This is a genomic window from Pseudomonas floridensis (genome assembly GCF_002087235.1).
Taxonomy (GTDB): Bacteria; Pseudomonadota; Gammaproteobacteria; order Pseudomonadales; family Pseudomonadaceae; genus Aquipseudomonas; species Aquipseudomonas floridensis.
In genome coordinates, this window is record NZ_MUIO01000054.1 from 1 (window position 1) to 57,671 (window position 57,671).

Below are 57,671 nucleotides of genomic sequence, written 5' to 3' on the forward strand. Positions count from 1 at the left end.
CTGCAGACGCTCGATGGCCGGAGCCGGCGTGTCGTTCTGCAGGAATGGCTTCACCTTCTCGTACTGCTTGTAGAAGATGCTCATATCGACGACCAGGTCACGAATGACCGGCAGGCCAGGCAGCGGACGTACGATCAGCTTGCCCTTGGCGACCACAGCAGACAGCGGCGTGATGCACGCCAGGCCGTTCTTGCCGTTAATGTTCATGCCATCGGAGCCACAGACGCCCTCGCGGCAGGAGCGACGATACGAGAAACCTTGATCCTGTTCTTTGACCAGGGCCAGCACGTCCAGCACCATCAGGTCCTTGCCACCGGTATCGACCTGAAATTCCTGCATGAACGGCGCAGCGTCCTGCTCAGGGTTGTAACGATAAACACTGACTTGCAACATATCGGTCACCCCTTAATAAGTCCGAATCTTAGGCTCAAAAGTCGGAACAGTTTTCGGCGAGAAGTTCACGGCACGCTTGGCTACGCGCTTGTCACCCGGGAAGTACAGGGTGTGGCACAGCCAGTTCTCGTCATCGCGATCTTCAAAGTCTTCACGGGCGTGTGCGCCGCGAGACTCTTTACGATGCTCTGCGGCAATCGCCGTGGCTTCGGCAACTTCCAGCAGGTTTTGCAGTTCAAGCGCTTCGATACGGGCAGTGTTGAACGCCTGGCTCTTATCGTTGATCTTGACGTTGGCGATACGCTGACGCAGGTCCGCCAGTTGAGCGATACCTTTCTGCATGTATTCGCCGGTACGGAATACACCGAAGTAGTTCTGCATGCAGCTCTGCAGCTCTTTACGCAGTGAGGCAACGTCTTCGCCGGTGGTGCGCTCGTTCAGGCCGGCAAGGCGCGCCAGAGCGGCATCGATGTCGGACTGGGACGCACGGGCGTAATCAACGCCTTCACGCAGCGCCTGCTCCAGGTGAATACCTGCGGCACGACCGAAGACCACCAGGTCGAGCAGCGAGTTACCGCCCAGACGGTTGGCACCGTGAACCGATACGCAGGCCACTTCGCCTACTGCGAACAGACCCGGAATGATCTGATCCGTTCCGGTGGCGTCCTGAGTGATCGCCTGACCGTGAATGTTGGTGGCAACGCCGCCCATCATATAGTGGCAAGTCGGTACTACAGGAATCGGCGCGGTAGCCGGATCGACGTGGGCAAAGGTCTTGGACAGCTCCATGATGCCCGGCAGACGGCTGTGCAGCACTTCTTCACCCAGGTGATCGAGCTTGAGCATCACGTGATCGCCGTCAGGACCACAACCGTTGCCGGCGATGATTTCCTTGACCATGGAACGCGCCACGACATCACGACCGGCAAGGTCTTTCGCGTTAGGCGCATAACGCTCCATGAAACGCTCGCCGTGCTTGTTGATCAGGTAACCGCCTTCACCACGGCAACCTTCGGTGACCAGCACACCTGCGCCGGCAATACCGGTCGGGTGGAACTGCCACATTTCGATGTCCTGAACCGGCACACCGGCACGCAGCGCCATGCCGATGCCGTCACCGGTATTGATCAGGGCGTTGGTGGTCGACGAGTAGATGCGGCCTGCACCACCGGTCGCCAGTACGGTTGCGTTGGCGCGGATGTACGAGGTCTCACCGGTTTCGATGCAGATGGCGATGATGCCGACGAACGCGCCGTCCTGGTTCTTCACCAGATCCACTGCATAGTATTCGTTCAGGAATACGGTGCCGGCCTTCAGGTTGGCCTGATACAGGGTGTGCAGCAGCGCGTGACCGGTACGGTCGGCTGCGGCGCAGGTACGTGCAGCCTGACCACCCTTGCCGAAGTCCTTGGACTGACCGCCGAACGGACGCTGGTAGATACGGCCCTGTTCTGTACGGGAAAACGGCAGACCCATGTGCTCGAGTTCGAAGACCGCTTCCGGACCTACGGAACACATGTATTCGATAGCGTCCTGGTCACCGATGTAGTCGGAGCCCTTGACGGTATCGTACATGTGCCAGCGCCAGTCATCGTTCGGATCGGCCGAAGCGATGGCACAGGTGATGCCACCCTGGGCAGACACGGTGTGCGAGCGGGTCGGGAAGACCTTGGTGACCACGGCAGTCTTGTGACCGCCCTGAGCGAGTTGCAGCGCAGCGCGCATGCCGGCACCGCCGCCGCCAATGATGATGGCATCGAAGGAAAGTGTGTTTGTATTAGCCATGAATCAGATACCCCAAAGAATCTGCACGCCCCAGACGAAGTAGGCGAACATCAGAACGCCACATACCGCCTGAAACAGGAAACGGACTGCAGTCGCGGACTTGCCCAGCGCCATCGGCGTCAGGTAGTCGGTCGCGATGGTCCACATGCCGACCCAGGCGTGAGCGCCAAGGGCAACGAGGGCCAGCAGACTGAAGATGCGCATCCAGTTGTTCGCGAACAGATCATGCCATTGGGCGTAGCTCAGACCCGGGTGAAAGACCATGTATCCGATCAGGAAAATGAAGTAAGCCGCGAGCACGACCGCAGAAACACGCTGTGCCATCCAGTCATAGAGGCCCGAACGTGAAAGGTTGGTGACGTTGGTTACCATATCCATACTCCTGCCAGCAGAATCAGTACCACGGAAACCGCGATAACGATTTTGGAGCCCAGCTTGCCGCCTTCCAGCGTCTCGCCCACTCCCGTGTCCATGATCAGGTGACGGATACCGGCCACCAGGTGATACAGCAGGGCAGACAGCAGCCCCCAGATGACAAGCTTGGCCAGCGGGCTGGTCAGACACGCTTTTACTTCACCGAAGCCTTCTTCGGACGCCAGCGACTTGTCCATTGCATACAGCATGATTGCAATACCGACAAAGAGGATGACACCGGAGATACGGTGAAGGATGGACGTGTAAGCAGTGACTGGGAGCTTGATGGTCCTTAGGTCTAGATTTACAGGTCGTTGGCTATTCACGGCTTTTTTCACACTGAAGAGCCCCTAACAATCAGGGCAAGTTGTTGGGAAGTGCACTGGTCAGGTACCCACCACCCAGGAAGTGACGACCCCCTTCGAACAGGCCCAAAAGCCCCCGGCGGTCGGACGCCGAGTATAGACAGTTAGGTTACTAATGACAACGCACAGACTTACCGCCAATAGCGGATTGCGCTCATCACATAAAAGGCGTAAACGGCAGGAAACGAGCGTGGAAAAATCTGCGCCAGGGCCTTCTGGAACACGACTTTAGGCAAATTGACTTTAGAATTTATCTCACTATAGTGATGCGGGCCCTGCGTGGGGGGCCTGTCTGATGATTTGAAGCATAAATAGGAGGCCACATGGCTGACAAAAAAGCGCAGTTGATCATCGAGGGCGCAGCCCCCGTCGAGCTGCCAATTCTGACCGGTACAGTGGGTCCGGACGTGATCGACGTACGCGGTCTCACCGCCACCGGCCGCTTCACATTCGACCCGGGCTTCATGTCGACCGCCTCTTGCGAGTCGAAGATCACCTACATTGATGGTGACAACGGAATCCTGCTTCACCGCGGCTACCCGATCGAACAACTGGCCGAGCAGTCCGACTACCTGGAAACCTGCTACCTGCTGCTCAATGGCGAACTGCCAACCGCCGAGCAGAAAGCCCAGTTCGTTGCCGTGGTCAAGAACCACACGATGGTCCACGAACAGCTCAAGACCTTTTTCAACGGCTTTCGCCGCGATGCTCACCCGATGGCGGTCATGTGCGGCGTAGTCGGCGCACTTTCAGCGTTCTATCACGACTCGCTGGACATCAATAACCCGCAGCACCGCGAGATTTCCGCCGTACGCCTGGTCGCCAAGATGCCGACCCTCGCCGCGATGGTCTACAAGTACTCCATGGGCCAGCCCATGATGTACCCGCGCAACGACCTCAGCTACGCCGAAAACTTCCTGCACATGATGTTCAACACCCCGTGCGAGATCAAACCGATCAGCCCGGTGCTGGCCAAGGCGATGGACAAGATCTTCATCCTGCACGCCGACCACGAACAGAACGCATCCACCTCCACCGTGCGCATGGCAGGCTCCTCGGGCGCCAACCCGTTCGCCTGTATCGCAGCTGGCATCGCGGCACTCTGGGGCCCGGCTCACGGCGGCGCCAACGAGGCCGTGCTGACCATGCTCGATGAAATCGGCGATGTCTCGAACATCGACACCTTCATCGCCAAGGCCAAAGACAAGAACGATCCGTTCAAGCTCATGGGCTTCGGCCACCGCGTCTACAAGAACCGCGACCCACGCGCCACCGTGATGAAGCAGACCTGCGACGAAGTCCTCAAGGAACTGGGCATCAACAACGATCCGCAACTCGAACTGGCCATGCGCCTGGAAGAGATCGCCCTGACCGACCCTTACTTCATCGAACGCTCGCTGTACCCGAACGTGGATTTCTATTCGGGCATCATTCTGAAGGCCATCGGCATTCCAACCAGCATGTTCACCGTGATATTCGCCCTGGCGCGGACCGTCGGCTGGATCTCGCACTGGAAGGAAATGCTCTCAAGCCCCTACAAGATCGGTCGCCCGCGCCAGCTGTACACCGGCAACGTGCAGCGCGACATCGTCGAGCTGAAAGACCGCAAGTAAGCGCAACACGCGCATACCAAAAGGGCTGCCGGTGGCAGCCCTTTTTGCATCAGGACAAAGACGCGCTACTGCGCGGCCGCCCTCTCCCTCAATGCCTTAAGCGTATTGAAGGGTGCATCCACGACAAACTTGTTGGCCAGCATGGACGGCACGCTGCCGCCCGGCTCGGTGTGTACCTGATAGGTCACCTCGGTCTGGTTCGGCCCTTTGGGCACCAGTTTCCAGAAACCTTTGACCTCGGTCACACGCACATACCCCTTCTCTTGAGGAATGTAATCGGGCTGCTCTTCCAGATTGCGGGTCAAGCTGCCGTCGGCGCCCTCCTGCGTGGTAATGAGCAACACCGAGTCACGCGGCGTTACCGGCCATGGCGTATTGAAGCGCGTGTAGGTCCAGGCCTTGTTGCCGTCATACTTGAGCACCTTCTGCAACTGACACTCATGAATCCATGCGCAGGCACCCGCGACATCTTCCTGAAGAGCCCGCAGCTTCTTGACGCTGGCATTGATCGTGGTCACCCCACGATACGCCTTGTATTTGGAGCCCGGCACATCGCTCAGCGAAACCTGAATCCCGTCCTCATCCTTGGCCACCTGCCAGTCCTCAGCCTGAACAGCACCCACCAGCATTACAGTCAAGCCACACGCTACAGCCATGCGATACAGCGGACCCATTGTCTTATTCCTTATTGTTGAGATTCCGGTAAAACAATTGTGCTCGGCAGCAGTTTTCAGGCAACTGCAGTCATTTTTTCCCACCAGCCGATCAGACGGATCGCATCGGCCTGATCAACCCCACACACATCATCGGCAGCCTTGAACTGACTGCAGACTGCCGGCCGATCCGGGCGACCGAACAGGCCGCAGAGCAACTCCACAGAGAGATGCAGGCAGCGTTCACCTGCGGGCTTGCCATTCGGCATGCCAGGTATCGGCGATGTAATGGAAGGCGCGATGCAGCATGCACCGCAACCAGAGCGGCAGTCCATGACCCTGACCCTTGCTGAATGGTTGAAAAGAAATGAAATAGTACCCATCAACACGACCGCTTGGAAATGGCGTTCCGGACGATGAATAAGGCCTTACTGCTTGAATTTGAAATCCAGCGCGGCACCTTCGACGTCGCGACGGTTGTCGTTCCGCATTTGCAGCTGCATCTCGTTGGACAGCAAGCGACCATTCAACTCAAAGGGGCTCGGATCACCCGAGGATTCGCCACCGAACATCTGCGGCAGAATCGGTTTGCGCTTGGCAGTAATGACATTGGCCGGCGGATCGAGCTGCTTGACCAGCTCAGGTGGCAGGCTCAGGTCCAGCTTCGGCCGATTGATGCGCACATCCTTAGACTTTGTCTCTTTGCCCGCCTTAGTGCTGGCTGCCGCATCACGCCTGGCTGTCGCAGCCTTGGCTGCAGTCGGTTTCGATGTCGATTTTCCCGTCGCAGGCACCTCCTGAATCGGCCGTGGAGCGACCGGCCGGGAAGCTTCCTTGCCTGCAACAACGGGCGTTACCGGAATATTGGGCATCAACTGATGAGTAGTCACGGGAGGCGACTTTTCGGAAGCCGCATCGGTCACCACCGATTCGCGCGGCGAATCGCTGGTCGAACGCGCTTCGGAGGTCACTGGAGACGATACTGGCGCAGGGACACTGCTTTCAGTCTTCGGTTTGGGCACCGGCGTTTCCTGAGCATCACACGCACTCAGCAACACGATGACCGCAAGACCTAAACAGCGAAACATATTCATAGGCAAAAAAATCAGACAAGACAGTGGCAAAGCCGAAAGAGCTACATGCTGTGCCTTTGAGGCCTACATGACAAGCCAAGAGTTCCAGACAATCGACGAAAATCAGCTCGCGTTCAATACGACGGAATCACTTCCTGACACAATTGCCTGGCCAACATCCCTAGCGTCATCAGTGCCCGCTCAGCCTCTCTGTTCCAAGGCATCCCGCAATTGAGCCGGATACAATGGTTGAATTGCTCGGTATTGCTGAAGATCAGTCCGGGCGCGATGCTGATGCCCTGCTCCAGCGCCCTGACATGCAACTCCTGCGTATTGACCCGTCCGGGCAGACTGACCCATAGAATAAACCCACCGGTCGGCCTGCTCATTTGCGTTCCTTCAGGAAACGACTGCTGCACGGCCAACTGATAGGCGCTCAGGTTCTTGCGGTACTCCAGCCGGATGAATCGCAGATGCCGGTCATACCCCCCATTTTCAAGGTAGGCGGCAATCGCCATCTGCGTCACGCTGCAGGCCGAGTGCGTACTGAACGTCTGCAGTCGCTGGATCTCGGCCTGATACTTACCCGCGATCATCCAGCCAATGCGCACACCGGGCGACAAGGTCTTGGAGAAGCTGGAGCAGTAAATCACCCGCCCCAGCCGATCGAACGCCTTGAGCGCTTTGGTGCGCCCCACTTCGAACATCAGTTCGCCATAGACGTCATCTTCGACGACCTGGATGTCGAAATCCGACGCCAGTCGCAACAGGTTCTTCTGTCGCTCCTCCGGCATGGTGCCGCCCAGCGGATTGCTCAATCGCGACGTGAGCACCAGCGCTTTGATGGACCACTGATTGGCCGCCAGTTGCAAGGCCTCCAGACTGATGCCGGTAGCAGGATCACTCGGAATCTCGATGACTTTCAGGCCGAGCAGATCGGCCAGTTGCAGCAACCCGTAGTACGCCGGCGATTCAGCGGCGATCAGATCCCCAGGCCGGGTCAATACGCGTAACGCCATTTGCAGCGCATCGACACACCCGTGGGTAATGACCACCTCGGATGGATCGACCACCACGCCCGCATCACGCATTCGGATGGCGACCTGTCGGCGCAATGGCTCGAAACCCGGACTGAACATGTAACTGAATGCGCGCGGGCTGTGAAAACGCGTGACCTTGGCCAACTGCTGATGCAATGCGCGGACAGGCAGATAATCCACGTGAGGCACGGCCGCGCCCAGCGCGAACACGCCTTCGCGCCGTGACTCTTCAAGTACCTGCTGGATAATGCTGCTACGCGTGACCAGGCTTGGACGTTCGACACGGGCGATGTCCGGCGTCGAGGCAGTCAGCGCAGGCGTCTGATGGACGTAATAACCCGACTGCGGCCGCGCCCGTATCAACCCCTGATCTTCAAGGTTCGCGTAAGCCTGCAACACCGTTGCATGACTGACATTGAGCTGCGAGCTCATCTTGCGGACCGACGGCACCCGCTCGCCCGGCTGATAGACACCTCGACGGATGTCCTCGGCCAGCTGCTGAGCGATGCGCTGATAGAGCAAAAGATTGGTCATGGACACAGCCTCATGAGGACCGGTTATTTATTTTTGTAAAAACAGACGTAATGAAGACCTATACAGTCATGAAGTGTACTGGAACAGTTTCGCCTCCAGCCAGAGATTGTCGGCTGTGCGGAAAAATAAACCGGGTGAGTGTGAAAACAGACGGGACACCGCCCGGCTAGCGAAAGACCGGGCGGCGGAACTGGCGACGAGGATGAAGAGCTATCGAGGCGCGCCCAGCAGTCCTTTTTCGTCGGAGAACACGATTTCGACGCGACGGTTCTGCGCTCGCCCGCGTTCGGAGGCATTCGCATCGACCGGGAACTGCTGGCCGTACCCTTCGACCTGAATGCGCTTCTCGTCGATACCGAGATCCATCAACACATCCGCAACTGCCTGCGCACGGTCCCGGGACAGCTTGAGGTTTTCCTGACGATCCCCGGTGCTGTCGGTGTACCCCTCGATCCGGACAACACGACGCGGGTTGATCTGCAGGAACTGCACGACCTTGAGCACCGTACGGCTGGCCGAGTTTTTGAGTTCGGCGTGACCGGCATCGAACAGCACATCACCCAGGGTCATGACCAGACCACGATCGGTCTGAGTGGTGGCCAGACTCAGAATCTGATCCTCGAGCCAGCGGCCCTGCTGCTGGGCGCTGGCCAGCTTCGCCTCGCGCAGCCCCAACTGCAGGCGCTGGCGCTCCATTTCCATCTTCGCCAGACGCTCCTGACTGAGCATCAGATTGCTGTGCTCGCGAGCAATCTCGCTGTAACGGCTGCTCAAATAGGCGTAATGGCTCACGTCGGCGCTGCTGCCCAGGTAGCTGGAGAGGCGCTCGGCCCTGGCCAGTGATTCACCTGCACGAATCACGTCTTTCGGCGCACTGCGCAATACGTCGGTGTCTTCTTTCACTTTCTGGAAGTCGGCGCTGGCCTGCTGCAAGGCCTGATCGCTGTTCTGATGTCCGGCGCAACCGTAAAGGCCTGCCGAGCCCACCAACAGACAAACACTCAACACACGAGGGAGACGGTTCATTGAGCCTCTCCAAGCTGCTTGCGCAATCGGTTCAGGCGGGTATTGAGCTGATTGATCTGCTCCTGACTCTTGAGCGTCAGCACGCGCGCCTCGGCAAGACGGGCATCCAGTTCGGCCTGCTCGGCTTTCATTCGGGCATCCTTGTAGGATTTGTCAGCCATGTCTGCGCGAGCATCGCTGAACTTGGCTTCGGCAGTTTCCAGCTCCGGCTGCTCATCAGCACCGACGGCCTTGGCTTGCTCCAGTGCCTGCTCGGTCAGTTTAAATTGTTCGGTCGGCACCGGGTCACTGGCGCAGCCGACCAGCGTGACGACCGCGACGGCGGCAATTGAAAAACGAATACTCACAAAAAACATTCCTACTTGTTTAAGGCGCTGGCGCTCGCGGGCTGTAGCAACTGCGCTTTCCACAGCTCCAGATTATGACGAATCATTTCACCTGCAAGGCCGGAGGCGGCCGATTCTGTCATCTTTTTCGCCAACTGTCCGCGCAACCATGAATCGTTGCAGGCTGAATTGAACGACAACGCCAGATACAAACCAGGCCGGTCGAGGGGCACGGGGCGCGCTGTCAGGTCTGCGGCCAACCCCAGCGTCTGCACCATGACCATCCCGGCATAGCGACCCGCGAGGACATAATCCACCTCACCCAGCGCCAGCTTTTGAAACGCAGGCGTGAGGCCAGATACACGCTCCAGGGTCAGATGCTTGCGAACCGCGTCGTCGAATGCCGGGGTCAGCCGGGTTTTGTCCGACATGGCGCCGGCATGCCCTTGCAGATCACTCAGTGTTGCAAACGGCTCGGGATGTCCGTGGCGCGTCCAGATCACAATATCGTTCTGGACGATGGAGGGGTGGACATAATCCAGCGCGTCCAGCTGCGCGGCATTCATGGGTGCATCGGCCAGCAAGTCCATGCGGCCGGTGCGCACTTCTTCCAGAGCCTGACTGCGCTTGCCCGCGTACAAAAACTCGACGGCGATGCCCAACTCGCCAGCCACCTGTTTCAGCAGGTCGGCATTGGCACCCATCAGGTGTTTGGGATCCTGCGGATCGCGCCACAGATACGGCGGCGCATCGGGGCTGCCGGTGACAATCAGCCGTTCGCACGTGCCGGCAGCAACACTCAGCGTCGGCCACGCAACCAGCCCGATAAGAAGCGAAGACAGCAGCCTGGGATGGCGCATGAACAGTCCTTTCACGATTCAATAAAAAACCCGTTCATCCAGGCGATCCGCAGCGCAGATGAACTGCGGTGCATGACACCAGAATGGAACGGGTTCTCTTTATAGTGGAAGAACCGGGCTTAGACCAGTTTCTCCAGCTCAGGGATCGCTTCGAACAGATCCGCCACCAGGCCGTAATCGGCCACCTGGAAGATCGGTGCTTCTTCGTCCTTGTTGATCGCAACGATCACCTTGGAGTCCTTCATGCCTGCCAGATGCTGGATCGCGCCGGAAATGCCGACCGCGATGTACAGCTGCGGCGCAACGATCTTGCCGGTCTGACCAACCTGCATGTCGTTCGGCACGAAACCGGCATCGACAGCGGCACGCGAGGCACCGACCGCAGCGCCCAGCTTGTCGGCCAGTGCGTACAGGTGCTTGAAGTTGTCGCCGTTCTGCATGCCGCGACCACCGGACACCACGATCTTGGCAGCGGTGAGTTCCGGACGGTCAGACTTGGCCAGCTCTTCGCCAACGAAGCTCGACTTGCCAGCATCATGAGCCGCCGAAACCGCTTCAATGGCTGCAGAACCGCCCTCGGCAGCAACCGGATCAAAGCCGGTGGCGCGCACGGTGATCACCTTGATCGACGCCGTGGACTGCACCGTGGCGATGGCGTTACCGGCATAGATCGGACGGGTGAACGTATCGGCCGATTCGACCGAAATGATTTCCGAGATCTGGTCCACATCCAGTTGCGCAGCGACACGCGGCAGGATGTTCTTGCCGTTGGAAGTGGCGGCAGCCAGCACGTGGCTGTGACCGGCAGCCAGTTCAACGACCAGCGGCGCGACGTTCTCGGGCAACTGGTGCGCGTAGGCGGCGTTGTCAGCCACCAGCACTTTTGCCACGCCAGCGATCTTCGCAGCGGCTTCGGCAACGGCGCTCACGTCGGAACCGGCGACCAGCAGATGGATGTCACCACCGATCTTCTGGGCGGCAGCGAGGGTATTGAGCGTAGCCGGAGCTACGGTTGCATTGTCATGCTCAGCGATAACCAGGATCGTCATTTAGATTACCTTCGCTTCGGTTTTCAGTTTCTCGACCAGTTCGGCCACCGACTTGACCTTGATGCCTGCGCTGCGCGCGGCAGGCGCTTCGACCTTGACAGTCTTGTTGGTCGATGCCGTGGAGACGCCAAGCGCATCTGGAGTCAGCACTTCAAGCGGCTTCTTCTTGGCTTTCATGATATTGGGCAGCGAGGCGTAACGCGGCTCGTTCAGACGCAGGTCAGTGGTCACGATGGCCGGCAGGCTGAGGGAAACGGTTTGCAGACCGCCGTCGATTTCACGGGTCACGGCAACCTTGTCGCCCGTCACTTCCACTTTCGACGCGAACGTACCTTGTGGGTAACCACTCAGTGCCGCCAGCATCTGGCCGGTCTGGTTATTGTCGCTGTCGATGGCCTGCTTGCCGAGGATCACCAGTTGTGGCTGTTCCTTGTCGACAACGGCCTTGAGCAGCTTGGCGACGGCCAGGGACGTCAGTTCCTCGGCGGACTCGACCAGCACGGCTCGGTCGGCACCCAGCGCCAGTGCAGTGCGCAACTGCTCCTGGGCAGTGGTCGGGCCGATGGTCACGACGACGATTTCAGTCGCTACGCCCTTCTCTTTCAGACGTACAGCCTCTTCCACGGCAATTTCGCAGAAGGGGTTCATGGACATCTTGACGTTGGCCAGATCGACGCCGGAGTTGTCCGCCTTGACGCGAACCTTGACGTTGTAGTCGACCACTCGTTTGACAGCTACAAGAACCTTCATGGATTCCTCACTCTCCGGTGAAAAGATGTCGCCCGGCAGCACCAGGCGATCGATATGTGTCCTCAACAAGCAATCGTGTTCGTGCAGGCGAACAGGACTTCATTCGATTCTTCGCCAAAACCCGATAAAAACCGGGTGCCGCCCGTCATGCACCGGCAGGGTGTGTAAAATGCGCCGGACGACCTTGACTGACTGCCTGCACCGCATTCGCCTGATGCCTTTTGAGAGGTCTCCGTGGACCCCGTTTCAGCCTACGGCAAACGCAAAACCGCCCGTATCTTGACCGCAACGCCTTTTCCGGTCAATACGCCAAATCGGCCAGTCCCGAGTCGCGCCTCTTTGATTTATCTGGCCTGCGGCCGATTCAAACAAACGTTTGTATTGGACCGCCGCAGTGGTGTAGATATAATGCACGCCTTAAAAAGACATGCGGTGTACAAGCACCCGCCTGTCGGTCTTTCGAGACCCATAAAAAATACCGTGAGCCTTGAGAGTAGGAGATAGCCTGTGGAACGCGAATACATGGAATTCGACGTCGTCATCGTCGGAGCCGGCCCGTCCGGGCTTTCAGCCGCTTGCCGCCTCAAGCAGAAAGCTGCCGAAGCCGGGCAGGAAATCAGCGTCTGCGTGGTGGAAAAAGGCTCCGAGGTCGGTGCGCACATCCTGTCCGGCGCGGTGTTCGAGCCCCGCGCCCTGAATGAATTGTTCCCTGACTGGCAGGCGTTGGGCGCACCGCTCAACACGCCCGTCAAGCGCGACGACATCTATGTACTGCGCGATGCCGAGAACGCCCGCAAGATTCCGGACTTCTTCGTCCCCAAGACCATGCACAATCAGGGCAACTACATTATTTCCCTGGGCAACCTGTGCCGCTGGCTGGCTCAGCAGGCTGAAAACCTGGGCGTCGAGATCTACCCGGGCTTCGCCGCTCAAGAGGCGCTGTTCGATGAAAACGGCGTGGTGCGCGGCATCATCACCGGCGATCTGGGCGTCGACCGCGAAGGCAATCCGAAAGAAGGTCTGTACACCCCCGGCATGGAACTACGGGCCAAGTACACGCTGTTTGCCGAAGGCTGCCGTGGTCACATCGGCAAGCAATTGATCAAGCGCTTCGATCTGGACAATGAAGCCGACGTGCAGCATTACGCCATCGGCCTCAAGGAAATCTGGGAAGTCGATCCGGCAAAACACGAACAGGGCCTGGTAGTGCACACCGCTGGCTGGCCGCTGGACGACGCCAATCCCGGCGGTTCTTTCCTATATCACCTGGAAAACAACCAGGTGGTGGTCGGCCTGATCGTCGATCTGTCCTACTCCAACCCGTACCTGTCGCCGTTCGATGAGTTCCAGCGCTACAAGCATCACCCGGTCATCAAGCAATACCTGGAAGGCGGCAAGCGCATCAGCTACGGTGCCCGCGCGATCGCCAAGGGCGGCCTGAACTCGCTGCCGAAGATGGTCTTCCCCGGTGGCGCGCTGATAGGCTGCGACCTGGGCACTCTGAACTTCGCCAAGATCAAGGGCAGTCATACGGCGATGAAGTCCGGCATGCTGGCCGCCGACTCGGTTGCCGAAGCGCTGCTGGCCGGCAAGGAAGGCGGCGACACCCTGACTGCCTACGTGGATGCCTTCAAAGCCAGCTGGCTGCATGAAGAGCTGTTCGCCAGCCGTAACTTCGGCGTGGCGATTCACAAGTACGGTGCGATCAAGGGCGGCGCGTTCAACTTCATCGATCAAAACATCTTCGGCGGCAAACTGCCGTTCACGCTGCATGACACCAAGCCGGACTACGCCTGCCTCAAGCTGGCGGCGGATTCGAAGAAGATCGACTACCCGAAACCCGACGGCAAGCTCAGCTTTGACAAGCTCAGCTCGGTATTCCTCTCCAGCACCAACCATGAAGAGGAGCAGCCTTGCCATTTGAAGCTGACCGACCCGAGCATCCCGATCAGCAAGAACCTGCCGCTGTACGACGAACCGGCGCAGCGCTACTGCCCGGCGGGCGTGTATGAAGTGATCACCAAGGAAGATGGCGAGAAACGCTTCCAGATCAATGCGCAGAACTGTGTGCACTGCAAGACCTGCGATATCAAGGACCCTTCCCAGAACATCACCTGGGTGGCACCCGAAGGCGCTGGCGGTCCGACTTACCCGAACATGTAAGTCAGCACGTCGCGCCAGACGCAAAGGCTCCTTCGGGAGCCTTTCTGCGTTCTGTCAGGCCGGTACACCCAGGTAAGCGCTCTCCTCGCCCGGACTGCGCTCGAAGTAACGCTTGTACTCGCGACTGAATTGCGAGGCACTTTGATAGCCGACCCGCAGCGCTACCTGCGCCACGCCCAAACCCTCTGCCACCAGCAATTGCTGGGCCTTGAGCAGCCGCAGGCGTTTGAGGTACTGCACCGGAGACAGCAAGGTGCTGCGCTTGAAATGCTCGTGAAAGGTCGAGGTGCTCATGTTGGCGCAGCGGGCCAGAATATCGACGTTCAGCGCATCGGCATAATGCTCGTGCAGATAGGTCACGGCCGACGCAATCCGGGCGAACTGACCCTGCTGCTCGACCAGTGCACGCAGTACACCCGCCTGCGGACCTCGCAACGCGCTGTACACCACCTCGCGCACTCGCGCCTGCCCCATCGCCTGACATTCCAGCGGGTCGTGCAGACAGCGCAACAGACGCTCGACGCTGTCGCGCATGCCGTCATCGATCAACACCGAGGTCATGGACTCCGGCGTCTGCGGCTGGCAATCCTGCGGCGCCAGCGTGCCCATGGCCTGCACCAGCTCTCCCAGCAGCACCCGGTCGATGCACACCGAGACGCCATACAGCGGCTTGTGCGGCGTGGCGAAAGTTTCGCACTTGAACGGCACGGAAAGCGCCTGAATCAGGTAATGCCCGGTGCCATATTCGAACGTGCGCGTTCCCAGGCAGGCGACCTTGCTGCCCTGCACCACGATCATCAGGCTAGGCTCATACATTTGCGGACTACTGGCGATGTAGCTGAACGCAGACAGCACGCGCACCTCGGGCAGAGCGGTCTCGACAAAGCCCGGACGTACCGCCAGCGGGCGGATCAGCGAGACGAGAACGGCATTGCCGTCGGCAGGATGAGTGAGCGACATGGAAACACACCGGCAGAGAATCAGACAGCCGCATGATCGCAGATTTGCGCGCCCGAGGGGCCTGAAGTTTTTTTCGCCGGAGGATCAGGCATGAAACACGGAGGAATCACCCTAGCGGCGTGCGCCCTTCGCGCGGACAATGGTTGGCCTCTTCTCCGTACCATTTCGCGAGGTCATATTTATGTACACAGCCATTGGTTACGCCGCTCAGTCGGCCACCGCCCCCCTCGCCCCGATGACCTTCGAGCGCCGCACTCCGCGTGCCGACGACGTTGCCATCGAAATCCTCTATTGCGGCGTCTGCCACTCCGACATCCACCAGGCACGCAACGAGTGGGGCATTGCCGTTTACCCACTGATGCCGGGCCACGAGATCGTCGGGCGCGTCACCGCAACCGGTGCCAACGCCACGAAATACAAGGTCGGCGATCTGGTGGGCGTTGGCTGCATGGTCGATTCGTGCCGTCAGTGTTCGGCATGCCAGTCGGATCTGGAGCAGTACTGCCTGGAAGGTCCGACCATGACCTACGCCACCCCGGACCGCGTCGATGGCAGCAACACCATGGGCGGCTACTCCAACAGCATCGTAGTCAGCGAGCACTTTGTGGTGCGCGTTCCCGAGAAGCTCGATGCGGCTGCCGCAGCGCCGATCCTGTGCGCTGGTATCACCACCTACTCGCCGCTCAAACACTACGGCGTCAAGGCCGGTGACAAGGTCGGTATTCTGGGCATGGGCGGTCTGGGCCACATGGGCATCAAGTTCGCCAAAGCCATGGGCGCGGAAGTCACCCTCTTCACCCGCTCGGCGTCGAAAGCTCAGGAAGCCCGTCGTCAGGGCGCCGATCATGTGATCGTTTCCACCGACGCTGAACAGATGAAAGCCGCCGCCGGCCATTTCGACTTCCTGCTGGACACCATTCCGGTGCAACACGACCTGAACCCCTACCTGCAGACCCTGCGTTTCGACGGTGTGCACATTCTGGTCGGTCTGATCGAACCGGTTGAACCGCCCGTGCATGCTGCCAACCTGGTCATGAGCCGTCGCGTACTGGCTGGCTCGTTGATCGGCGGTATCGCGGAGACCCAGGAAGTGCTGGATTTCTGTGCCGAGAACGACATCACCTGCGACATCGAAATGCTCGACATCCGCAACATCAACGAAGCCTACGAGCGCATGCTGGCCGGTGACGTGAAATACCGTTTCGTCATCGACATGGCTACCTTGAAAGCCTGATTCAGGCAGCCCCCAGTTCGGCCGACAGTCCCGCCGCGATCTCCCTGATCAGCGGAACGAGTTCGGCCATTTTCTCCAGGGGCATGTACGGAACCGTACTGGCGACGCTGATGCCGGCCACGATCTGCTGGCTGGCATCACGCACCGGTGCTGCCACACAGCGGATCGACGGTTCGTTGTCTTCCAGATCGAATGCATAACCGCCTTCCACGTATTCCTTTCTACGCTGTTGCAACTGCTCCCAGGTCTGCTGCTCATGGGCCGGCCACAGCGGATGCCTGCCCGCGCTCGGCAAGCTGATCTCATACAGCCGCTGCCATTCACTTTCCGGACTGTCCAGCAGCAGCGCCTTGCCAATCCCGGTGCGCACCAACGGCATGCGATGCCCGACTCTGGAACGCATCTCCGGACCATTGCGGCCCGGATTCTTGTGCAGGTACAGCACATCGTCACCCTCGCGGACGGCCAGGTGCACGGTGTCGCCTGTCAGTTCCGACAGCCTGTCCAGGTAGGGCCGGGCCAGCATCGCCAGCGGCACCTCTTCACGCGCCTGAAACCCCAGCTCGATCAACTTCGGCCCCAGCAGATAACCCACTTGCGGGACCACCCGCAGGTAACGCTCGTCAACCAGGCAACTGGCCAGACGGTGCGTGGTACTGCGTGTGGTGCCGATCAGGCGAGCGATTTCCTTGAGGTCCCGGGCGCCCCGGGCCACGGCCTGCACCACGCCCAGCCCGCGCAAAAGAGTCTGGGTCCCGGCAGGTGCCGGCTCTTTGCCTGAGGAGTTTTCGGGAGCAAGCGGTTCGTTGTGCATGACAAGCCTTATCAGAGCGGGACGCTGGCGGCATTATCGTCGCCAGCGCCGGGACACGTCGACATCGGTGTTGGGTATCAGAGCTCGATACGCTCAACTTTGCCGACCAGCAGGATGTAGGACAGCGCGCCCAGCAATGCCAGCACCGAGATGTAGGTAATGGCCGGTGCGAACGAATCCCCCGAGGCCAGGAAGCCGATCACGATCGGTGTGGCGATCGCCGCCAGATTGCCGATGAAGTTGAACGTGCCACCGGTCAGGCCCAACAGGCGTGCCGGTGCCAGCGTGGAGACCAGCGACCAGGTGATCGACGCCAGCCCGTTGCCGAAAAACGCCAGTGCCAGAAACGCGATGACCAGCGGTGTGGATTCGACGAAATTGGCGCCAATGATCGAGGTGGAAATCAGCAGCCCGGCAATGATCGGCAACTTGCGGGCGAACCCCACGGTATGACCGCGACGAATCAGCCAGTCGGAGAAGAAACCCGAGCACAGCACGCCGACAAACGCTGCGAGAAACGGCAACGAAGCCAGCAGGCCGGACTTGATGAAGTCCATACCACGGTATTTGACCAGGTAGGTCGGAAACCAGGTCAGGAAGAACCACAGCGTGGAGTTCAGGCAAAACTGCCCCAGGTAAATGCCCCAGAGCTTGCGCTTGCTCAGCACGATGCCCAAGTCCAGCCAACTGAAACCCTGCTTCTGTTTTTCGACGTCCTTCTGGATATCCACCAGCCCGCCACCGTCGCGGATCAGGTCGATTTCCTGCTGATTGACGCCCTTGAAGTCACGTGGCTCGCGATACACGGCGTACCAGATCAGCGCCCAGAGCACACCGACACCGCCCGTCGCGACGAACACCATGTGCCAGCCGTAATGGGCCTGCAGCCACGCCAGCACCGGCGTCAGGAACGCCAGACCGACAAACTGCCCGGAGGTGTAGAAGCCGATGGCGGTCGCCCGCTCGCGCTCGGGAAACCAGGTGGTGACCACGCGGCTATTGATCGGATAAGCCGGAGCCTCCAGCGCGCCGACTGCCATGCGCAACACGAACAACGCGATGAAGCTGGCGGCGAAGCCGAGCATGATGGTGGCAATCGACCAAAGCATCAGCGCAACGGTGTACAGAATGCGCGGCGGCACGCGGTCCACCAGCCAGCCGCCGGGCAGCTGCATGGCCGCATAGGTCCAGCCGAATGCGGAGAAGATCAGGCCGACGTGAACCGGGTCGATGCCCAACTCGGACGTCAGCGCCGGAGCGGCAATCGACAGGTTGCTGCGGTCCAGGTAATTGATAACCACGGTGATGAACAACAGCACCATGATAAAGAAACGTTTGCGGGACGGTGTCACCAGTGACGCCGCGCCCTCCATCGTACGAGTGCGCATGAACATGTAGCCTCTTTTTGGATTTATTGAGGACTGTGTGTCGTGTGTTTCAGCGGCGAATCTTTTGTCAGGTGCCCACACGAAGCATGGGCACGGTCAGGCATGTGCAGGCTCTGGCGGATCAGATCACCATTCGGCAAAGCTGCCGTCGGCATGACGCCAGATCGGATTGCGCCAGCGGTGGCCGATGGCGGCGCGCTCCTTGACGTACTCTTCGTTGATCTCGATGCCCAGACCCGGGCCATTGGGGATCTTGACCATGCCCTTTTCGTAGTCGAAGACTTCGGGGTGTTTGACGTAATCCAGCAAGTCGTTGCTTTCGTTGTAATGGATGCCCAGGCTCTGCTCCTGGATGAAAGCGTTGTAACAAACCGCATCCAGCTGCAGGCAGGCCGCCAGCGCAATAGGCCCCAGTGGGCAATGCAATGCCAGCGCAACATCGTAGGCTTCGGCCATGTTGGCGATCTTGCGCGTCTCGGTGATGCCGCCCGCGTGTGACGCGTCCGGCTGAATGATGTCAACGTAGCCTTCGCTCAGTACGCGCTTGAAGTCCCAGCGCGAGAACAGGCGCTCACCCAAGGCAATCGGCGTACTGGTCAGCGGCGCCAGTTCCTTGAGCGCTTCGTAGTTTTCACTCAGCACCGGCTCCTCGATGAACATCAGCTTGTACGGATCCAGCTCTTTCATCAGCACCTTGGCCATCGGCTTGTGCACGCGACCATGGAAATCGACGCCAATGCCGACATTCGGACCGACCGCGTCACGCACCGCCGCCACGTTGGCCAGCGCCAGATCGACCTTGTCGAAGGTGTCGAGAAATTGCAGTTCTTCGGTGCCATTCATTTTCACCGCGGTGAACCCGCGTTCAACGGCTTCTTTCGCGGCACGCGCGGTGTCTGCGGGCCGATCGCCGCCAATCCACGAGTAGACACGGATCTTGTCACGCACCTGACCACCCAACAGATCGCTGACCGATACTCCCAGCGCCTTGCCCTTGATGTCCCACAGCGCCTGATCGATACCGGCCAGCGCACTCATGTGAATGGCGCCGCCACGGTAGAAACCGCCGCGATACAGTACCGTCCAGATGTCTTCGATATTGCGCGGGTCCTTGCCGATCAGATAATCGGACAGCTCCTCCACGGCAGCAGCGACGGTGTGCGCACGACCTTCGACCACTGGCTCGCCCCAACCGACGACGCCTTCGTCGGTCTCGACTTTCAGGAAGCACCAGCGCGGCGGCACGATGAAGGTGGTCAGTTTGGTGATTTTCATGAATACAGGCTCTCTTCTTGAATGCTCTTGTTGAATACGCGTGTTTGAACAGCGGCGTCTTTCGCGCCGCTCAGGGTCAAAGCGACGAAGCCTGCTGTTTCCAGGCCGCCACATAGGCCTTGGCGCGTTCGGCGACATTGGCGATGCTCATCCCAGGCTTGAACAGCCCGGAACCGAGGCCGAAACCTTTCACGCCCGCGTCGAGAAACACCTTCATGTTGTCCGGCGTGATACCGCCGACCGGCAGCAGAATCGTTCCCGCCGGCAACACGGCCAGCCAGGCCTTGACCACCGCGGGCGACATTTGCTCAGCCGGAAACAGCTTGAGTACATCGGCACCCTCGGCCAGCGCGGCAAATGCTTCGGTCGGCGTGGCGACGCCCGGCGACAGGTACATCCCGGCTGCCTTGGCGGCACGCAGAACCTTTGGATCGCTGTGCGGCATGACGATGACCTGCCCGCCCGCGTCCTTGACCTGGGTGACCTGCTCAGGGGTCAGCACCGTTCCGGCGCCGATCAGGCAGTCGGCAGGCAGACGCTGACGCAGCAGGCCGATGCTGTCGAACGGTTGCGGAGAGTTGAGCGGCACTTCGATGACCCTGAAGCCCGCCTGATACAGCTCGTCGCCAATGGCCGGAGCTTCTTCGGGACGCAGGCCGCGCAGAATCGCCACCAAACCGTTTTCCTTCAATGCTTGCTTGAGCATGTCACACCTCTTGAATGTAATGGGACGGCTGACGCGCGAGCAGACCGGCCTGCATCGCGACCTGCCAGAGGCCACGTTCGGTGGCCTGCGCGGCGACTGTCACCCGCGCAAAGCCGCAGGCGGTCAGGCCGCGCGCGTAGCGCTGGCACAGCGATTCGCTGCCGATCAGGATGACCGCAGGCAGATGGCCATGGACATCGAATTGAAGCCTGGCCAGAGACGCCAGTTCATGGCCGATCAACAGGCCGGAGAGATAATCGGGCTGGGCACTCGCGGTCAGTTGGCCGGTCAGTCCGAGGGTGCGGCAACTGAAGATGGTCGACAGCGGACCGGCCGCGCCCTGCTCCGAACGGGCATTGGCCAGCCCACGATCGAAGGCTGCCTCATCGAACGCTTCGCCCGGCTGCATGGTGCGCCCCAGGATAGTGTGCGCACACAGCGCAGCGTAGACCTCGCCGGTCATGAACGTGTCGAAATGGACGATGCGGTCCTGCACCACTTGCACCCATTTGGAGTGGCTGCCCGGCAGGCCGATCAACAATGGCTGGCTGGCCGATTGCTCATTGAGCCCGGCCAGCACACCCAATACCTGGGTTTCTTCGCCACGCATGACATTGGGCAGCGTGGAGCGCTGCAGGACGCCGGGAATGATGTGTACGGTCACGCCACGTACGCTGAGCACCGTCTGCAGGGCGGCGCTCAGCTCATCGACGCTGGCCGGTGCCTCCCGGTAAGTCGCCTCGCGCCAGCCTTGCGCGCTGCCGACCATGCCGCAGGCAATGACCGGCAGATCGGGCTGGGCATCGAGCCAGTCGCCACACGCCTCGTCGAACGCCAGTTCGAACCCGTTGCTGCACAGCTCACCTGCGATCACGCGCGGTGTACCGGGCAGTTGCATGATGCCTGCGCTCAGGGCGCGTTGTTCCAGTACCTGGCCGTGGTCGCCAAGTCGATAAGCACGAAGTGAGGTGGTTCCCCAGTCGAGCGCGATCAGTTGCGCCTGCATTGCGTCACCTGTTGTTTTTTTGGAAGTGAGTGCAGGACGGACTATAAACCCGAAATCGAAATTATCTCAATATGTAAATTTAAATCCCATATATTGGGACGTAACACCTGTCGGCCGGGCAACAAAAAACCCGCGTCCTGTTCAGGAGGCGGGTTCTTGTCTGACAGCGTTGCGATCAACGTTCCAGCAGGATTCTCAACATGCGGCGCAGTGGTTCGGCGGCGCCCCACAGCAACTGGTCACCCACGGTGAACGCGCCCAGGTACTGCGAACCCATGTTCAGCTTGCGCAGACGGCCTACCGGAATGCTCATGGTGCCGGTCACAGCGGTCGGGCTGAGCTCGTGCATGCTGGCTTCACGGTTGTTCGGCACCAGCTTGACCCAAGGGTTGTGCTGGCTGATCAAGCCTTCGATGTCCGCAATCGGCACATCCTTGTTCAGCTTGATGGTCAATGCCTGGCTGTGGCAACGCATGGCGCCGATGCGCACGCAGATACCGTCGACCGGGATCGGGCTTTTGAAGCGACCCATGATCTTGTTGGTCTCAGCCTGGCCTTTCCACTCTTCGCGGCTCTGGCCGTTCGGCAGTGCCTTGTCGATCCAAGGAATCAGGCTGCCGGCCAGCGGTACGCCGAAGTTCTCGGTCGGGAACGCTTCGCCGCGCATGGCTTCGGCCACCTTGCGGTCGATGTCCAGAATCGCGCTGGCCGGGTTGGCCAGTTCGTCGGCAACCGACGCGTGCACGGCGCCCATCTGCTTGATCAGCTCACGCATGTTCTGCGCACCGGCACCGGAAGCCGCCTGATATGTCATGACGTTCATCCACTCGACCAGACCGGCATCGAACAGGCCGCCCAGGCCCATCAGCATCAGGCTGACGGTGCAGTTGCCGCCGATGTAGTTCTTGGTGCCGGCGTCGAGTTGCTGATCAATGACCTTGCGGTTGACCGGATCCAGCACGATGACCGCGTCATCCTGCATGCGCAGGCTGGAAGCCGCGTCGATCCAGTAACCCTGCCAGCCCGCTTCGCGCAGCTTGGGGAATACCTCGTTGGTGTAGTCGCCGCCCTGACAGGTCAGCACCACGTCCAGGGTTTTCAGCTCGTCGATGCTGTAGGCGTCTTTCAGCGGCGCAAGATCCTTGCCCACCGAAGGCGCCTGGCCACCGACATTGGAAGTAGTGAAGAACACCGGCTCAATGAGATCGAAGTCCTGCTCTTCCCGCATCCGCTGCATGAGCACGGAACCGACCATGCCACGCCAACCGATCAGACCTACACGTTTCATCGCAACTGTACCTTGAAAAAATGGGGACCACCGGGCTGCATATGCACAGCAGCCGGCGGGCCAGAGAGATTACAGATTCCGCAGCGCGGCGACTACTGCATCGCCCATTTCCTGCGTGCCTACCCGGGTGTTGCCCGGTGAAAAGATGTCGCCGGTACGCAGCCCCTGATCCAGAACCACGCTGACTGCCTGCTCGATGGCATCAGCGGCGTCGGTCAGATTGAAGCTGTAGCGCAACATCATAGAGACCGAAAGGATAGTCGCCAGCGGGTTGGCAATGCCTTTTCCGGCGATGTCCGGCGCCGAACCGTGGCACGGCTCGTACATGCCCTTGTTGTTGGTATCCAGCGACGCCGATGGCAGCATGCCGATGGAACCGGTCAACATTGAGGCCTGATCGGACAGGATATCGCCAAACAGGTTGTCGGTGACGATCACGTCGAACTGCTTGGGCGCACGCACCAGTTGCATGGCCGCGTTGTCGACGTACATGTGGCTCAGTTCGACCTCGGGGTAGTCCTTGGCGACCTGCTCGACGATTTCACGCCACAACTGGCTGGAGGACAGCACGTTGGCCTTGTCCACCGAGCACAGCTTCTTGCCACGGACCATCGCCATGTCGAAACCGACACGGGCGATACGACGGATTTCGCTCTCGCTGTACGGCAGCGTGTCGTAGGCCTGACGCTCGCCGTTGTCGAGCACGCGAATGCCGCGCGGCGCGCCAAAGTAGATCCCGCCCGTCAGCTCGCGAACGATCAGCACGTCCAGGCCGGAAACGATTTCGGGCTTGAGGCTCGAGGCATCGGCCAGTTGCGGATAGAGGATGGCCGGACGCAGGTTGCCGAACAGCCCCAGCTGCGAACGGATCTTCAGCAGACCGCGCTCTGGACGAATGTCACGCTCGATGGTGTCCCATTTCGGGCCACCGACCGCGCCAAGCAGCACTGCGTCGGCAGCGCGGGCGCGCTCCAGGGTCTCGTCGGCCAGCGGCACGCCGTGCTTGTCGATGGCCGCACCGCCGATCACGTCGTGGGTCAATTCAAAACCCAGCTGATATTTCTCATTGGCCAGCTCCAGTACCTTGACCGCTTCGGTCATGATTTCCGGACCAATGCCATCACCTGGGAGAATCAGAATCTGCTTGCTCATAACATCCTCGATTTTGTACATCGACGCTTTGAACGGCGCCTGTCTATAACGTTTGAAACCGCAAAAAGATTAACGCTCGGCCCACAGCACCAGCACATCGGTGCTGAATGAACCCTGCGCATCGATCTCTAAACACCGACGCAGGCATTGCCAGGTGTGGAACGCCTGTCCGACTCGAACATCACGTCTCTCACATCCCGGCCTTCGTCAAAAGACAGTGATGGCCAGCCTGTCAGTCGCGAAACAGCCACGGCTGACTGGCGCGGTGCTTGCTCTCGAAGGACGCGATGGCGTCGGCGTCCATCAGGGTCAGACCGATGTCGTCCAGACCGTTGAGCAGGCAATGCTTGCGAAATGCGTCGATTTCGAAGCTCAGCACTTTGCCGTCGGGACGGGTTACGGTCTGGGCCTGCAGATCGATGCTGAGCTGATAGCCCGGGTTGGCTTCCACCTGCTTGAACAGCTCATCGACTTCAGCCTCGGTCAGGATGATCGGCAACAGACCGTTCTTGAAGCTGTTGTTGAAGAAAATGTCGGCATAGCTCGGCGCGATGATCGCGCAGAAACCGTACTCTTCCAGCGCCCAGGGCGCGTGCTCGCGGCTGGAGCCGCAGCCGAAGTTCTCGCGGGCCAGTAGCACGCTGGCACCTTGATAACGGGCGTGATTGAGCACGAAGTCCTGATTCAATGGACGCTTGGAGTTGTCCTGGTACGGCTGCCCCACGTCCAGATAACGCCACTCATCGAACAGGTTGGGGCCAAAGCCGGTGCGCTTGATCGACTTGAGAAACTGCTTGGGAATGATCTGGTCGGTGTCAACGTTGGCGCGATCCAGAGGAGCGACCAGGCCATTGTGCTGGGTAAAGGCTTTCATGCTGGTGTCCTCAGTGCTGGATCAGGTCGCGAACGTCGATGAAACGGCCATTGACAGCCGCGGCTGCGGCCATCGCCGGGCTCACTAGGTGAGTCCGGCCGCCAGCGCCCTGACGGCCCTCGAAATTGCGGTTGGACGTCGAGGCACAATGCTCGCCGGAGCCCAGGCGATCAGGGTTCATCGCCAGGCACATGGAGCAGCCGGGCTCGCGCCATTCGAAGCCTGCTTCGATGAAGATCTTGTCGAGGCCCTCCTGCTCGGCTTGCGCCTTGATCAGGCCCGAGCCCGGCACCACGATGGCCTGCTTGATGGTCGCGGCGACCTTGCGGCCCTTGGCGACATCGGCAGCGGCGCGCAGGTCTTCGATGCGCGAGTTGGTGCACGAACCGATGAACACGCGATCCAGCTGGATATCGGTGATCGGCTGGTTGGCTTTCAGGCCCATGTACTTAAGGGCGCGCTCGATGGAGCCGCGCTTGACCAGGTCGGTTTCCTGTGCCGGATCGGGGACGTTCTGATCGACGGCCAACACCATTTCAGGCGAAGTGCCCCAGCTGACCTGCGGCTTGATCTGCGCGGCATCCAGTCTGACCACGGTGTCGAACACTGCATCCGGATCGGAAACCAGATCCTTCCATGCCTCGACCGCCATGTCCCATTCGGCACCCTTAGGCGCAAAAGGACGGCCCTTGACGTACTCGACGGTCTTCTCATCGGTGGCCACCATGCCGACGCGAGCGCCCGCTTCGATGGACATATTGCAAATGGTCATGCGGCCTTCGATGGACAGGTCACGGATCGCGCTACCGGCGAATTCGATCGCGTAGCCGTTGCCGCCTGCAGTGCCGATCTTGCCGATCACAGCCAGCACGATGTCCTTGGCGGTGACGCCGAACGGCAACTGACCTTCGACCGACACCAGCATGTTCTTCATTTTCTTGGCGACCAGGCACTGGGTGGCGAGCACGTGCTCGACCTCGGAGGTGCCGATGCCATGGGCCAGCGCGCCGAATGCGCCGTGCGTCGATGTGTGCGAGTCGCCGCAGACCACGCTCATGCCCGGCAGGGTCGCGCCCTGCTCCGGACCGATCACGTGAACGATGCCCTGACGCGGGTCGTTCATCTTGAATTCGGTGATGCCGTATTCGTCGCAGTTGTCATCCAGAGTCTGAACCTGCAGGCGCGACACCTGATCCTCGATGGCACCGATGCCGCCCTTGCGTTCCGACGTAGTCGGTACGTTGTGGTCCGGGGTGGCAATGATCGAGTCGATGCGCCACGGCTTGCGCCCGGCAAGACGCAGCCCTTCGAAGGCTTGCGGCGAAGTCACTTCGTGGATGATATGGCGGTCGATGTAGATCAGCGCCGAACCATCGTCGCGCTGCTTGACCAAATGCGAATCCCAGAGCTTGTCGTAGAGCGTTTTTCCGGCCATCGGACGTACTTCCTCATCAGCTTTTTCTATGCCTTGGGTTGTTGAGCATCCATGACCCCTTGGCTTGTGGGGGCATCCTATGGAATATGCTTAAATAACTCAAATTCATAATTTTTATGCTTTGGATAACCAAATGGAATCCGACCATGGACCTCGCCAATCTCAATGCTTTTTTAGCCATCGCCGAGACCGGCAGCTTTTCCGGCGCGGGTGAACGCCTGCACCTGACACAGCCCGCCATCAGCAAACGCATCGCCGGCCTGGAACAGCAACTGAACGTGCGCCTGTTTGACCGCCTGGGTCGCGAAGTGAGCCTGACCGAAGCGGGACGGGCCTTGCTGCCGCGCGCCTATCAGATTCTCAATGTGCTGGATGATACGCGTCGCGCACTGACCAACCTGACCGGCGAAGTCACCGGACGCCTGACGCTGGCAACCAGTCATCACATCGGCCTGCACCGCCTGCCGCCGGTATTGCGCGAGTTTACCCGCACCTATCCGGGTGTGGCGCTGGACATTCAGTTTCTGGACTCTGAAGTGGCGTATGACGAAATTCTGCACGGCCGCGCCGAACTGGCGGTCATCACCCTCGCCCCCGAGCCCCACACGCTGGTGCGGGCAACGCCGGTCTGGGACGATCCGCTGGATTTCGTCGCCGCCCCGGAACACCCGCTGGCCAATAGCGGCCCTATGAAACTGGCGGACATCGTGCGCTACCCGGCAGTGTTTCCCGGCGGCAACACCTTCACTCACCACATTGTGAGCAACCTGTGCGAAGCCCAGGGCCTGAAACCCAATATCGCGATGAGCACCAACTACATGGAAACCATCAAGATGATGGTGTCCATCGGCCTGGCCTGGAGTGTCCTGCCGCGTACGATGCTCGACGAGCAGGTTGCGCGCATCCCCTTGCCGGGCGTGCAACTCAATCGCCAGCTAGGCTATATCCTGCACACCGAACGCACACTCTCGAATGCAGCCCGGGCGTTCATGAAATTGCTGGACGCGCAGATATAGCGGTTATAGTGCGCTGCAGGATGCAGACCGATCGTTTTACTGGCTTTATTTATAAAGGCTCGTGATCAATGCCCAATTCTCTGGACCATCCCGTCTTGTCGGCCACTGCGCAGTCATCCGCTGCGCAGATAGCCGACGGCAGCGTCGAGCAAACCCTCAAAGAGACGCGGGATCGTCTGGACCTGGCGCTGAGTCTGGCGCAGATGGGCACCTGGGAATGGGACATTGCCACCGACCGTTTGCATGCCTCGGCACGCGCCGCTCAATTGCATGGCAGAGAAGCGCAGCCCCTGGACGCTGACTTCAACCAGTTTCTCGCCGGCCTGCCTGCTGCGGAACGGCATCGCATGCGCCACGCCTACCAGGCGGTGCTCGAGGGCGAACAGAATACCTTTCAACTGACCTACCGTTTTCAGCTACGTAACGGTCTTTCACGCCTGCTCGAGAGCCGCGCCATTCTGTACCGCAACGCGGACGGCAGTCCGGCGAGGCTGGCTGGCACGTTGCTGGACATCACTCAGCAACAGGCCCAGGCGGCGCTGGAGGCCAGCGAAGAGAAATTTGCCAAGGCGTTTCACTCCAGCCCCGATTCGATCACCATCACCGAGTTGGGCAACGGCCGCTATGTGGAGGTCAATGACGGCTTCTGCCGCCTCACCGGCTATACCGCGTCGGAGGTGCTGGGCAAGACCGTCAACGAGATCGGCATCTGGACCGACCTCAATCAGCGCCAGCAGATGATCGATCAGTTGCGTGAGGCGGGCCGGGTCCATCATCGGGAAATGGCGGGCCGCAACAAGAATGGCGACCCGTTGATACTGGACGTGTCGGTGGAATTCATCACCTTGAACGACACCGCCTGTCTGCTGATGAACGCTCGGGACATCGGCCAGCTGAAAAGCGCTCAGGCGCAGATCCAGCATCTGGCCTACCACGACCCACTGACCGGCCTGCCCAACCGCGCACTGCTGATGGATCGCCTGAGTCAGCAATTGTCGCTGCTCAGGCATCACCGCCTGCGAGGCGCGTTGCTGTTTCTCGACCTTGACCACTTCAAGCACATCAACGATTCACTGGGCCATCCGGTCGGCGACAGCGTGCTGAATATCGTCGCGGCGCGACTGGAAGCCAGCGTGCGCATCGAAGACACCGTCGCGCGCCTGGGCGGTGACGAGTTCGTGGTGCTGATCTGCGGACTGGAAGGCAGTCGCCATGAAGTCACTCACCAGGTTCAGGAGCTTTCCGACAATCTGCGCGAGCTGCTGGCCGAGCCCATGTTTCTCGATGGCCACCGCCTGCAGGTAACGCCGAGCATCGGCATGGTGCTGATTCCGGATGACGGCCTGACACCCGCCGACCTGCTCAAGCGCGCAGACATTGCGCTGTACCGGGCCAAGGATTCGGGACGCAACGCCGCCCAGTTCTTTCACAGTTCCATGCAGAAGGCGGTCAGTCAGCGATTACGCATGGAAAACGACCTGCGCCTGGCCCTGACCCGCAACGAATTCCACCTGCACTTCCAGGCTCAAGTCGACTGCCGTTACGAGTCGCTCACTGGCGCAGAGGCGTTGCTGCGCTGGCAACATCCGGAATACGGCCTGCTGCCGCCCGATCAGTTCGTACAGATTCTCGAAGAAAGCGGCATGATTCTCGAAGTCGGCAGTTGGGTGCTGGATGAAGCCTGCAAGACCGCCGGTCGCCTGCTGAAGCAGGCGCTGATTACAGAAGATACGTTTCTGATGGGCGTGAACATCAGTCCGCGTCAGTTCAGGCAGACCGATTTCGTCGAACGGGTACAGCGCAGCCTCAAGCAGCACCAATTGCCCGCCAGCATGCTGAAGCTGGAAATTACCGAAGGCATCGTCATTCAGAATCTGGACGACACCATTGCCAAGATGCGCAGCCTGAAAAAGCTTGGTGTGAGCTTCGCAATGGACGACTTCGGCACCGGTTATTCGTCGCTGACTTACCTGAAGCGACTGCCGGTGGACACCCTGAAAATCGATCAGTCATTCGTTCAAGACGCGACGAGCGACCCCAACGATGCAGAAATCATCCGCGCTATCGTGGCCATGGCGCAGAGCCTGAACCTGAATGTGATCGCCGAGGGCGTGGAAACCGCCGAGCAACTGGCATTCCTCGAAAAGCTCGGTTGTCACGTGTATCAGGGTTATCTGTTCAGCGAACCGCTGGATGACCCGGCCTTCGAAACCCTGCTGCGGCTCAAACAACATTTGCGGCAGCCCAGCCTGTTGCCCAACCCTTGAACGCAGAAAGGCGCCGAAGGCGCCTTTCTGGCTGTACATCCGCTCAGCGAATCACTGCTCGATGACTTTCTGAGTATTGAGCGGAATGCGCTTTGGCTTGGCCTCTTCAGGCACATTACGCACCAGATCGATGTTCAGCAGGCCATGGGACAGATCGGCCCCTTTGACTTCGATGTTGTCTGCCAGCCGGAACGACAGTTTGAACTCGCGGCGGGCGATGCCCTGGTGCAGATAGGTCACGTTCTCGGCCTCGCGTTCACGCTTGCCGCCGGTCACCGTCAATACCCCTTTCTCGACCTGTAGATCAAGGTCTTCTTCCTGCATGCCGGCCGCGGCGATCACGATGCGGTACTGGTCGTCGCTATGGCGCTCCACGTTGTAGGGTGGGTAGCCACTGGCCGAATCGTTGCGTGCCGCCGACTCGAAGAGGTCGTTGAAACGGTCGAAGCCCACTGAGTGACGAAACAGTGGAGCCAGAGAAAATGCAGTCGTCATGATAATTCTCCTGTTAATCAGCGAGTAGTTTGCGCGACCCGATTTCGGCATCGCGTAATCCCCAAACTAGGGTCGCCCGCTGACTTTTCAAGAGACTTTTTTCAGAAAAAAGATGACCGTTCGTCGGCTGAATAACCGAGCAAAACACTGATCCGCTCACAGTCGGTTTCGCGGCGCAAGGCGTTGAACATGAGCGTCGCTTCCGGGTAGCTCTTGGTCAGCAGCACCAGCCACTGCTTCAGGCGACCCGGCGCCTGGACCAGCGTCATCTTGGCCAGACAGTCGCCCCAGAACGTGCGCAGCATCGGTTGCAGATCGGCCCAGGTCATCTCGACCACCTCCTCGCCCGCGTGGGCAGCGGCGATCTGCCGAGCCAGATCGGGTCGTGCCACCAGGCCACGGCCGATCATGATGTCCCGTGCGCCGCATATCTCCTGACAGCGCCGCCAGTCCTCGACTGTCCAGATCTCGCCATTGGCGACGACCGGCACCTTGACCACCTCCTGAATCCGCGCAATCCACTCCCAATGCGCAGGCGGCTTGTAGCCGTCAACCTTGGTACGGGCGTGCACCACGATGCGCTCGGCGCCGCCATCGGCCAGCGCTCTGGCGCAGTCGAGCGCGCCATCAGTGTTTTCGTAGCCCAGACGCATCTTGGCAGTGACCGGAATCTCGCCAGGCACGGCGCGCCGCACCTGACTGACGATCGAATGCAGCAGGTCAGGTTCTTTAAGCAGAATCGCGCCACCACGAGAGCGGTTCACGGTCTTGGCCGGGCAGCCAAAATTCAGGTCCATGACCGGTGCGCCCAACTCACAGGCGAACGCAGCGTTCTCCGCCAGACAAACGGGGTCTGAACCCAGCAACTGCAAATGCAATGGCACACCGGCTGCCGTTTTGGCATCAGTGTGCAGTTCGGACGCCATCTTGTAGTAGTAGGTGGCAGGCATGACCCGCTCGGTGACCCGGATGAATTCGGTCACGCACCAGTCGATGCCGCCGACGCGGGTCAGCACATTACGCAGGATGTCGTCGACCAACCCCTCCATGGGCGCCAGAGCAATTTGCATGGGTCACACTCGAAAAAAAGTCCGGCAGTTTACTGCTCGCCGCCGGGATTGGGAACGTCGACCTGCAACATGGCCGCGCCATAGCCGTCAATGAACTCGGCCGGCATGCGCTTGGGACGTCCGGTGGACAGCTCGATGCAGACAAACGTGGTTTGCGCCCTCAGCAACGTGAGGTTGTCGGAAGGACGCTTGAGCTGAAAGCAGCGGGTCATTTTCAAGCGTCGATCCCAGTCGACGATCCAGGTCGCCAGTTGCAGCTCATCGCCTTCGTAGGCGCTGGCCAGATAATCGATCTCGTGCCTGACCACCGCCATTGCCCGGTCCAATCGCCGGTACTCGCTGAGATCAAGCCCCAGGTACTGCGAATGACGCCAGGCACAGCGCTCCAGCCAGGACACGTAAACCGCGTTATTGGCGTGCCCCAGACCGTCGATATCATCACTGCCGACATTGAGGTCGATGACGAAAGGCGTTGCCCGATCCCAGACCATGCTCGCTCCTGTACTTGAATGGATTGGCCAGATGCTTTCGCGGGCAGTGTAGCTGGAATGCAGGCGCTGCAAAGGCTGGGCAGCGTGACGCCGGAGAAAGCTGCAAGCGGGAGGCAGGGCTCGAGGAGAAAATAAAACCCTGAAAAAACAAAAGGGCCATTCAATAATCGAATGACCCTTGGTCCCGCAGAGCGGGAAATCGTGGCGTCCCCTAGGGGACTCGAACCCCTGTTACCGCCGTGAAAGGGCGGTGTCCTAGGCCACTAGACGAAGGGGACGCAAAACCTTCAGTCAGGTTCATCAATGATGAACCCTGGCAAAATTGGTGGAGCTAAGCGGGATCGAACCGCTGACCTCCTGCATGCCATGCAGGCGCTCTCCCAGCTGAGCTATAGCCCCGGATTTATCGCCTCGCGGCGGAGTTCAACCTTGCAGCATCACTCGATGAAACTGGCGTCCCCTAGGGGACTCGAACCCCTGTTACCGCCGTGAAAGGGCGGTGTCCTAGGCCACTAGACGAAGGGGACAAAACCTTCTACCTGATCAGAGTTGGGACTCTGATCGATTCAACACCCTGTTTAACAGGCTTTGAACCTTGAATTTGGTGGAGCTAAGCGGGATCGAACCGCTGACCTCCTGCATGCCATGCAGGCGCTCTCCCAGCTGAGCTATAGCCCCACATCAGTGGACGGGGCGCATGTTAAGCGTGAGTCGCTAAGCTGTCAAATTTATTTTCGAGAAATTTGAAAGTTTTTCGTCGGCATAACAAACACTTACCGTTTCGGCCCGCAAATCCGAGGGCGGGCCGACCACTGCGTGCCCTGCTCATGCAGGTACGCAGTAGCTTCTGCACATTACTTGTCGATCAGGCGATAGCGCCCAACAGTTTTTCCCACTCTTTGTTTTCCTTCTTCGAAACGCCACCGAGCAGATCGATGGCCTGACGCAGACGGAAACGCGTGAGATCGGGACCGAGGATCTCCATCGCATCCAGCACCGAAACAGAGCTGGCCTGCCCGGTGATCGAGGCGAACATCAGCGGCATGGCGTCACGCAGCTTGAGCCCCAGGTGCTCGACCACCGACTGGATGCAGGCGGTGATCGGGTCTTTCTCCCATTGACGCAGCGATTCCAGCTTCCACAGAATCAACTGCATCAACTGGCGCACCTGATCGCCCGAGAGCTTCTTGTGCTCGAACAGCTTGATGTCCGGCGTGACGCCACCGGCAAAGAAGAAGCCGGCCAAGGGCGCGATCTGGCTAAAGGTTTCGACGCGGCCCTGCACGTGCGGCGCGATCTTCATCAGGTACTCGGGGTTGAGCGCCCAGTTCTGCACGCGGGATGCGAACTCCTCGACCGGCAGGTCGCGCAACCACTGACCGTTGAGCCAGGACAGTTTCTCGATGTCGAAGATCGGCCCACCCAGCGATACGCGGGACAGGTCGAAATGCTCGACCATTTCCTGCAGCGAAAACTTCTCGCGCTCGTCCGGCATCGACCAGCCCATGCGCCCCAGGTAGTTGAGCATCGCTTCAGGCATGAAGCCCATGCGCTCGTAGAACGTCACCGACGTCGGATTCTTGCGCTTGGACAGCTTGCTCTTGTCCGGGTTACGCAGCAGCGGCATGTAGCACAGCTGCGGCTTGTCCCAGCCGAAGTATTCGTAGAGCAGAATCAGTTTTGGCGCGGACGGCAGCCATTCTTCGCCACGCAATACGTGGGTGATACCCATCAGATGGTCATCGACCACGTTGGCCAGGAAGTAGGTTGGCAGGCCATCGGTCTTCATCAGAACCTGCATGTCCATGCGGTCCCACGGAATCTCCACTTCGCCACGCAGCAGGTCCGGCACCACGCAAACGCCTTCGGTCGGCACTTTCATGCGGATGACGTGCGGTTCGCCAGCATCCAGACGACGCTGAACCTCTTCTTTGGAAAGCAGCAGCGCACGACCGTCATAGCGCGGCGTCTCGCCCCTGGCCGTTTGTTCGGCGCGCATTTCGTCCAGCTCTTCAGCGGTGCAGAAGCACGGGAAGGCGTGACCCATCTCGACCAGTTGCTGAGCGTATTTGCGGTAGATATCGCCCCGCTCGCTCTGCCGGTACGGACCATGCGGCCCGCCCACGTCCGGCCCTTCGCTCCACTCGATGCCCAACCAGCGTAGCGCATCGAAAATCTGCTGTTCGGACTCACGGGTCGAACGCAGCTGATCGGTGTCTTCGATCCGCAGGATGAACTCGCCACCGTGCTGCCTGGCAAAGCAATAGTTGAAAAGTGCGATGTAAGCCGTGCCGACGTGAGGGTCGCCCGTGGGCGATGGCGCGATGCGGGTGCGAACGGTGGTCATGGAAAATCCCGAATAAGGTCGATCAAGCGCGGAATGTTAACAGCCCGGAGGCGTCGGGCTCCAGCATGGGTGCTTCGGTCAGGGTTGTGCCCACCGCTCCGAGCGGGCATGCCGCCCAGCGCAACGATGAGCACCGACCTCAAACTGCCAGCAACCGCTCGCGCAATTTGCCGATTTCGTCGCGCATTTGTGCCGCAGCCTCGAACTCCAGATCGCGAGCCAGCTGGTACATCTTCTCTTCCAGTTGGCGAATGCGTTTGGTGATCTCGCTCGGCGAGCGCAGTTCGTTTTCGTACTTGGCGTTTTCCTCGGCAGCCTTGGCCATCCCCTTGCGCTTTTTACTGCGCGAGCCAGGTACGGTGGCCCCTTCCATGATGTCGGCGACATCCTTGAACACGCCTTTTGGCGTGATGCCATGCTCGAGGTTGAACGCGATCTGCTTTTCGCGACGCCGCTCGGTCTCGCCGATGGCACGCTCCATGGACCCGGTGATGCGGTCGGCATACAGAATCGCCCGACCGTTGAGGTTACGCGCCGCCCGGCCGATGGTCTGGATCAGCGAACGGTCGGAACGCAGGAAGCCTTCCTTGTCGGCATCCAGAATCGCGACCAGCGAGACTTCCGGCATGTCCAGGCCTTCGCGCAGCAGGTTGATCCCCACCAGCACATCGAAGGTGCCCAGACGCAGGTCGCGGATGATCTCGACCCGCTCAACCGTATCGATGTCCGAGTGCAGGTAACGTACGCGCACCCCGTGATCACTCAGGTAATCGGTCAAGTCTTCGGCCATGCGCTTGGTCAGCGTCGTCACCAGCACCCGCTCTTCGATCGCGGCGCGCTTGTTGATTTCCGACAGCAGGTCATCGACCTGGGTCAGCGCCGGGCGAATCTCGATCTGCGGGTCGACCAGCCCTGTCGGACGAACCACCTGCTCGACCACCCGACCGGCATGTTCCTCTTCGTACTTGCCTGGCGTGGCCGAAACGAAGATGGTCTGTGGACTGACGTTCTCCCATTCTTCGAAACGCATTGGCCGGTTGTCCAGCGCTGACGGCAGGCGGAAGCCATATTCCACAAGGGTTTCCTTGCGCGAGCGGTCGCCTTTGTACATGGCACCGACCTGCGGCACGCTGACGTGGGACTCGTCGATCACCAATAAGGCATCGGGCGGCAGGTAATCGTACAGGGTCGGCGGCGGCGCGCCGGTCGGACGCCCCGACAGGTAGCGCGAGTAGTTCTCGATGCCGTTGCAGTAACCCAGCTCCAGAATCATCTCCAGGTCGAACCGGGTGCGCTGTTCCAGACGCTGGGCTTCGACCAGTTTGTTCTGGCTGCGCAGGTATTCCAGACGCTCGCCAAGCTCGACCTTGATGCCTTCCATCGCCTCCAGCAGTGTCTCGCGGGGCGTCACGTAGTGGCTCTTGGGGTAAAAAGTGAAGCGCGGCAGCTTGCGGATCACCTCCCCGGTCAGCGGATCGAACGCCGACAGGCTCTCGACCTCGTCGTCGAACAGCTCGACGCGGATCGCTTCCAGGTCCGATTCGGCCGGATAAATATCGATCACATCGCCGCGCACGCGGAACGTGGCACGGGCGAAGTCCATGTCGTTGCGGGTATATTGCAGATCAGCCAGACGGCGCAGCAAGGCGCGCTGGTCGAGTTTGTCGCCGCGGTCGATGTGCAGCACCATGCGCAGATAGGTTTCCGGACTGCCCAGACCGTAGATGCACGACACGGTGGTGACGATGATGGCGTCCTTACGCTCCAGCAGCGCCTTGGTCGCGGACAGACGCATCTGCTCGATGTGGTCGTTGATCGAAGCATCCTTCTCGATGAAGGTGTCGGACGACGGCACATAGGCTTCCGGCTGGTAGTAGTCGTAGTAGGAGACGAAATACTCGACGGCGTTGTTCGGGAAGAACGCCTTGAACTCGCCATACAACTGCGCCGCCAGGGTCTTGTTCGGTGCCAGCACCAGAGTCGGACGCTGCACTTGTGAGATCACGTTGGCGATGCTGAACGTTTTGCCCGAGCCGGTCACACCCAGCAGGGTCTGATGCGCGAGTCCGGCGTCGATCCCTTCGACCAGTTGACGAATGGCCTCGGGCTGATCGCCGGCTGGCTCAAAACGGGTAACGAGCTGGAACTCGGACATAACCTACCTCTTGAATTCGTTCGCGTCGGGGTTCGCGACAAGGACTCGCCCGCACGGTATGCACCGGCAATGACGAAATCACCACCGACGGCTCGTCCCGTCAATGGGAGACGACGTGCGGTGATGTCGGTACTTGAAGTGATGCACAGTAGATGGAGACGTTTGCGCATGTTTCAAGGCGCTCGTTTGATCGGCCGCTACATCATTGAGGTTTCGACGGGACGAACGTTCTGCAAATAACCGGAAAAACCTTGAAAAAACCGGCCCGGCCCTGTCGCCCCGTCGGGGGATGCTCTCTATACTAGGTCCCCGTTTGTGCACCGCTTTGGCGCATTCGGCCACAGCACGCATGTCCCTCCCCCTTCATTCAGAGCTGCCGCAAAAATGAGCCTCTTCTCCGCTGTCGAAATGGCGCCCCGCGATCCGATCCTGGGTATCAACGAAGCATTCAACGCCGACACCCGCACCACCAAGGTCAATCTTGGCGTGGGCGTCTACTGTGACGAAGACGGGCGCATTCCTCTGCTGCGCGCAGTGGCTGAAGCCGAAAAGATCCGTGTTGCGCAGCACGCGCCACGCGGCTACCTGCCGATCGACGGCATCGCCGCCTACGACCAGGCCGTGCAGAAATTGCTGCTGGGCAACGACTCGCCGCTGATCGCCTCGGGCCGCGTGCTGACCACCCAGTCGGTCGGCGGCACCGGTGCCCTGAAAATCGGCGCAGATTTCCTCAAGCAACTGCTGCCGAATGCCGTCGTAGCGATCAGTGATCCGAGCTGGGAAAACCACCGGGCGCTGTTTGAAACCGCAGGCTTTCCGGTTCAGAACTATCGTTACTACGACGCCGCCACGCATGACGTGAACCGCGCCGGCATGCTTGAAGACCTGCAAAACCTGCCTGACCACTCGGTGGTGGTGCTGCACGCCTGCTGCCACAACCCGACCGGCGTCGACCTGAATCTTGAGGACTGGAAAAAGGTACTCGAGGTGGTCAAGGCCAAGGGGCATGTGCCGTTCCTGGACATGGCTTATCAGGGCTTCGGCCAGGGTATTCAGGAAGATGCCATCGCCGTGCGCCTGTTTGCCGAATCCGGCCTGACGTTCTTCGCCTCCAGCTCGTTCTCCAAGTCGCTGTCGCTGTATGGCGAGCGCGTCGGTGCGCTGTCGATCATCACCGAATCGAAGGAAGAGACCTCCCGTGTCCTGTCCCAGGTCAAGCGTGTGATCCGCACCAACTATTCCAACCCGCCGACCCACGGCGCAATTATCTCTGCGGCCGTGCTCAACGACCCGGCGCTGCGTGCCATGTGGGAAGAAGAACTGGGCGAAATGCGTGTGCGCATCCAGGCCATGCGCAAGGCGATGGTCGAGCGTCTGGCCGATAACCCTGCCGGACAGGATTTCAGCTTCGTCGGCCGCCAGTGCGGCATGTTTTCCTACTCTGGTCTGACGGCCGAACAGGCCCAGCGCCTGCGCAGCGAGTTCGGCATCTACGCGCTGGACACTGGCCGCATATGCGTGGCCGCGCTGAACCAGAAGAATATCGACGTCGTGTGCGACGCAATCAAGAAGGTGTTGTAAGCCTCATCTCTACGGGAATGTGCGCAGCGTCTTCGACGCTGCGCTGTCTCGCCATACACTGAAAGCCCGCTCGCTCTTGTTGTGGTGGGGTCCGATGCAGCATCAGCGCCTACCACTCGGCAATCCGATCGAACGATCACCCCTCCCCCAACCTCGAAAGCCTGTCAGTACTTTTTCTGAAGCAGACCATCGAGGTATTCATGTCTACCGAACCGCAACGGCAAAAAGAACAGGCGCCTGGTCAGCACACGCCGCCCGATCAGGGTACGGACCGCAATGACCCGGCGATCGATCCGCAGGCTCCCGATGCCGTGCCGGATTCGGGCCAGAACGACGGTCAGCGTCAGGATCAAAGCCAGCAGCAACGTCAGGGACAAACTCAGGGGCAGAGCCAGTCGCAAGGCTCTCAAAATGAAAGCGCCTATGTGCCGGACTACGAGCCCGAGGAAAAGCCTCAGACCCAGCGTAACCATCAGCCCACCCAGGGCGTCGATGCCGATATCGACACACAAGGCGGTTGAGCGTCGCGTTTTACTCAGTGAATTGGGCCGTCCGGCCCAATCACCTCCACGCGTCATTCAAGGTTTGCGGTCTTCCCTGATCTCCTGCACCCGATACGCCGGGTCCGCCTTGATCTGCTGTTCGGTGAATGGCAGCGTCGCCCACTGTTTTTTCGCAAAGGCTTCGGTTTGATCACGCGAATGCGCCGACCGAGGATTACTCGATTCGGAAAACGCCAGCAGCCCTTTGGCGCTCGGGCCATGCTGGTCGAAGGTCACTACTTGCAGGTAACTGGTGCCGCTGACCACTTCGCGTTTGCCGTCCTTACCCGCCACCGTCTGCATGGCGTTGTAAACACCCAATGCTGCAGGACCGCCATGAATCGGAATCGGCTGACCGCTAAGGCCGGACATTTGAATATCACCCCAGGTCGTGCTCGCCGACAGCCCCGCCTTGCTCACTTCATCTTGTGCCGCCAGCATGGCCGCACGCAAGGCCGTGGCCACTTCCGGGTATTCGATGGCCAGTCCACGCGGCGTATGAACCGGGTCCTGCGCGTCGAACACCACCCGCCAGCGTGAGCCGACCGACTGCATCGCAGCCATGATTTTCTGGAAGTACACGAAACCCACGCCACTGCTTAAGTCAGCCCGACCGTCCCACGCTTTCAGCGCCGTGCACAGTGGCGCCAGACGTTTTTCATCTTCACCCGACCTCATGGCACAGAACTGCAAAAGGTCCGGCATCACCTGCCCGGCCTGATACACCTCGTTGTCCATCACCATCGCCTGCAGGTTCTCGACGCTCACTTTGCCAGACTGTTGCAGTTTGCCGAGTCGATCCAGCGCAAAGCGCGCACGCTGCCCGAGCGGCTGGCCTTCCTGGCTGATCAGCGGCGAGAAGTTTTTCTGCGGTGCGGCCGGGTTGACCATCCAGGCCGAGTCGTTGGAATGCTGCACAAAGTCGGTTCGCAACAATTGCGGCTGACGCGACGACGGATAGATCCCGGGTTGCGCGGCCTCGGGCGCGATGTCCCAGTTACAGTCGCTGCGTGAACCGTCGAGGATGATCAGTTCGGTGCCGATGCGCGGGTCGCTGCACCTGGCGAGTTTGACGGCATCGACGTTCGGCACCACCGACAGATTCATGTACAGCGCCTGCCCCTTGGCGTCGACAGCAAGGGTGTTGACCCACGGGATCCCGTGAATGCTGCGCACCGAATTCTGAAAGGCCTTCAGGTCGTGCGCCTGATCCATGGCGTACCACTGCTGCAGAACGCGGTCGTTTTCCAGGTTGGCATCGCGCAGGCTGAACGCGAACTGTTCATTCCAGTCCAGCCTGCCCGGCCATTGCACCACCGGGCCGAATGTCGATGAGTAGATCGTCCGGGTGACCGGTTTGACGCTGCCGTCCGCCTGTTTAGCCTCGACACTCACGTGCTGCCTGCTCATGGCCACGGATTTGCCGTCCAGCAGGTAACGGGTCGAATCTTTCGGGTCGAGCTGCAGACGGTGCAGGGTGAAGTGTTTCGACGTGTCGACCGTATGGGTCCAGGCCAGATGCCGATTGAAACCGATATTGATCAAAGGCAGGCCCGGCAGCGCCGCGCCCATGACGTCCAGCTTGCCGGGAATGGTCAGGTGCATCTGATAGAAACGCATGCCGCCGCCCCACGGAAAATGCGGATTGGCCAGCAACATGCCGCGTCCATTGGCGGACAGGTCATGCCCCACCGCTACCGCGTTACTGCCGCGTTCCAGCGCAAAGTTCTCATTGCGGGCGGCAGCCAGTTGCAGCGCGTAGGCCTGGTCTGCCTGCTCCTGCCGAAGACCAGCCTGCGCAGCCGTCCGGGGCGGTCTGGCACCAGCCAGCGCTTCAGTGAACTGCCCCACGCCACCTTCGACCAGCAATCGGCGGGTCAAGCGCACCAGATCGTCGGGACTGATCGGCCGCACCCAGTCAGCCGCGCAGGCTTGCGGCAAACCCTGGCTGTTCTGCTCACCCAGCGAACGGTTGTAGCCAGCCACATAACCCTGCATCAACTGACGAATCTCGGGCGGCTGGGCTTGCCAGAAGTCAGCCAGCGCATCAGGCGTGTTCAACCACTTGAACAGCAGGTCGCTGGCCAGGTTGTTGCGCTGTTCGAGTGTGGCCTGGTCCGGCCCGAAATAGCGCGAGCGCTCGCCATTGACGGTGACGATCTCGTTGGCCAGCAGGCACAGGTTGTCCTGTGCATAGGCATAACCGATCCCATAGCCCAAACCGCGCTCGTCAGCGGCGACGATATGCGGCACGCCGAACCCGGTACGACGCACTTGCGCCGAAGCGTTCGGGTTCTCCGGGGCGACCTTCGCCTGGGCGGGCAGGACCAACCCGAGCGAAAGACCTGCGACAAGAAAACCGGACAATGTTCTGGACATGATCACGCTGACTCCAACCTGGCAGGGAAACGGAACGCGACAGGAATGAGCCGCTCCCCTTAAACGAGCCTGTGCAACGAAATTTAGTCGCCCGCGTCATTTGATTGACAGCGCTAAATTCCCCCTCGCTGTTCTCGTCTTAATGACAGCTCCCATGGCCGTCGCCCGCCGACCGCCTGTTTTTCTCCAGGCAGGAACCCTGCATGAAACGCTCTCGACACCTTCGACGCACGGTCCTTGCGGCGCTGTGCCTGTTCCCGGTCATTGCCGTTTGCGCATGGCAAATCCTGCCGGGCAGCCACGCCGACACGCCCACTGTGACCGTGACCCGCAGCAGCATAGAAAGCAGCGTGACCGCGCTGGGCACGCTGCAGCCGCGCAGTTACGTGGATGTCGGTTCGCAGGCGAGCGGGCAGATCATGAAAATCCACGTGCAGGTGGGCGATCAGGTCAAGGAAGGTCAATTGCTGGTGGAAATCGACCCGTCCACCCAAAAGGCCCGGCTCGATGCGGCCCGCTACGCCATCGAGAACCTCAAGGCCCAGCTGCAGGAGCAACGTGCGCTGCATGAACTGGCGCAGCACAAGCAGCAACGTCAACGGCGTCTGGCGGCCGGTGGTGCGACCCGTGCCGAGGACGTGCAGGCCGCCGAGTCGGAATTCCGCGCCACTCAGGCGCGGGTCGACATGTTCAGGGCGCAGATTCTCGAAGCCCAGGCCGCCTTGCGCAGTGACGAGGCCGCCCTGGGTTACACCCGCATCTACGCGCCCATGAGCGGCACGGTTGTCGCGCTGGACGCTCGCGAGGGCCAGACCCTCAACGCCCAGCAACAGACGCCGCTGATCCTGCGCATCGCCCGCTTGTCACCCATGACCGTCTGGGCCGAAGTCTCGGAGGCCGACATCGGTCATGTAAAGCCGGGCATGAATGCTTACTTCACCACCTTGAGCGGCGGCAGTCGGCGCTGGAAAAGCACCGTGCGGCAAATTCTGCCGGTGCCGCCCAAGCCGCTGGAGCAGGCCAATCAGGGCGGCGGTAGCCCGAGCAGTTCGCGCAAGAGCGGCGGTGGTCGCGTCGTGCTGTACACGGTGTTGCTGGATGTCGACAACGATGATCAGGCATTGATGGCGGAGATGACCGCCCAGATTTTCTTCGTCGCCAGCAGCGCCCAGGACACCCTGACCGCGCCCCTTTCAGCCTTGCAGGGCGCAACGCAAGGCGAACTGCAGACCGCGCAGGTGTTGACGTCCAGCGGTGATGTGCAACGCCGTCAGGTGCGTACCGGCATCAGTGACCGCCTGCGCGTGCAGATTCTCGAAGGCCTCGAAGAGGGCGAGCGACTGCTGGTGCCGGCCCCGCTCGGCAGCGGAGGCTGAATGCAGACGCCGCTGATCGACCTGCGGGCCATCCGTAAATCCTACGGCGGGGGCGACAGCCCGCAGGTCAACGTGCTGCAGGGTATCGATCTGTCGATCCACGCCGGTGAATTCGTGGCAATTGTCGGTGCGTCCGGCTCCGGCAAATCGACGCTGATGAACATCCTCGGCTGCCTGGACCGGCCGACCTCCGGCGAGTACCTGTTCGCCGGGGAAAACGTCGCTGCACTGGGCAGTGATGAGCTGGCCTGGCTGCGCCGCGAGGCATTCGGCTTCGTGTTTCAGGGCTACCACCTGATCCCGTCCGGCTCGGCACAGGAAAATGTCGAGATGCCGGCCATCTATGCCGGCACGCCCGCAGCGCAACGCCATGCCCGCGCCGCCGCCCTGCTCGACCGGCTGGGGCTTGCCTCACGCACCGGCAATCGCCCGCATCAATTGTCCGGTGGTCAGCAGCAGCGGGTGTCCATCGCCCGCGCCTTGATGAACGGCGGCCATATCATCCTCGCCGACGAACCCACCGGCGCGCTGGACAGCCACAGCGGTGCGGAAGTCATGACGCTGCTGGACGAACTGGCGAGTCAGGGTCACGTCGTGATCCTGATTACCCACGACCGGGACGTCGCCGCCCGCGCCAGGCGCGTCATCGAAATCAGCGATGGACGCATCCTCAGCGATACCGCCCGCGACAGACAGGACGAGGCTCGGTGCACAGTCAATCCCGCCGCGTTGCAGGCGGTGGATTTACGTGCTCGCCTGAGCCAAGGCAGTCAGGCTCGCGGTGCCTGGAAAGGCGAGCTGCTCGACGCCATTCAGGCGGCATGGCGGGTGATGTGGATCAACCGGTTCCGCACCGCATTGACGCTGCTGGGGATCGTCATCGGCGTCGCTTCGGTGGTGGTGATGCTGGCAGTGGGCGAAGGCAGCAAGCGTCAGGTCATGGCGCAGATGTCATCGTTCGGCTCCAACATCATTTACCTCAACGGCAAGGCGCCCAACCCGCGAGCGCCGAAAGGCATCATCGCCCTGGAAGAAGTCGCCGCACTGGGCGACCTGCCCGAGGTGCGAATGATCATGCCGGTCAACGGCGGGCAAGCAGGCGTGCGCTTCGGCAATGTCGATCACTCCAGCTATGTGGGCGGCAACGACACGCACTTTCCGGCGATCTTCAACTGGCCGGTGGTGGAAGGGAGCTATTTCACCGAGGCCGACGAACAGAGCGCGGCAGCAGTGGCCGTGATTGGTTACAAGGTCCGGCAGAAGCTGTTCGGTGACCGCATCGACCCGATCGGCCAGTACATCCTGATCGAGAACGTGCCGTTTCAGGTGGTCGGTGTGCTTCAGGAAAAAGGTGCCAGCTCGGGCGACCTGGACAGCGACAACCGCATCGCGATTCCATATTCGTCGGCCAGCATTCGCCTGTTCGGCACTCAGAACCCGGAGTACATCACCATCGCCACCCGCGACGCGGACAACGTCAAACAGGCCGAAGCCGCGATTCGCACCCTGCTGGACCGCCTGCACAACGGCAAGCAGGATTACGAGCTGACCAACAACGCGGCGATGATCCAGGCCGAGGCCCGTACCCAGAACACCCTGTCGCTGATGCTCGGATCAATCGCGGCCATCTCGCTGCTGGTCGGCGGCATCGGCGTGATGAACATCATGCTGATGACCGTGCGCGAACGGACCCGTGAAATCGGTATTCGCATGGCCACCGGTGCCCGCCAGAGCGATATCCTCCGCCAGTTCCTCACCGAAGCGGTGATGCTTTCGGTGGTCGGCGGGTTGACCGGCATCGTGCTGGCACTGGGCATGGGCGCGGTACTGTTGCTCAGCAAGGTTGCGGTGGCCTTCTCGGTCTCGGCCGTGGCCGGTGCCTTTGGCTGCGCACTGATCACCGGGGTGATCTTCGGTTTCATGCCAGCCCGCAAAGCTGCCCGGCTCGACCCGGTGGCAGCCCTCACCAGTCAATGAACGATCAATCCATGAAACCGACCCTAACGCTGTTGACCACTTGCCTGCTGCTGGCCGCCTGCAACGCACCTGCGCCCGTACCGGACAGCGGCATCCAGCCGCCGCCGACGTGGGCGTTTGCCGAGAATGCGGCATCCCCACGTAGCGATACCCGCTGGTGGCAAGGTTTTGGCAGCCCGGAGTTGAATCGCCTGATCGAACAGGCCAGTCGTGACAGCCATGACGCGGCTGCCGCTGCGGCCAGGGTGCGTCAGGCCCAGGCGGCTGCGATCATCGGCGGCGCGCCACTGCTGCCCGAACTCAGCTACGAGCTGCGCGGCGAACGCAACAAGTTCCTGCGCAGCAGCGACCGCAAGGCCAATCCGTCCGACGACAACAACACCGACATGTTCACCAGCGACCTGACCGCCAGCTATGAAGTGGACTTCTGGGGCGGCGTGGCGGCCGGACGTGACAGCGCATTGCAAAGCCTTCGCGCCAGCCGGTTCGATCAGGCAACCGTGGAGCTGACCCTGCTCAGCAACGTTGCCGACCGTTACGCGCAAACCCTGTCGGCCCGTGAGCAAGGACGGATCGCAGAACTGAACCTGGCCAACGCCCAGGACGTTTTGCGTCTGGTGCAGACTCGCTACGACTCAGGCTCGGCCACGGCACTGGAGCTGGCGCAGCAGAAGAACCTGGTCGCCACCCAACAACGCGAACTGCCGCGCATCCAGCAACTGGCCAACGAACAGTTAATCACCCTTGCCGCCCTGCTCGGCCAGCCGGTGCAGAATCTCAAGCTGGGCAATCAGGCGTTCGACAGCCTGAGCTGGCCGGACATCGGCAGCGGCGTGCCCAGCGACCTGCTGACCCGCCGCCCGGATCTGGCCAAGGCCGAAGCCGAACTGGCGGCGGCACAAGCCGATGTCACAGTGGCCCGCGCCGCGATGCTGCCAACCTTCACCTTGAGCGCCCGGATCGGCACCGAATCGGTCCGTGCCGAAGACTGGTTGCGCGCGCCGTTCAGCAGTCTGGCGGGCGGTCTGGTCGGACCGATCTTCAACAACGGCCGGCTGGGCGCCGAGCGCGACAGGGCCACGGCGCGCCAGGAAGAACTGCTGGAAATCTACCGCGGCGCGATCATCAACAGCTTCGCCGACGTCGAAAAAGCCCTGAACAGCATCAACGGACTTGATCGACAGCGCGGCTGGCACGACGAAGAACTGAAGCAGGCGCAGACTGCCTTTCGCATTGCCCAGAGTCGCTATCAGGAAGGCGCCGAGGATCTGCTGACCGTGCTGGAAACGCAACGCACCTTGTATCAGGCGCAGGATGTCAGCGTGCAGTTGAGGTTATTGCGGGTGCAGGCGAGCCTGGCGCTGTACAAGGCGCTCGGCGGTGGGTGGCAGATGCGTTGAGACGGTGTCAGGGTCATGTGCCGCGCAGGTCGAGCGTCCGGGAGATGTTCAGGTTGGCGTGATGTGAATGTTTGCAGGTGCCAAATACTGGATGAGCTGTACGCGTAGGCAGCCCGTGACGTTTTGCTTCACAGCTGGGTAAGAGGTGCGGATTCAGTGAGTTTAGCGCTCGGCTCTGGTTACGGTTGCGCCTACGGCGCCCTACTTTGAGGGACCAAAGCAGGCAAAGTCCCAGGCTCCGGTTCCGGCCCCGGCTGCGCCGGGGTTCCTTCGTCCTGACTCTGATTCGGGGGTCGCCGCAAATGGGCCATCCATGGCCCAGTGCGGCTCAATCGGCATCCCTGCCGATTGCCTCCCGAATCAGCGCCAGAACTCAGCCTTCACCCACGTCGCAATCTGTGGTGCTTCCACCATCGCGGCACTTGTGAGGAGGCGGCTCAATTGATCGTGACAATTGCTCCATATCAGATGTAAACCAGCGCGTACCCCTCGAAGCGAACACCCAACCCGGAGTACTCAATCAATCAGTGCCTAAAACCACCTCTCCGGCAGCAGATTACGCGCATACCACGGCCGACGCGGCACGCGGCGGACCAGATCGCCGAGCTTCTCATCGGCCGCAAAGGTGATACGCAGCGCGAGCTTCATGACCTCCGGGTCCATCTCCATCGAGGTTCCGGCCTGCAAACCCGGCGTGGAGCTGCAGCCGTGGGTGGTCGGGCCAAGCCACGGATCGCTGACTTCGACCCAACGCCCCGGCGCAAACCAAGGCACGCCGTTGACTTCAAGCCGCTTCACCTCCCCCGGATGAAAGCGCTCGTGGGCCCTAAACCAGTCGTCGATGCGGTCATCGATCCAGCCATGAAACATCCAGAACACCGGGTTCACATGAGACGAAAACGGATCGGCCAGGAAATCGTTTTCCGGACCGAACCAGCGCTCGGCAAAGTCATCCGAACGCCGCGCCATCGGCACCGGCTGGCCGTTGGCCGGATCGCGCGCCACTGAAGCCCAGCGCATGTGCAGCCAGTCATGCAGTTCCAACTCGACCTGCGAACCGAATTGTCCCAAGGTCAGTTTCGACAGAAAGCGCGGATCGCGGTATTGGGACTCCCATACCTGAAAATGCGTGTGGTAGGTCTCGGGGCTTTTGATATCGCTGACCAGTTGGGTGTATTCCTCGTCGCCCTGAGCCAGCCAGTTCGGCGGCAGTGAGCAGCCGTCGTGATTGTCGAAGTAGCGGGCAAACCCCAACCGGTCGCGCTCCAGCTCCGGCTGCGGCATCGGAAAACGCGGCCACGACGGCAGATCCTGAATCTGCCGCGCCTGAATCAGCATGTGCCGATGCATATAAAAGAAATCCACGCCCGAGCCGTTGCGGTCCTTGTGCGGACCACGCGCATCCCGCTCTTTGTCCCGGGGCCCCGGCTGCCAGCCGATTCCGCGTAAGGCTTCCTGCTTTTCAGTGGGCAACTTGTGCCATTTGTCTCGCGATGCGTGCCACAGCTGATGGAACAGGCGGTGTTCTTTAGAGATCAGCCAGGCATGGAACTCAGGTGTCAGACTCACTCGTTCCCGTGCCTCTGGAAACAGTTGCTTGACCGCGATCACACGGTTTTCCAGCTCCGGCAAGGCCAGCGGTCGATCAAGGTGTTCGATGCGACCACTCAGCGTGCCGCTGCCCGCATTACCAAACGCGCCCCAGACTTCATCGAGGGTCAGGCTGAGTTCGTAATCCGGCGTGTCGCTGTAAGGGTCGTTGCCGGTGTGACCGTCCATGACCCGAAGATACAGCCTCGCGGCGTTGGCCGGCTGCAGGTCGCCGATCACCCGAAAACGCGGCGTCGCGTCGCCACGCAGATTGGTCGCAGTGTCGATATACCCGCGCAGACCGCGACCGCGTGGGGCGATGTCGAGGAACATTTCCAGGCCTTGCAAGGGCGCATCACCCAGCCCGGCGTCGCGGCCTTCGAAGCGCAATGCCCACACTCCGCGCAACTTGTCGGCCAGGCGCTGGGTGGCGGTGTCGGCCGGGCCTGCGGTGGCCTCGCCGGGCGTGATCGGCTCATCGACACGCGTGATTTCCCGATGTGCGAAATAAGCAGCCGGTACTGCCGCGCCGGTCAGTGCCAGACCTGCTATGAACCCTCGTCGAGAAATCGTCATTGCCCTACCTGTTACAGCCCCCGAGACACCGGTTATCCAGCTAGAACGTAAAGGCTGTGCCTAAATTTAGCTCGCGCCCTGCTTGAGCAAGCAGGCTCATGGCGCGCCCACCTCTAAAGCGATAGTGAGAACACCGCCGATTGCGACGTGGGTGAAGGCTGAGTCCTGGCGTTGATTTGGGGAGCAGTCGGCAGGGACACCGATTGAGCCGCACTGGGCCATGAATGGCCCATTTTTGCGCGGCGACCACATCTTCCCCCGTCTGGCCGCTGCTAAATTTTTTCGCCATCCGCTCGTTCTCCCCACATAGCAACGGCCCTCATGCCCGCAGACAAGGCAGGCCTGCACGATCACCTGAACGAGACGGCAATGACAAAACCGCGTTGGAAAAAGGCTCTTTTCATCGGCCTGCCCCTGGCTCTGGCCATCAGTGCGGGTGCGGGCTACCTGGCCTGGAATTACTGGTCCCCGGCCGGTTACCCGGTCAAGGTCATGAAACAGGCCGAAGACCTGCAGGAGCGGATCATTTCCTTCGACAGCCACATCACCGTACCGATGAAGTTCGGTAGCGAGCGCAATGAAGCCGACACGGACGGCTCCGGGCAGTTCGACCTGGTGAAGACCGCACGCGGTCGCCTTTCCGGCGCGGCCCTGACCGTGTTCGGCTGGCCGGAAATCTGGAACGGCGCCAACGCCCCGCATCGTCCAACCCCCGGTTTCGTCGACGAAGCACGCAAGCAGCAGGAAGTTCGCTACAAGATCATCACCGGTATGGTCCGCGACTTCCCCAATCAGGTAGGTATCGCCTACACACCCGACGACATGCGTCGCCTGCACGGCGAAGGCAAATTCGCGATCTTCATCAGCATGCTCAATGCCTATCCGCTGGGCAATGACCTGAACCTGCTGGATCAGTGGACGGCACGCGGCATGCGCATGTTCGGTTTCAGTTACGTTGGCAACAACAGCTGGGCGGACTCCTCCCGTCCCCTGCCGTTTCTCAACGATACCCCTGACGCTCTGGGCGGCCTGTCGGAAATCGGCAAGCAGGCCGTGCAGCGGCTGAACGATCTGGGCGTGATCATCGACGTGTCGCAGATGTCGAGCAAGGCACTGGAACAGGTCAGCCAGTTGAGCCGCACACCGATGGTCGCCTCGCACTCGGCACCCCGTGCGCTGGTGGACATCCCGCGCAACCTCAGCGATGAAGAAATGCAGTTGATCAAACAGAGCGGCGGCGTGGTGCAGGTGGTTGCATTCCCCGCCTACCTCAAGCCCTTGAGCCAGAAAACCCAAGACAAGCTTAACGCCTTGCGTAAGGAATTCGACCTGCCGCCGCTGCCGAATCTGGCCATGGCGCTGATGCCCGGCGACGCCATCATCACCGTCTGGCCCGAGCAACGCTTCGGTGCCTATGCCAGCAAGCTGTACGCAATTCTCGAAGAAGAACCCAAGGCCACGGTCAAGGACTTCGTCAACGCCATCGATTACACGGTGAGGAAGATCGGTATCGATCACGTCGGCATCAGCTCCGACTTCAACGACGGAGGCGGCGTGGACGGCTTCAACAATGTCGGCGAGATTCGCAACGTGACCGCCGAACTGATCGAGCGCGGTTACGCCGAAGCCGACATCGCCAAACTGTGGGGCGGCAACTTCCTGCGGGTCTGGGAACAGGTCCAGGCATCGGCCAGGGCGGAGGCTCGGCCATGAGCGATCGCAGAACGTTTCTGAAACAGGCCGGTTGGCTGGCCGCGGCCCTGCCGCTGGGTTCAGGCCTGATAACGCCAGCCCTGGCGTCGGCCACGCCGCAGACGAGGTCGGCAGACAAGTGGACCGGCTTGAAGCAACTGTTCAATCAGGACCCTGACTACATCCATTTCTCCAATTTTCTGGTGACTTCACACCCCAGGCCCGTGCGTGAAGCCATCGAACAGCACCGCGCCCACATCGACCGCAACCCCGGCCTGGCCATGGATTGGGACCTGCAGGAAACCGAGCGGCGCGAGCACGACGTGCGGGTCTGGGCCGGTAAATACCTGAACGCCAACCCCGGTCAGATCGCGCTGACCGGTAGCACCACCGAAGGCCTGGCGATCATTTACGGCGGCCTGCACGTACGGCCGGATCAGGAAATCCTCACCACCGAACACGAACATTCATGCGCACGCAGCATCCTTGATTTCCGCCAGCGGCGCGAAAGCACTCAGGTGCGCAGGATTCGCCTCTTCAAAGACCCCGCGCACGTATCGAGCGACGAAATCATCGGCTCGATTGCCCGCAGTATCCAGCCGAAAACACGTGTGCTGGGCATGACCTGGGTACAGTCCGGCAGTGGCGTGAAGCTGCCGCTCGGCGCCATCGGCGATCTGGTCGAGGAACACAATCGCAACCGCGACGCCAGGGACCGTATTCTTTATGTGGTCGACGGTGTACACGGCTTTGGCGTGGAGAATCTGGATTTCCCGGACATGAAGTGCGATTACTTCGTTGCCGGCACGCACAAGTGGATGTTCGGCCCACGCGGCACCGGCATCGTCTGCGCCCGCTCGGAACAAATGACCGATCTCACGCCGACAATCCCGACCTTTTCGGAAGCGACCAGCTTCGCCACCACCATGACGCCGGGCGGCTATCACTCGTTCGAACACCGCTGGGCGCTGAACAAGGCGTTCGAACTGCACCTGCAACTGGGCAAGGCCGACGTTCAGGCGCGCATCCACCAGCTCAACACCTACCTGAAAGAACGTCTGCTGGCACAGCGCAATGTCGAGCTGGTGACGCCGATGGACCCTGGACTGTCAGCCGGTTTCAGTTTTTTCAGGATCAAGGATCAGGCCAGCGACGAAGTGGCCGCCTGGCTGATGAAGAACCGCATGGTGGTCGACGCCGTGAGCCGCGATGTCGGCCCGGTGGTGCGCACCGCGCCCGGCCTGCTGAACAGTGAAGCCGAGGTTGACCGGTTCATGGCCCTGCTCAGCCAGCGTACCTGACGCCTGCACCCTGCTCAGCCCGTTTTACGTTTTCTGCCACCGAGGCCCTTCATGAAAAAGCTTGTGTTCACCCTGTCCCTGACCTCGCTGCTCGGCCTGTCGCTGAGCAGTACCGCCCAGGCCGCCACACCCGAGCCGGGCAAAGTGTTCAAGGACTGCAAGGACTGCCCCGAAATGGTCGTGCTGCCTGCGGGCACCTTCACCATGGGCGCGCCGGAGGAAGAACTGGGTCGCCAGCCGGACGAAGGCCCGATGCACGACGTCACCTTCGCCAAGCCCTTCGCCATCAGCCGCTTTCAAGTGCTGAGCGCCGAGTGGGACGCGTACATCAAGAGCTCCGGTTACAAAATGCCGGACGGCGACACCCGACCGGGACGCGAGTGCAAGGCTGGCAAGCCGCGCTACCCGCTGGGCCCGCGGCAGCCCGCCGTCTGCATGGACTGGAACGAAGCGAAGGCCTACGTCGCCTGGCTGTCGAAGAAGACCGGAAAATCGTACCGGATGGTCAGCGAAGCGGCCCGTGAATACGCCGCACGTGGCGGCAGCAAAGGCTCGTTCCCGTTCCCGATGGATGAAGGCAAGACCTACGGCATCGCCAAACACGCCAACACTTACGGCCCGGAAGACGGCTTCAGCTACACCGCACCGGCCGGCAGCTACAGTCCCAACGACTTCGGCATCTACGACGCCCACGGCAATGTGTATGAGTGGACCGCCGATTGCGAAACCAGCAATTACAACGGCGCACCCACCGATGGCAGCCCTTGGCTGGCAGGCGACTGCACCTGGAAGATGATTCGTGGCAACGACTGGACCGAAGCGCCGATCTTCTCCCGCTCCGGCAACCGCAACAGCCGCCAGCCCGATGTACGGGGCGACTGGCTGGGCTTCAGGGTCATGCGTGACCTCTGACCGATTCATTCGAGCCTGCGGCCGGTAGCGAGGGCCGCAACCACGGACACTGACGAGAACCATCATGACCCTCAAAACGCAAAGCCTCGCCCGGGAAACCCTGAGGCTCCTCAAACCTTTCTGGTGGCTGGTGGCGCTGTCGACGGTGCTGGGGATCGTCAGTGGCTTGAGCGTGACTGCGCTACTGGCCACCATCAACAACGCGATGAACCTGCCGGACGGACCGAACACCCACACGGCGCTGCTGTTCGCCGGGTTGTGCGTGCTGACGCTGGCGTGCTCGACACTGTCCAACCTGTCCACCAATTACGTCGGCCAGCGGGTGGTCGCCAACCTGCGCCGTGAACTGGCGGCCAAGGTGCTGGTCGCGCCCATCGAACAACTGGAGCGCTATCGCTCGCACCGGCTGATTCCGGTGCTGCTCAATGACGTCAACACCCTCAGCACCTTCGCCCTGTCGGTCGCACCGATGGTGATCGCGTTCACCGTGACGCTGGGTTGCCTGACCTACCTGGCGCTGTTGTCCTGGCAGATTCTGGCGTTGACGGTACTGACTGTGGTGCTGGGCACCGGCGCGCAGTACGTAGCCCACGCCTTCGGAACGCGCAGCATTCAGGCCGCGCGCAACGGCGAAGACGAACTGCAGAAGCACTATCAGGCGCTGTCGGCCGGAGCCAAGGAGCTGCGCATCCAGCGCAAGCGTCGCCAGCACATGCTCGATGAAAAGATTCACGGTGCCACCGAACAGATCTGCAGCTCGAACATCCGTGCCGCGAATATCTTCGTCAGTGCCGAGACGTTCGGGTCGATGCTGTTCTTTGCCGTGATCGGCATGGCCATCGCTTTTCAAGCCCTGTGGCCAACCACTGAAAAAACCGTGCTGGGCGGCTTCGTGCTGGTGATGCTGTACATGAAAGGCCCGCTGGAGCGCCTGATCAATTCCCTGCCTGCCATCAGCCGGGCGCAAATCGCGATGCGCCGCATTGCCGAGCTGTCGTGGAAATTCTCCAGCCCCGAGCCGCACCTGCTGGTCAGCGACCGCCCCAGTTCGCTGACCAGTCTGCACACGCTGGAACTGCATCAACTGCGCTACGACTACCCACCCGTGGAAGGCAGCGATGCGTTTCACCTCGGCCCGGTCAACCTGAGCATCAAGCAGGGCGACATTGTGTTCATCGTCGGCGAGAACGGCTGTGGCAAGACCACGCTGATCAAGTTGCTGCTGGGTCTATACACGCCACAGCAGGGCGAAATCCGCCTCAACGGTCAGTCGGTCACACCAGAGAAACTGGACGATTATCGCCAGTTGTTCACCACGATCTTCGCTGACTACTACCTGTTCGACGAGCCGTTGCAGGGTCAGGCCAGGCTCCCGGAGGACGCGGGCAAATACCTGGCGCGTCTGGACATCGCCCACAAGGTCAGCATCCGTGACGGCGCCTTTACCACCACTGACCTGTCGACCGGCCAGCGCAAGCGTCTGGCGCTGATCAACGCCTGGCTGGACGAACGTCAGGTGCTGGTGTTCGACGAATGGGCTGCCGATCAGGACCCGGCCTTTCGGCGGGTGTTCTACACCGAGCTGCTGCCGGAACTCAAACAACAGGGCAAGACCATCATCGTGATCTCCCACGACGATCGGTACTTCTACATTGCCGATCAACTGGTGCGGATGCAGGCCGGGCAAATCGACGTCGAACAGGTGCAGAACACGTCCGTTTCGGCCTGATTTCACCTTCCATTGACGCCCCGCCCGGCTCTGCCGCGAGCGGGGCTCTTTGCTTGCACGACCGCATCTGTCGAATCGACTGCTAGCGATCAGCCATCTTTTTTCGCGACTTGTGAAAAATTCATTAAATAACTGCAAGTCGCTTTCGTTCTCATTTACAGCGAACGGTGCGCACGGCTGTCTTCTCGCCCGGCTGCTTATAAAAAAGTTGCTCCAGACTGCCCGGTTTCATGACGAACCCTGACGGCGCGGATCCGGACAACGCTTCTGCCCTCTGCCGATACCTACTAGAAAGAGCTACGTCATGCACAACCCGTCACGACTCACCCCGCTCAGCAAAGCCTTGCTGCTCAGCCCGATGTTCCGTTCCCGGCCATCCATGGCAGCCATGGGTTTCGCGCTTTGCATGCCGCTGGCCTCACAGGCCCAGACAGAGGAAGCGACCACGCAAGGCTCGGCCAGTGCAGGCACCGTCACCCTGGCACCGACCGCAATCGACTCCCGATCACTCGGCGCCACCACCGATGGCACCGGTTCCTATACCACGGGCGCGGTCAGCATTGGCAAGGGCGCACCGCAATCGCTGCGTGAAACGCCGCAGTCGGTGAGCGTCGTGACCCGCCAGGTGATGGATGACAACAACCTGACCAGCCTCAGCGAAGTGCTGGAAGACACCCCCGGCATGAGCTTCCAGTACCGCAACTTCGGCGGGCATGTATATACCTCGCGCGGTTTCTCATTGCTGGCCGAGAGTTTTCTGGTCGACGGCATCGGCGGCCAGGGCTATCAGATTACCGGCTGGATGCAGCCGGACATGGCCATCTACGACCGCGTTGAAGTATTGCGTGGCGCGTCCGGCCTGCTGGTCGGCGCCGGTCAGCCCGGTGGCGCGGTGAACCTGGTGCGCAAGCGCCCGACCGCCGAAAACAAATTTTCCGTCACCACCCGCGCCGGTTCCTGGGACCGGTACCGGGTCGATCTGGACGGCAGCGGCAAGCTCAACGATTCGGGCACCCTGCGCGGCCGCATGGTCGCCGCCTACGATGACAGCGGTTCGTACCTGGATGGCCGCGACAGCCGCACGCCGCTGCTGTACGGCATCGTCGAAGCCGATGTGACCGACGACACCACGCTGACCATGAGCCTGCGTCGCCAGGAACAGGTCATCAACGGCTACTCCATCTACGGTTTGCCGCGCTACAGCAACGGCCAGTCTATCGGGCTGTCGCGCTCGACCAACCTGGCGCAGGACTGGAACCGCCTCGAGAGCGACATGACCGAGGTGTTCACTGAAATCGAGCACCGCTTCAACGATGACTGGAGAAGCCGCACCTCGCTGACTTACTCGCAGGGCGGCTTCGATCAGGCGATTGCGTATGCGCGTGGTGCGGTGAACCCGACCACACTGGCGGGCTCGACCTTCCAGAACACGCTGTTCCGCCGCGACGAAGTCCAGAGCACCGGCCTCAACAGCCAGCTGGAAGGCAACTTCAATGCCTTTGGCCTGAACCATCAGCTCACGTTGGGTGCCGACTGGTCGCGTCAGGAGTCCAACACCAGGCAGGCCACGGTGAGAACCGCATCGCCGATCAACATTTTCAATGTCAACCAGAACGCCTTCGCCAAGCCGAATCGTCCGGCCTGGGGCACCGATATCGACATGACCGAAGAGCGCGCCGGGCTGTACGCCAATGCACGGATTCACCTGACCGAACCGTTGAGCGTCGTGCTGGGCAGCCGTCTGAGCTGGTACGATTATCAATACGACGTCAAGCGCGGCGCGGCGAACAGCTACGAGTCCAAGGAAACCCGGGAATTCACGCCGTTCGCGGGTCTGATCTATGACATCAACGACAACTGGTCGTGGTACGCCAGTTACGCGGATATCTTCACCCCGCAAGCCGACTACGTGGACGTCAATGGCGCGCCGCTGGACCCGGCCATCGGCTCCAACTACGAGACCGGCTTCAAGGGCGAGCTGTTCGACAAGCGCATGAACCTGTCGATGGCGCTGTTCTACATCAAGCAACGCGATGTGGCGGCGGTGGACTTGTCGGCCGATGCAGCTTCGGTCTTCTGTCCGACCAGCTCGGACGGTTCGTGCTACGTGCAGGACGGAGTCAAGCGCAGCAAGGGCGTGGAAATCGAAGCCAGCGGCGAAGTGTTGCCTGGCCTGCAGGTATTCGGTGGTTACACCTACAACATGTTGCGCAACAATGGCGACTCGGAAGTGGCCTACGAAACACCGAAACACATGCTGCGCCTCAACACCAGCTACAACCTGCCGGGCGCATGGAACCGTCTGACCCTGGGGGCCGGTGTCTCGGCGGATTCGGGCTACGAAGTACCTTCAAACGATCAACTGGGCGTTGCCGGTCGCGCAATCTGGGACGCCCGTGCGTCGTGGAAGCTTGACGAACACTGGCGGGTCTCGCTCAATGCGGAGAACCTGTTCGATCGCAAGTACTACACCACGTCCGTGGCCACTGACCGATCCAACGTGTACGGCGAACCTCGTAGTTATGTGCTGACCCTGCGCGGAGATTTCTGATCCACCGCGCCAGCAACCGGGCGACAGCAACCACCACGAAGCCAAGGGGAAACCCTTGGCTTTTTGTGCTTTCGCGGTCTCTGCGACGACTTGTCGACAACGACCTCAGACACGCGCCTGCTCATGAACATGCACTATCCTGCACCAGCGATCACAAAGAGCCATCACACCTATGCTGCCACCCGCCAGACGGTTCCACCCGCGATGCGTGAACCACCTCGATAAAGACCGGGCAGCCGGTTTGACGTTGCGGGGTCTGGGGCTGGTGTTGTCGCTATTCGTGCAAGGCAACGTAATGGCGGAGGAATTGGACTTCGACATTCCGGCGCAGCCCTTGAGCAGTGCGCTCAAGGCACTGGCCCGACAGGCCGACCTGCAAGTGCTCTACAACCCGGATGAGGTGCGTGGCAAGACCGGCAGCCCGGTGCGCGGCAGGCTGACACCCGAGCAGGCCGTCGCTGAGCTGCTCGACAAGGCAGGCATCGCGCACACCTTTCAGGCCAACACGCTGACACTGAGTCAGACACCGGCTGCACCGAGCATGACGCTGGGCCCCATGGCCATCCAGGCCCGGCAATTCGGGGCCACCACCGAGGGGAGCGGTGCTTACACCACCAGCGCCGTGAGCCTAAACAAGTCGCCTCAATCACTGCGCGAAACGCCGCAATCGGTGACCGTAATGACTCGCCAACTGATGGACGACAAGAACCTGAGCGGGCTTGACGAAGTCCTGGCGCAGACACCCGGCATCACCTTCTCGCAGCGCAACTTCGGCTCCCATGTGTTCAGCTCGCGTGGCTTCGCCATGGAAGACGAAAGCTACACCCTCGATGGCGTACCGGGTCAAGGCTACAGCGTGACCGGCTGGATGACTCCGGACATGGCGATCTACGACCGGGTCGAAGTCCTGCGCGGTGCCGCCGGGCTGTTGATCGGCGCAGGCAACCCTGGAGGCACGGTCAATCTGGTGCGCAAGCGTCCCACTGCAATCCCGCAATTCTCGGTGATTAGCCGCGCCGGAAGCCGGGACAACTACCGCATGGATGTAGACGGCAGCAGCGCGCTCAACGACGCAGGTAACGTGCGGGGCCGCTTCGTGGCGTCCTACGAAGACCGCGGCTACTTCACCGACGAACTGCACAAAACCGCGCCACTGCTGTACGGCATCGTCGAAACGGACCTGAGCGAAGACACCACCCTGACCCTGGGCCTGCGCCATCAGCGGACAGAGATCCAGGGTTTCACGATTTTCGGCCTGCCACGCTACAGCGACGGCCGTGCACTGGACCTGCCGCGCTCCACGTCACTGGCCCAGGACTGGAACCGCCACCAGACCGAAACCGACGAGGTATTCAGCGAGCTGGAGCATCATTTCAGCGAGGACTGGGTGGGGACACTGTCAGTCACTCATTCCAGAGGGGACTTTGATCAGCGAGTGGCTTACGCCCAAGGCGCAATTGACCCGCAGACCCTGAGCGGCTCCCGTCCGCTCAAGACTCTGTTTCGCTCCGACACTCTGCAGAGCACCGGTTTCGACAGCCATCTGGATGGTCGCTTCGAGGCCTTCGGCCTGAGCCATCAACTGACGGTGGGAGCCAACTGGTCGGAACAGCAACGCCGTTCGCGTCAGGTGCTGGTCGCATCGAGTCAGGCGCTGGACGTCTTCAACCCGAATCATCACGCGCTCGCCGAACCGGCCCGCCCGGCCTGGAGCAGCATCACCGATTTCAGCGACAAGCGTTACGGTGCTTACAGCAACCTGCGCTTGAGCCTGAGCGACTCCCTGAGTCTGGTGCTGGGTGGACGCGTCAGCGGGTATGACTATCAGGCCCGCTCGGCCGCACTGACGGCCAAGGCGCAGCAGCGTCATGAGGTCACGCCGTTTGTCGGGGTGATCTATGACCTGAATCCCGAGTGGTCGTGGTACGCCAGTTATACCGACATCTTTCTGCCGCAAAGCGGCTATCGGGACGCGGCGGGCCGTCTGCTCGACCCGGCAATCGGCGCCAGCCATGAAACCGGGATCAAGGGCGAGCTGTTCGACAAGC

Annotated in this window: 46 protein-coding genes and 4 tRNA genes (1 of these 50 running past the window's edge); 16 read left to right on the plus strand and 34 right to left on the minus strand. The window is 60.8% G+C overall.

The genetic code is table 11. The features are described 5' to 3' along the window. The 4 genes from BZK31_RS14185 to sdhC all read right to left on the minus strand — a co-directional run. Positions 1-393 (minus strand): 2Fe-2S iron-sulfur cluster-binding protein (locus BZK31_RS14185; protein ID WP_244182685.1); only part of this gene is annotated, 393 nt, incomplete at its 3' end. 12 nt (positions 394-405) lie between these two features. Further along, positions 406-2,178, minus strand: a complete 1,773-nt coding sequence (gene sdhA / locus BZK31_RS14190) for a succinate dehydrogenase flavoprotein subunit (protein WP_083183600.1) — start codon at positions 2,176-2,178, stop codon at positions 406-408. A gap of 3 nt (positions 2,179-2,181) precedes the next feature. Continuing rightward, a complete protein-coding gene (sdhD, locus tag BZK31_RS14195; RefSeq protein ID WP_004882580.1) occupies positions 2,182-2,550 on the minus strand; it encodes a succinate dehydrogenase, hydrophobic membrane anchor protein in 369 nt (122 codons plus the stop codon). Next, on the minus strand, positions 2,544-2,930 hold the full coding sequence (sdhC, locus tag BZK31_RS14200) for a succinate dehydrogenase, cytochrome b556 subunit (protein ID WP_004882581.1): 387 nt from the start codon (positions 2,928-2,930) through the stop codon (positions 2,544-2,546). Before sdhC ends, sdhD begins: the two co-directional genes overlap by 7 nt. Before the next feature lie 350 nt (positions 2,931-3,280). Between sdhC and gltA the strand changes: the two genes are divergently transcribed. Beyond that, positions 3,281-4,570, plus strand: coding sequence for a citrate synthase (gltA, locus tag BZK31_RS14205; protein WP_083183601.1), 1,290 nt, complete (start codon positions 3,281-3,283; stop codon positions 4,568-4,570). A 65-nt stretch (positions 4,571-4,635) separates the two neighbouring features. On the opposite strand, the gene BZK31_RS14210 is transcribed toward gltA, so the two are convergent. From BZK31_RS14210 to BZK31_RS14250, 9 genes are all read right to left on the minus strand, one after another. After that, the gene (locus BZK31_RS14210) at positions 4,636-5,244 is read right to left on the minus strand and encodes an START domain-containing protein (RefSeq protein ID WP_083183602.1); all 609 of its coding nucleotides are present in this window, start codon (positions 5,242-5,244) and stop codon (positions 4,636-4,638) included. Between the two features lie 56 nt (positions 5,245-5,300). Next, positions 5,301-5,558 (minus strand): YkgJ family cysteine cluster protein, encoded by a 258-nt coding sequence (locus BZK31_RS14215; RefSeq protein ID WP_083183603.1) that lies wholly within the window; start codon positions 5,556-5,558, stop codon positions 5,301-5,303. Positions 5,559-5,651: 93 nt separating this feature from the next. Then, a complete protein-coding gene (locus BZK31_RS14220) occupies positions 5,652-6,317 on the minus strand; it encodes a translation initiation factor 2 (protein WP_083183604.1) in 666 nt (221 codons plus the stop codon). 113 nt (positions 6,318-6,430) lie between these two features. Next, positions 6,431-7,870 (minus strand): aminotransferase-like domain-containing protein, encoded by a 1,440-nt coding sequence (locus BZK31_RS14225; RefSeq protein ID WP_083183605.1) that lies wholly within the window; start codon positions 7,868-7,870, stop codon positions 6,431-6,433. A 210-nt stretch (positions 7,871-8,080) separates the two neighbouring features. After that, positions 8,081-8,896 carry an OmpA family protein gene (locus BZK31_RS14230; RefSeq protein ID WP_083183606.1) on the minus strand — a complete coding sequence of 272 codons (816 nt, stop codon included), beginning with the start codon at positions 8,894-8,896 and terminating at the stop codon, positions 8,081-8,083. After that, positions 8,893-9,243: a DUF4398 domain-containing protein gene (locus tag BZK31_RS14235; protein WP_083183638.1), complete on the minus strand. Its 351-nt coding sequence runs from the start codon at positions 9,241-9,243 to the stop codon at positions 8,893-8,895. Before BZK31_RS14235 ends, BZK31_RS14230 begins: the two co-directional genes overlap by 4 nt. Before the next feature lie 11 nt (positions 9,244-9,254). Continuing rightward, positions 9,255-10,082, minus strand: a complete 828-nt coding sequence (locus BZK31_RS14240) for a substrate-binding periplasmic protein (RefSeq protein WP_083183607.1) — start codon at positions 10,080-10,082, stop codon at positions 9,255-9,257. Positions 10,083-10,201: 119 nt separating this feature from the next. Beyond that, positions 10,202-11,131: an electron transfer flavoprotein subunit alpha/FixB family protein gene (locus tag BZK31_RS14245; RefSeq protein WP_083183608.1), complete on the minus strand. Its 930-nt coding sequence runs from the start codon at positions 11,129-11,131 to the stop codon at positions 10,202-10,204. Further along, positions 11,132-11,881, minus strand: coding sequence for an electron transfer flavoprotein subunit beta/FixA family protein (locus BZK31_RS14250; protein ID WP_083183639.1), 750 nt, complete (start codon positions 11,879-11,881; stop codon positions 11,132-11,134). A 507-nt stretch (positions 11,882-12,388) separates the two neighbouring features. Here BZK31_RS14250 and BZK31_RS14255 point away from each other — a divergent pair. Beyond that, positions 12,389-14,044: an electron transfer flavoprotein-ubiquinone oxidoreductase gene (locus BZK31_RS14255; protein ID WP_083183609.1), complete on the plus strand. Its 1,656-nt coding sequence runs from the start codon at positions 12,389-12,391 to the stop codon at positions 14,042-14,044. Between the two features lie 54 nt (positions 14,045-14,098). Here BZK31_RS14255 and BZK31_RS14260 read toward each other — a convergent pair whose 3' ends face one another. Beyond that, positions 14,099-15,004, minus strand: coding sequence for an AraC family transcriptional regulator (locus tag BZK31_RS14260; protein ID WP_083183610.1), 906 nt, complete (start codon positions 15,002-15,004; stop codon positions 14,099-14,101). Between the two features lie 181 nt (positions 15,005-15,185). Between BZK31_RS14260 and BZK31_RS14265 the strand changes: the two genes are divergently transcribed. After that, entirely contained in the window at positions 15,186-16,238 is a 1,053-nt protein-coding gene (locus tag BZK31_RS14265; RefSeq protein WP_083183611.1) for an NAD(P)-dependent alcohol dehydrogenase, read from the plus strand. A 1-nt stretch (position 16,239) separates the two neighbouring features. On the opposite strand, the gene BZK31_RS14270 is transcribed toward BZK31_RS14265, so the two are convergent. The 9 genes from BZK31_RS14270 to leuC form a co-directional block, all read right to left on the minus strand. Further along, positions 16,240-17,052 (minus strand): IclR family transcriptional regulator, encoded by an 813-nt coding sequence (locus tag BZK31_RS14270; RefSeq protein ID WP_083183612.1) that lies wholly within the window; start codon positions 17,050-17,052, stop codon positions 16,240-16,242. A 77-nt stretch (positions 17,053-17,129) separates the two neighbouring features. Then, entirely contained in the window at positions 17,130-18,440 is a 1,311-nt protein-coding gene (locus BZK31_RS14275; protein WP_083183640.1) for an MFS transporter, read from the minus strand. A 126-nt stretch (positions 18,441-18,566) separates the two neighbouring features. Beyond that, a complete protein-coding gene (gene dgoD, locus BZK31_RS14280; RefSeq protein ID WP_341865293.1) occupies positions 18,567-19,853 on the minus strand; it encodes a galactonate dehydratase in 1,287 nt (428 codons plus the stop codon). Continuing rightward, positions 19,792-20,421, minus strand: a complete 630-nt coding sequence (locus BZK31_RS14285) for a 2-dehydro-3-deoxy-6-phosphogalactonate aldolase (RefSeq protein ID WP_083183614.1) — start codon at positions 20,419-20,421, stop codon at positions 19,792-19,794. The genes dgoD and BZK31_RS14285 overlap by 62 nt, the downstream gene beginning before the upstream one ends. 1 nt (position 20,422) lies before the next feature. Then, positions 20,423-21,427, minus strand: coding sequence for a 2-dehydro-3-deoxygalactonokinase (locus BZK31_RS14290; protein ID WP_083183615.1), 1,005 nt, complete (start codon positions 21,425-21,427; stop codon positions 20,423-20,425). A 175-nt stretch (positions 21,428-21,602) separates the two neighbouring features. Beyond that, positions 21,603-22,715: an aspartate-semialdehyde dehydrogenase gene (gene asd / locus BZK31_RS14295; RefSeq protein ID WP_083183616.1), complete on the minus strand. Its 1,113-nt coding sequence runs from the start codon at positions 22,713-22,715 to the stop codon at positions 21,603-21,605. A 69-nt stretch (positions 22,716-22,784) separates the two neighbouring features. Next, entirely contained in the window at positions 22,785-23,867 is a 1,083-nt protein-coding gene (leuB, locus tag BZK31_RS14300) for a 3-isopropylmalate dehydrogenase (RefSeq protein WP_083183641.1), read from the minus strand. Positions 23,868-24,099: 232 nt separating this feature from the next. Then, the gene (gene leuD / locus BZK31_RS14305) at positions 24,100-24,741 is read right to left on the minus strand and encodes a 3-isopropylmalate dehydratase small subunit (RefSeq protein ID WP_083183617.1); all 642 of its coding nucleotides are present in this window, start codon (positions 24,739-24,741) and stop codon (positions 24,100-24,102) included. 10 nt (positions 24,742-24,751) lie between these two features. Beyond that, positions 24,752-26,176 carry a 3-isopropylmalate dehydratase large subunit gene (gene leuC / locus BZK31_RS14310; protein ID WP_083183618.1) on the minus strand — a complete coding sequence of 475 codons (1,425 nt, stop codon included), beginning with the start codon at positions 26,174-26,176 and terminating at the stop codon, positions 24,752-24,754. Positions 26,177-26,322: 146 nt separating this feature from the next. Between leuC and BZK31_RS14315 the strand changes: the two genes are divergently transcribed. Both BZK31_RS14315 and BZK31_RS14320 read left to right on the plus strand, forming a co-directional pair. Continuing rightward, positions 26,323-27,192, plus strand: a complete 870-nt coding sequence (locus tag BZK31_RS14315) for a LysR family transcriptional regulator (protein WP_083183619.1) — start codon at positions 26,323-26,325, stop codon at positions 27,190-27,192. 68 nt (positions 27,193-27,260) lie between these two features. Beyond that, positions 27,261-29,459: a putative bifunctional diguanylate cyclase/phosphodiesterase gene (locus BZK31_RS14320; protein ID WP_083183620.1), complete on the plus strand. Its 2,199-nt coding sequence runs from the start codon at positions 27,261-27,263 to the stop codon at positions 29,457-29,459. A gap of 51 nt (positions 29,460-29,510) precedes the next feature. Here the strand turns inward: BZK31_RS14320 and BZK31_RS14325 are convergent, their stop codons facing one another. The 9 genes from BZK31_RS14325 to uvrB form a co-directional block, all read right to left on the minus strand. Further along, the gene (locus BZK31_RS14325) at positions 29,511-29,954 is read right to left on the minus strand and encodes an Hsp20 family protein (protein ID WP_083183621.1); all 444 of its coding nucleotides are present in this window, start codon (positions 29,952-29,954) and stop codon (positions 29,511-29,513) included. 101 nt (positions 29,955-30,055) lie between these two features. Beyond that, complete coding sequence (locus BZK31_RS14330) at positions 30,056-31,024, minus strand: tRNA dihydrouridine synthase (protein ID WP_083183622.1); 969 nt, start codon at positions 31,022-31,024, stop codon at positions 30,056-30,058. 29 nt (positions 31,025-31,053) lie between these two features. Continuing rightward, the gene (locus BZK31_RS14335) at positions 31,054-31,515 is read right to left on the minus strand and encodes an acyl-CoA thioesterase (protein WP_083183623.1); all 462 of its coding nucleotides are present in this window, start codon (positions 31,513-31,515) and stop codon (positions 31,054-31,056) included. Positions 31,516-31,717: 202 nt separating this feature from the next. Then, positions 31,718-31,793, minus strand: a tRNA-Glu gene (locus BZK31_RS14340). Positions 31,794-31,838: 45 nt separating this feature from the next. Next, a tRNA-Ala gene (locus BZK31_RS14345) sits at positions 31,839-31,914 on the minus strand. Positions 31,915-31,966: 52 nt separating this feature from the next. After that, positions 31,967-32,042: transfer RNA gene (locus BZK31_RS14350), tRNA-Glu, on the minus strand. 75 nt (positions 32,043-32,117) lie between these two features. After that, a tRNA-Ala gene (locus tag BZK31_RS14355) sits at positions 32,118-32,193 on the minus strand. Positions 32,194-32,380: 187 nt separating this feature from the next. Next, positions 32,381-33,862 (minus strand): glutamate--tRNA ligase, encoded by a 1,482-nt coding sequence (gene gltX / locus BZK31_RS14360; RefSeq protein ID WP_083183624.1) that lies wholly within the window; start codon positions 33,860-33,862, stop codon positions 32,381-32,383. 139 nt (positions 33,863-34,001) lie between these two features. Then, a complete protein-coding gene (gene uvrB, locus BZK31_RS14365) occupies positions 34,002-36,017 on the minus strand; it encodes an excinuclease ABC subunit UvrB (protein ID WP_083183625.1) in 2,016 nt (671 codons plus the stop codon). A gap of 384 nt (positions 36,018-36,401) precedes the next feature. Here uvrB and BZK31_RS14370 point away from each other — a divergent pair, with 384 nt between their 5' ends. Together BZK31_RS14370 and BZK31_RS14375 are read left to right on the plus strand one after the other, a co-directional pair. Continuing rightward, positions 36,402-37,598: an amino acid aminotransferase gene (locus tag BZK31_RS14370; RefSeq protein ID WP_083183626.1), complete on the plus strand. Its 1,197-nt coding sequence runs from the start codon at positions 36,402-36,404 to the stop codon at positions 37,596-37,598. A gap of 200 nt (positions 37,599-37,798) precedes the next feature. After that, positions 37,799-38,119: a hypothetical protein gene (locus BZK31_RS14375; protein ID WP_083183627.1), complete on the plus strand. Its 321-nt coding sequence runs from the start codon at positions 37,799-37,801 to the stop codon at positions 38,117-38,119. A 57-nt stretch (positions 38,120-38,176) separates the two neighbouring features. Here BZK31_RS14375 and pvdQ read toward each other — a convergent pair whose 3' ends face one another. Then, complete coding sequence (gene pvdQ, locus BZK31_RS14380) at positions 38,177-40,519, minus strand: bifunctional acylase PvdQ (RefSeq protein WP_083183628.1); 2,343 nt, start codon at positions 40,517-40,519, stop codon at positions 38,177-38,179. 203 nt (positions 40,520-40,722) lie between these two features. Here pvdQ and BZK31_RS14385 point away from each other — a divergent pair, with 203 nt between their 5' ends. From BZK31_RS14385 to BZK31_RS14395, 3 genes are read left to right on the plus strand one after another with little or no spacing between them, the layout of a single operon-like run. Continuing rightward, positions 40,723-41,895 carry an efflux RND transporter periplasmic adaptor subunit gene (locus tag BZK31_RS14385; RefSeq protein WP_083183629.1) on the plus strand — a complete coding sequence of 391 codons (1,173 nt, stop codon included), beginning with the start codon at positions 40,723-40,725 and terminating at the stop codon, positions 41,893-41,895. After that, positions 41,896-43,872, plus strand: a complete 1,977-nt coding sequence (locus BZK31_RS14390; protein WP_083183630.1) for a MacB family efflux pump subunit — start codon at positions 41,896-41,898, stop codon at positions 43,870-43,872. Between the two features lie 11 nt (positions 43,873-43,883). Continuing rightward, complete coding sequence (locus tag BZK31_RS14395; protein WP_083183631.1) at positions 43,884-45,272, plus strand: efflux transporter outer membrane subunit; 1,389 nt, start codon at positions 43,884-43,886, stop codon at positions 45,270-45,272. Positions 45,273-45,803: 531 nt separating this feature from the next. On the opposite strand, the gene pvdP is transcribed toward BZK31_RS14395, so the two are convergent. Beyond that, positions 45,804-47,438, minus strand: coding sequence for a pyoverdine maturation tyrosinase PvdP (gene pvdP, locus BZK31_RS14400; protein ID WP_083183632.1), 1,635 nt, complete (start codon positions 47,436-47,438; stop codon positions 45,804-45,806). 369 nt (positions 47,439-47,807) lie between these two features. On the opposite strand from pvdP, the gene pvdM reads away from it, so the two are divergent. The 6 genes from pvdM to BZK31_RS14430 form a co-directional block, all read left to right on the plus strand. Then, positions 47,808-49,151: a pyoverdine-tailoring dipeptidase-like protein PvdM gene (gene pvdM / locus BZK31_RS14405; protein ID WP_083183642.1), complete on the plus strand. Its 1,344-nt coding sequence runs from the start codon at positions 47,808-47,810 to the stop codon at positions 49,149-49,151. Next, positions 49,148-50,431 (plus strand): pyoverdine-tailoring periplasmic protein PvdN, encoded by a 1,284-nt coding sequence (gene pvdN / locus BZK31_RS14410; RefSeq protein ID WP_083183633.1) that lies wholly within the window; start codon positions 49,148-49,150, stop codon positions 50,429-50,431. The genes pvdM and pvdN overlap by 4 nt, the downstream gene beginning before the upstream one ends. A gap of 51 nt (positions 50,432-50,482) precedes the next feature. Beyond that, the gene (pvdO, locus tag BZK31_RS14415) at positions 50,483-51,343 is read left to right on the plus strand and encodes a dihydropyoverdine dehydrogenase (protein ID WP_083183634.1); all 861 of its coding nucleotides are present in this window, start codon (positions 50,483-50,485) and stop codon (positions 51,341-51,343) included. Between the two features lie 64 nt (positions 51,344-51,407). Beyond that, entirely contained in the window at positions 51,408-53,072 is a 1,665-nt protein-coding gene (locus BZK31_RS14420; RefSeq protein WP_083183635.1) for a cyclic peptide export ABC transporter, read from the plus strand. 304 nt (positions 53,073-53,376) lie between these two features. Further along, positions 53,377-55,623, plus strand: coding sequence for a TonB-dependent siderophore receptor (locus tag BZK31_RS14425; protein ID WP_083183636.1), 2,247 nt, complete (start codon positions 53,377-53,379; stop codon positions 55,621-55,623). Between the two features lie 295 nt (positions 55,624-55,918). Beyond that, positions 55,919-57,671: the 5' portion of a TonB-dependent siderophore receptor gene (locus BZK31_RS14430; RefSeq protein WP_244182686.1), read on the plus strand. It continues 557 nt past the right edge of the window; only the first 1,753 of its 2,310 coding nucleotides appear in the window; the start codon lies at positions 55,919-55,921; its stop codon lies beyond the right edge, outside the window.

Bases quoted from the DNA above. Each gene is read 5' to 3' on its own strand.
- BZK31_RS14240 (WP_083183607.1), bottom strand. From the start codon at position 10,082: ATGCGCCATCCCAGGCTGCTGTCTTCGCTTCTTATCGGGCTGGTTGCG.
- BZK31_RS14375 (WP_083183627.1), top strand. From the start codon at position 37,799: ATGTCTACCGAACCGCAACGGCAAAAAGAACAGGCGCCTGGTCAGCAC.
- BZK31_RS14290 (WP_083183615.1), bottom strand. From the start codon at position 21,427: ATGCAGGCGCAACTGATCGCGCTCGACTGGGGAACCACCTCACTTCGT.
- BZK31_RS14250 (WP_083183639.1), bottom strand. From the start codon at position 11,881: ATGAAGGTTCTTGTAGCTGTCAAACGAGTGGTCGACTACAACGTCAAG.
- BZK31_RS14425 (WP_083183636.1), top strand. From the start codon at position 53,377: ATGCACAACCCGTCACGACTCACCCCGCTCAGCAAAGCCTTGCTGCTC.
- asd (WP_083183616.1), bottom strand. From the start codon at position 22,715: ATGAAACGTGTAGGTCTGATCGGTTGGCGTGGCATGGTCGGTTCCGTG.
- BZK31_RS14395 (WP_083183631.1), top strand. From the start codon at position 43,884: ATGAAACCGACCCTAACGCTGTTGACCACTTGCCTGCTGCTGGCCGCC.
- BZK31_RS14320 (WP_083183620.1), top strand. From the start codon at position 27,261: ATGCCCAATTCTCTGGACCATCCCGTCTTGTCGGCCACTGCGCAGTCA.
- BZK31_RS14225 (WP_083183605.1), bottom strand. From the start codon at position 7,870: ATGACCAATCTTTTGCTCTATCAGCGCATCGCTCAGCAGCTGGCCGAG.
- leuC (WP_083183618.1), bottom strand. From the start codon at position 26,176: ATGGCCGGAAAAACGCTCTACGACAAGCTCTGGGATTCGCATTTGGTC.
- BZK31_RS14230 (WP_083183606.1), bottom strand. From the start codon at position 8,896: ATGAACCGTCTCCCTCGTGTGTTGAGTGTTTGTCTGTTGGTGGGCTCG.
- BZK31_RS14275 (WP_083183640.1), bottom strand. From the start codon at position 18,440: ATGCGCACTCGTACGATGGAGGGCGCGGCGTCACTGGTGACACCGTCC.
- BZK31_RS14220 (WP_083183604.1), bottom strand. From the start codon at position 6,317: ATGAATATGTTTCGCTGTTTAGGTCTTGCGGTCATCGTGTTGCTGAGT.
- pvdQ (WP_083183628.1), bottom strand. From the start codon at position 40,519: ATGTCCAGAACATTGTCCGGTTTTCTTGTCGCAGGTCTTTCGCTCGGG.
- BZK31_RS14285 (WP_083183614.1), bottom strand. From the start codon at position 20,421: ATGCTCAAGCAAGCATTGAAGGAAAACGGTTTGGTGGCGATTCTGCGC.
- BZK31_RS14260 (WP_083183610.1), bottom strand. From the start codon at position 15,004: ATGTCGCTCACTCATCCTGCCGACGGCAATGCCGTTCTCGTCTCGCTG.
- pvdO (WP_083183634.1), top strand. From the start codon at position 50,483: ATGAAAAAGCTTGTGTTCACCCTGTCCCTGACCTCGCTGCTCGGCCTG.
- BZK31_RS14245 (WP_083183608.1), bottom strand. From the start codon at position 11,131: ATGACGATCCTGGTTATCGCTGAGCATGACAATGCAACCGTAGCTCCG.
- BZK31_RS14335 (WP_083183623.1), bottom strand. From the start codon at position 31,515: ATGGTCTGGGATCGGGCAACGCCTTTCGTCATCGACCTCAATGTCGGC.
- sdhD (WP_004882580.1), bottom strand. From the start codon at position 2,550: ATGGTAACCAACGTCACCAACCTTTCACGTTCGGGCCTCTATGACTGG.
- BZK31_RS14385 (WP_083183629.1), top strand. From the start codon at position 40,723: ATGAAACGCTCTCGACACCTTCGACGCACGGTCCTTGCGGCGCTGTGC.
- leuB (WP_083183641.1), bottom strand. From the start codon at position 23,867: ATGAGCAAGCAGATTCTGATTCTCCCAGGTGATGGCATTGGTCCGGAA.
- BZK31_RS14265 (WP_083183611.1), top strand. From the start codon at position 15,186: ATGTACACAGCCATTGGTTACGCCGCTCAGTCGGCCACCGCCCCCCTC.
- sdhA (WP_083183600.1), bottom strand. From the start codon at position 2,178: ATGGCTAATACAAACACACTTTCCTTCGATGCCATCATCATTGGCGGC.
- BZK31_RS14370 (WP_083183626.1), top strand. From the start codon at position 36,402: ATGAGCCTCTTCTCCGCTGTCGAAATGGCGCCCCGCGATCCGATCCTG.
- BZK31_RS14325 (WP_083183621.1), bottom strand. From the start codon at position 29,954: ATGACGACTGCATTTTCTCTGGCTCCACTGTTTCGTCACTCAGTGGGC.
- BZK31_RS14315 (WP_083183619.1), top strand. From the start codon at position 26,323: ATGGACCTCGCCAATCTCAATGCTTTTTTAGCCATCGCCGAGACCGGC.
- BZK31_RS14215 (WP_083183603.1), bottom strand. From the start codon at position 5,558: ATGGACTGCCGCTCTGGTTGCGGTGCATGCTGCATCGCGCCTTCCATT.
- gltX (WP_083183624.1), bottom strand. From the start codon at position 33,862: ATGACCACCGTTCGCACCCGCATCGCGCCATCGCCCACGGGCGACCCT.
- BZK31_RS14330 (WP_083183622.1), bottom strand. From the start codon at position 31,024: ATGCAAATTGCTCTGGCGCCCATGGAGGGGTTGGTCGACGACATCCTG.
- pvdP (WP_083183632.1), bottom strand. From the start codon at position 47,438: ATGACGATTTCTCGACGAGGGTTCATAGCAGGTCTGGCACTGACCGGC.
- uvrB (WP_083183625.1), bottom strand. From the start codon at position 36,017: ATGTCCGAGTTCCAGCTCGTTACCCGTTTTGAGCCAGCCGGCGATCAG.
- dgoD (WP_341865293.1), bottom strand. From the start codon at position 19,853: ATGTCGCCGAACGCGCCAAGGCCTATGTGGCGGCCTGGAAACAGCAGG.
- BZK31_RS14210 (WP_083183602.1), bottom strand. From the start codon at position 5,244: ATGGGTCCGCTGTATCGCATGGCTGTAGCGTGTGGCTTGACTGTAATG.
- gltA (WP_083183601.1), top strand. From the start codon at position 3,281: ATGGCTGACAAAAAAGCGCAGTTGATCATCGAGGGCGCAGCCCCCGTC.
- BZK31_RS14390 (WP_083183630.1), top strand. From the start codon at position 41,896: ATGCAGACGCCGCTGATCGACCTGCGGGCCATCCGTAAATCCTACGGC.
- pvdM (WP_083183642.1), top strand. From the start codon at position 47,808: ATGACAAAACCGCGTTGGAAAAAGGCTCTTTTCATCGGCCTGCCCCTG.
- pvdN (WP_083183633.1), top strand. From the start codon at position 49,148: ATGAGCGATCGCAGAACGTTTCTGAAACAGGCCGGTTGGCTGGCCGCG.
- leuD (WP_083183617.1), bottom strand. From the start codon at position 24,741: ATGAAAGCCTTTACCCAGCACAATGGCCTGGTCGCTCCTCTGGATCGC.
- BZK31_RS14270 (WP_083183612.1), bottom strand. From the start codon at position 17,052: ATGCACAACGAACCGCTTGCTCCCGAAAACTCCTCAGGCAAAGAGCCG.
- BZK31_RS14420 (WP_083183635.1), top strand. From the start codon at position 51,408: ATGACCCTCAAAACGCAAAGCCTCGCCCGGGAAACCCTGAGGCTCCTC.